The sequence below is a fragment of the Rhodococcus sp. 077-4 genome (genome assembly GCF_047782425.1).
GTDB lineage: Bacteria > Actinomycetota > Actinomycetes > Mycobacteriales > Mycobacteriaceae > Rhodococcoides.
Genome location: NZ_JAJPWC010000007.1, coordinates 1 through 57,415 on the forward strand (window position 1 = coordinate 1; position 57,415 = coordinate 57,415).

53 protein-coding genes and 1 pseudogene (1 of these 54 cut by a window edge) are annotated in these 57,415 nt (G+C 61.8%); 23 read left to right on the top strand and 31 right to left on the bottom strand.

Features of this window, described 5'->3' with window-relative positions; all coding sequences use genetic code 11:
- A pseudogene (locus ACNEOT_RS23715) lies at window positions 1–170 on the top strand (lipoyl synthase); the annotation flags it as partial.
- 54 nt (window positions 171–224) lie between these two features.
- Here ACNEOT_RS23715 and ACNEOT_RS23720 read toward each other — a convergent pair.
- Genes ACNEOT_RS23720 through ACNEOT_RS23735 form a run of 4 tightly spaced genes read right to left on the bottom strand, consistent with a single transcriptional unit; the run spans window position 225 to window position 3,720 of the window.
- Window positions 225–1,301: an NAD(P)H-dependent flavin oxidoreductase gene (locus ACNEOT_RS23720; protein ID WP_415977125.1), complete on the bottom strand. Its 1,077-nt coding sequence runs from the start codon at window positions 1,299–1,301 to the stop codon at window positions 225–227.
- Window positions 1,298–2,062 (bottom strand): CoA-transferase subunit beta, encoded by a 765-nt coding sequence (locus tag ACNEOT_RS23725; RefSeq protein WP_415977126.1) that lies wholly within the window; start codon window positions 2,060–2,062, stop codon window positions 1,298–1,300. Before ACNEOT_RS23725 ends, ACNEOT_RS23720 begins: the two co-directional genes overlap by 4 nt.
- On the bottom strand, window positions 2,059–2,931 hold the full coding sequence (locus ACNEOT_RS23730) for a CoA transferase subunit A (protein WP_415977128.1): 873 nt from the start codon (window positions 2,929–2,931) through the stop codon (window positions 2,059–2,061). The genes ACNEOT_RS23725 and ACNEOT_RS23730 overlap by 4 nt, the downstream gene beginning before the upstream one ends.
- 6 nt (window positions 2,932–2,937) lie before the next feature.
- The gene (locus ACNEOT_RS23735; protein WP_415977129.1) at window positions 2,938–3,720 is read right to left on the bottom strand and encodes an enoyl-CoA hydratase family protein; all 783 of its coding nucleotides are present in this window, start codon (window positions 3,718–3,720) and stop codon (window positions 2,938–2,940) included.
- A gap of 125 nt (window positions 3,721–3,845) precedes the next feature.
- On the opposite strand from ACNEOT_RS23735, the gene ACNEOT_RS23740 reads away from it, so the two are divergent.
- Together ACNEOT_RS23740 and ACNEOT_RS23745 are read left to right on the top strand one after the other, a co-directional pair.
- Complete coding sequence (locus tag ACNEOT_RS23740; protein WP_415977130.1) at window positions 3,846–4,616, top strand: SDR family oxidoreductase; 771 nt, start codon at window positions 3,846–3,848, stop codon at window positions 4,614–4,616.
- 53 nt (window positions 4,617–4,669) lie between these two features.
- Complete coding sequence (locus tag ACNEOT_RS23745; RefSeq protein ID WP_415977132.1) at window positions 4,670–5,578, top strand: SDR family oxidoreductase; 909 nt, start codon at window positions 4,670–4,672, stop codon at window positions 5,576–5,578.
- A 76-nt stretch (window positions 5,579–5,654) separates the two neighbouring features.
- Here the strand turns inward: ACNEOT_RS23745 and ACNEOT_RS23750 are convergent, their stop codons facing one another.
- From ACNEOT_RS23750 to ACNEOT_RS23760, 3 genes are read right to left on the bottom strand one after another with little or no spacing between them, the layout of a single operon-like run.
- Window positions 5,655–6,917, bottom strand: coding sequence for a cytochrome P450 (locus tag ACNEOT_RS23750; protein ID WP_415977133.1), 1,263 nt, complete (start codon window positions 6,915–6,917; stop codon window positions 5,655–5,657).
- Window positions 6,918–6,949: 32 nt separating this feature from the next.
- Window positions 6,950–7,756 (bottom strand): (5R,7aS)-5-hydroxy-7a-methyl-1-oxo-2,3,5,6,7,7a-hexahydro-1H-indene-carboxyl-CoA reductase, encoded by an 807-nt coding sequence (ipdF, locus tag ACNEOT_RS23755; protein ID WP_415977135.1) that lies wholly within the window; start codon window positions 7,754–7,756, stop codon window positions 6,950–6,952.
- The gene (locus ACNEOT_RS23760) at window positions 7,753–8,901 is read right to left on the bottom strand and encodes an acyl-CoA dehydrogenase family protein (protein WP_415977311.1); all 1,149 of its coding nucleotides are present in this window, start codon (window positions 8,899–8,901) and stop codon (window positions 7,753–7,755) included. The genes ipdF and ACNEOT_RS23760 overlap by 4 nt, the downstream gene beginning before the upstream one ends.
- An 85-nt stretch (window positions 8,902–8,986) precedes the next feature.
- Here ACNEOT_RS23760 and ACNEOT_RS23765 point away from each other — a divergent pair, with 85 nt between their 5' ends.
- From ACNEOT_RS23765 to ACNEOT_RS23785, 5 genes are read left to right on the top strand one after another with little or no spacing between them, the layout of a single operon-like run.
- Entirely contained in the window at window positions 8,987–10,549 is a 1,563-nt protein-coding gene (locus ACNEOT_RS23765) for a FadD3 family acyl-CoA ligase (RefSeq protein WP_415977136.1), read from the top strand.
- On the top strand, window positions 10,546–11,430 hold the full coding sequence (locus ACNEOT_RS23770) for an enoyl-CoA hydratase (RefSeq protein ID WP_415977138.1): 885 nt from the start codon (window positions 10,546–10,548) through the stop codon (window positions 11,428–11,430). Before ACNEOT_RS23765 ends, ACNEOT_RS23770 begins: the two co-directional genes overlap by 4 nt.
- A 7-nt stretch (window positions 11,431–11,437) precedes the next feature.
- A complete protein-coding gene (locus ACNEOT_RS23775) occupies window positions 11,438–12,577 on the top strand; it encodes an acyl-CoA dehydrogenase family protein (RefSeq protein ID WP_415977139.1) in 1,140 nt (379 codons plus the stop codon).
- A complete protein-coding gene (locus ACNEOT_RS23780) occupies window positions 12,574–13,557 on the top strand; it encodes an acyl-CoA dehydrogenase family protein (RefSeq protein ID WP_415977140.1) in 984 nt (327 codons plus the stop codon). The genes ACNEOT_RS23775 and ACNEOT_RS23780 overlap by 4 nt, the downstream gene beginning before the upstream one ends.
- Window positions 13,554–14,672 carry an acyl-CoA dehydrogenase family protein gene (locus tag ACNEOT_RS23785; protein WP_415977141.1) on the top strand — a complete coding sequence of 373 codons (1,119 nt, stop codon included), beginning with the start codon at window positions 13,554–13,556 and terminating at the stop codon, window positions 14,670–14,672. The genes ACNEOT_RS23780 and ACNEOT_RS23785 overlap by 4 nt, the downstream gene beginning before the upstream one ends.
- A 64-nt stretch (window positions 14,673–14,736) precedes the next feature.
- Here ACNEOT_RS23785 and ACNEOT_RS23790 read toward each other — a convergent pair whose 3' ends face one another.
- The 7 genes from ACNEOT_RS23790 to ACNEOT_RS23820 all read right to left on the bottom strand — a co-directional run bounded on the left by ACNEOT_RS23790 (window position 14,737) and on the right by ACNEOT_RS23820 (window position 21,776).
- Window positions 14,737–15,930, bottom strand: coding sequence for an ABC transporter substrate-binding protein (locus ACNEOT_RS23790; RefSeq protein ID WP_415977142.1), 1,194 nt, complete (start codon window positions 15,928–15,930; stop codon window positions 14,737–14,739).
- A gap of 17 nt (window positions 15,931–15,947) precedes the next feature.
- A complete protein-coding gene (locus ACNEOT_RS23795; protein WP_415977143.1) occupies window positions 15,948–16,661 on the bottom strand; it encodes an ABC transporter ATP-binding protein in 714 nt (237 codons plus the stop codon).
- Complete coding sequence (locus tag ACNEOT_RS23800; RefSeq protein ID WP_415977145.1) at window positions 16,645–17,439, bottom strand: ABC transporter ATP-binding protein; 795 nt, start codon at window positions 17,437–17,439, stop codon at window positions 16,645–16,647. Before ACNEOT_RS23800 ends, ACNEOT_RS23795 begins: the two co-directional genes overlap by 17 nt.
- The gene (locus ACNEOT_RS23805) at window positions 17,436–18,431 is read right to left on the bottom strand and encodes a branched-chain amino acid ABC transporter permease (RefSeq protein WP_415977147.1); all 996 of its coding nucleotides are present in this window, start codon (window positions 18,429–18,431) and stop codon (window positions 17,436–17,438) included. Before ACNEOT_RS23805 ends, ACNEOT_RS23800 begins: the two co-directional genes overlap by 4 nt.
- Window positions 18,428–19,300 carry a branched-chain amino acid ABC transporter permease gene (locus tag ACNEOT_RS23810; RefSeq protein ID WP_415977148.1) on the bottom strand — a complete coding sequence of 291 codons (873 nt, stop codon included), beginning with the start codon at window positions 19,298–19,300 and terminating at the stop codon, window positions 18,428–18,430. The genes ACNEOT_RS23805 and ACNEOT_RS23810 overlap by 4 nt, the downstream gene beginning before the upstream one ends.
- Before the next feature lie 162 nt (window positions 19,301–19,462).
- The gene (locus ACNEOT_RS23815; protein ID WP_415977149.1) at window positions 19,463–20,947 is read right to left on the bottom strand and encodes an MFS transporter; all 1,485 of its coding nucleotides are present in this window, start codon (window positions 20,945–20,947) and stop codon (window positions 19,463–19,465) included.
- A gap of 187 nt (window positions 20,948–21,134) precedes the next feature.
- Window positions 21,135–21,776 carry a TetR/AcrR family transcriptional regulator gene (locus ACNEOT_RS23820; protein WP_415977150.1) on the bottom strand — a complete coding sequence of 214 codons (642 nt, stop codon included), beginning with the start codon at window positions 21,774–21,776 and terminating at the stop codon, window positions 21,135–21,137.
- 217 nt (window positions 21,777–21,993) lie between these two features.
- On the opposite strand from ACNEOT_RS23820, the gene ACNEOT_RS23825 reads away from it, so the two are divergent.
- Genes ACNEOT_RS23825 through ACNEOT_RS23850 form a run of 6 tightly spaced genes read left to right on the top strand, consistent with a single transcriptional unit; the run spans window position 21,994 to window position 28,774 of the window.
- Entirely contained in the window at window positions 21,994–22,965 is a 972-nt protein-coding gene (locus ACNEOT_RS23825; protein WP_415977151.1) for a thiamine pyrophosphate-dependent dehydrogenase E1 component subunit alpha, read from the top strand.
- On the top strand, window positions 22,962–23,978 hold the full coding sequence (locus ACNEOT_RS23830; protein ID WP_415977152.1) for an alpha-ketoacid dehydrogenase subunit beta: 1,017 nt from the start codon (window positions 22,962–22,964) through the stop codon (window positions 23,976–23,978). Before ACNEOT_RS23825 ends, ACNEOT_RS23830 begins: the two co-directional genes overlap by 4 nt.
- A 42-nt stretch (window positions 23,979–24,020) precedes the next feature.
- Window positions 24,021–25,343 (top strand): dihydrolipoamide acetyltransferase family protein, encoded by a 1,323-nt coding sequence (locus tag ACNEOT_RS23835; RefSeq protein ID WP_415977154.1) that lies wholly within the window; start codon window positions 24,021–24,023, stop codon window positions 25,341–25,343.
- Window positions 25,340–26,464 carry a zinc-binding dehydrogenase gene (locus tag ACNEOT_RS23840; protein WP_415977155.1) on the top strand — a complete coding sequence of 375 codons (1,125 nt, stop codon included), beginning with the start codon at window positions 25,340–25,342 and terminating at the stop codon, window positions 26,462–26,464. The genes ACNEOT_RS23835 and ACNEOT_RS23840 overlap by 4 nt, the downstream gene beginning before the upstream one ends.
- Window positions 26,461–27,507, top strand: a complete 1,047-nt coding sequence (locus ACNEOT_RS23845) for a phosphotransferase family protein (protein ID WP_415977157.1) — start codon at window positions 26,461–26,463, stop codon at window positions 27,505–27,507. Before ACNEOT_RS23840 ends, ACNEOT_RS23845 begins: the two co-directional genes overlap by 4 nt.
- A 52-nt stretch (window positions 27,508–27,559) precedes the next feature.
- Entirely contained in the window at window positions 27,560–28,774 is a 1,215-nt protein-coding gene (locus ACNEOT_RS23850; RefSeq protein ID WP_415977158.1) for an acyl-CoA dehydrogenase family protein, read from the top strand.
- Between the two features lie 24 nt (window positions 28,775–28,798).
- Here ACNEOT_RS23850 and ACNEOT_RS23855 read toward each other — a convergent pair whose 3' ends face one another.
- Window positions 28,799–29,227, bottom strand: a complete 429-nt coding sequence (locus ACNEOT_RS23855; RefSeq protein WP_415977159.1) for a Zn-ribbon domain-containing OB-fold protein — start codon at window positions 29,225–29,227, stop codon at window positions 28,799–28,801.
- Between the two features lie 124 nt (window positions 29,228–29,351).
- Here ACNEOT_RS23855 and ACNEOT_RS23860 point away from each other — a divergent pair, with 124 nt between their 5' ends.
- Window positions 29,352–30,461 (top strand): thiolase C-terminal domain-containing protein, encoded by a 1,110-nt coding sequence (locus tag ACNEOT_RS23860; RefSeq protein ID WP_415977160.1) that lies wholly within the window; start codon window positions 29,352–29,354, stop codon window positions 30,459–30,461.
- 7 nt (window positions 30,462–30,468) lie between these two features.
- On the opposite strand, the gene ACNEOT_RS23865 is transcribed toward ACNEOT_RS23860, so the two are convergent.
- Window positions 30,469–31,272, bottom strand: a complete 804-nt coding sequence (locus ACNEOT_RS23865; RefSeq protein ID WP_415977161.1) for a MaoC/PaaZ C-terminal domain-containing protein — start codon at window positions 31,270–31,272, stop codon at window positions 30,469–30,471.
- A gap of 156 nt (window positions 31,273–31,428) precedes the next feature.
- Between ACNEOT_RS23865 and ACNEOT_RS23870 the strand changes: the two genes are divergently transcribed.
- The 5 genes from ACNEOT_RS23870 to ACNEOT_RS23890 all read left to right on the top strand — a co-directional run bounded on the left by ACNEOT_RS23870 (window position 31,429) and on the right by ACNEOT_RS23890 (window position 36,335).
- Complete coding sequence (locus ACNEOT_RS23870) at window positions 31,429–32,502, top strand: LLM class flavin-dependent oxidoreductase (protein WP_415977163.1); 1,074 nt, start codon at window positions 31,429–31,431, stop codon at window positions 32,500–32,502.
- Window positions 32,499–33,578, top strand: a complete 1,080-nt coding sequence (locus ACNEOT_RS23875; protein WP_415977165.1) for a hypothetical protein — start codon at window positions 32,499–32,501, stop codon at window positions 33,576–33,578. The genes ACNEOT_RS23870 and ACNEOT_RS23875 overlap by 4 nt, the downstream gene beginning before the upstream one ends.
- A gap of 26 nt (window positions 33,579–33,604) precedes the next feature.
- Window positions 33,605–34,126 (top strand): flavin reductase family protein, encoded by a 522-nt coding sequence (locus ACNEOT_RS23880; RefSeq protein ID WP_415977166.1) that lies wholly within the window; start codon window positions 33,605–33,607, stop codon window positions 34,124–34,126.
- A gap of 80 nt (window positions 34,127–34,206) precedes the next feature.
- A complete protein-coding gene (gene ribB, locus ACNEOT_RS23885; protein ID WP_415977167.1) occupies window positions 34,207–35,496 on the top strand; it encodes a 3,4-dihydroxy-2-butanone-4-phosphate synthase in 1,290 nt (429 codons plus the stop codon).
- A gap of 17 nt (window positions 35,497–35,513) precedes the next feature.
- Window positions 35,514–36,335: a mycofactocin-coupled SDR family oxidoreductase gene (locus ACNEOT_RS23890; protein ID WP_415977168.1), complete on the top strand. Its 822-nt coding sequence runs from the start codon at window positions 35,514–35,516 to the stop codon at window positions 36,333–36,335.
- A 75-nt stretch (window positions 36,336–36,410) separates the two neighbouring features.
- Here ACNEOT_RS23890 and ACNEOT_RS23895 read toward each other — a convergent pair whose 3' ends face one another.
- The 4 genes from ACNEOT_RS23895 to ACNEOT_RS23910 all read right to left on the bottom strand — a co-directional run bounded on the left by ACNEOT_RS23895 (window position 36,411) and on the right by ACNEOT_RS23910 (window position 42,008).
- Entirely contained in the window at window positions 36,411–36,767 is a 357-nt protein-coding gene (locus tag ACNEOT_RS23895; RefSeq protein ID WP_415977169.1) for a VOC family protein, read from the bottom strand.
- A 31-nt stretch (window positions 36,768–36,798) separates the two neighbouring features.
- Window positions 36,799–37,992, bottom strand: a complete 1,194-nt coding sequence (locus ACNEOT_RS23900; protein WP_415977171.1) for an LLM class flavin-dependent oxidoreductase — start codon at window positions 37,990–37,992, stop codon at window positions 36,799–36,801.
- Window positions 37,993–38,109: 117 nt separating this feature from the next.
- The gene (locus ACNEOT_RS23905; protein ID WP_415977173.1) at window positions 38,110–39,837 is read right to left on the bottom strand and encodes a hydantoinase B/oxoprolinase family protein; all 1,728 of its coding nucleotides are present in this window, start codon (window positions 39,835–39,837) and stop codon (window positions 38,110–38,112) included.
- Window positions 39,834–42,008 carry a hydantoinase/oxoprolinase family protein gene (locus ACNEOT_RS23910; protein WP_415977174.1) on the bottom strand — a complete coding sequence of 725 codons (2,175 nt, stop codon included), beginning with the start codon at window positions 42,006–42,008 and terminating at the stop codon, window positions 39,834–39,836. The genes ACNEOT_RS23905 and ACNEOT_RS23910 overlap by 4 nt, the downstream gene beginning before the upstream one ends.
- A gap of 122 nt (window positions 42,009–42,130) precedes the next feature.
- Between ACNEOT_RS23910 and ACNEOT_RS23915 the strand changes: the two genes are divergently transcribed.
- Window positions 42,131–42,877 carry an SDR family NAD(P)-dependent oxidoreductase gene (locus ACNEOT_RS23915; protein ID WP_415977175.1) on the top strand — a complete coding sequence of 249 codons (747 nt, stop codon included), beginning with the start codon at window positions 42,131–42,133 and terminating at the stop codon, window positions 42,875–42,877.
- Window positions 42,878–42,900: 23 nt separating this feature from the next.
- Here the strand turns inward: ACNEOT_RS23915 and ACNEOT_RS23920 are convergent, their stop codons facing one another.
- Complete coding sequence (locus ACNEOT_RS23920; RefSeq protein WP_415977176.1) at window positions 42,901–43,842, bottom strand: cyclase family protein; 942 nt, start codon at window positions 43,840–43,842, stop codon at window positions 42,901–42,903.
- An 89-nt stretch (window positions 43,843–43,931) separates the two neighbouring features.
- Between ACNEOT_RS23920 and ACNEOT_RS23925 the strand changes: the two genes are divergently transcribed.
- Window positions 43,932–46,145, top strand: a complete 2,214-nt coding sequence (locus ACNEOT_RS23925) for an acetate--CoA ligase family protein (protein WP_415977178.1) — start codon at window positions 43,932–43,934, stop codon at window positions 46,143–46,145.
- Window positions 46,146–46,211: 66 nt separating this feature from the next.
- Here ACNEOT_RS23925 and ACNEOT_RS23930 read toward each other — a convergent pair whose 3' ends face one another.
- The 3 genes from ACNEOT_RS23930 to ACNEOT_RS23940 form a co-directional block, all read right to left on the bottom strand.
- Window positions 46,212–47,723, bottom strand: coding sequence for an MFS transporter (locus ACNEOT_RS23930; RefSeq protein ID WP_415977179.1), 1,512 nt, complete (start codon window positions 47,721–47,723; stop codon window positions 46,212–46,214).
- A 142-nt stretch (window positions 47,724–47,865) separates the two neighbouring features.
- Window positions 47,866–48,849 (bottom strand): phosphotriesterase, encoded by a 984-nt coding sequence (locus ACNEOT_RS23935; protein ID WP_415977180.1) that lies wholly within the window; start codon window positions 48,847–48,849, stop codon window positions 47,866–47,868.
- Entirely contained in the window at window positions 48,846–49,679 is an 834-nt protein-coding gene (locus tag ACNEOT_RS23940) for an SDR family NAD(P)-dependent oxidoreductase (protein WP_415977181.1), read from the bottom strand. The genes ACNEOT_RS23935 and ACNEOT_RS23940 overlap by 4 nt, the downstream gene beginning before the upstream one ends.
- A 121-nt stretch (window positions 49,680–49,800) precedes the next feature.
- Between ACNEOT_RS23940 and ACNEOT_RS23945 the strand changes: the two genes are divergently transcribed.
- Window positions 49,801–50,571: an SDR family NAD(P)-dependent oxidoreductase gene (locus ACNEOT_RS23945; RefSeq protein ID WP_415977183.1), complete on the top strand. Its 771-nt coding sequence runs from the start codon at window positions 49,801–49,803 to the stop codon at window positions 50,569–50,571.
- An 84-nt stretch (window positions 50,572–50,655) separates the two neighbouring features.
- On the opposite strand, the gene ACNEOT_RS23950 is transcribed toward ACNEOT_RS23945, so the two are convergent.
- From ACNEOT_RS23950 to ACNEOT_RS23980, 7 genes are all read right to left on the bottom strand, one after another.
- Window positions 50,656–51,585: a TIGR03621 family F420-dependent LLM class oxidoreductase gene (locus ACNEOT_RS23950; protein ID WP_415977184.1), complete on the bottom strand. Its 930-nt coding sequence runs from the start codon at window positions 51,583–51,585 to the stop codon at window positions 50,656–50,658.
- Between the two features lie 4 nt (window positions 51,586–51,589).
- Window positions 51,590–52,576, bottom strand: coding sequence for an alpha/beta hydrolase (locus ACNEOT_RS23955; RefSeq protein ID WP_415977185.1), 987 nt, complete (start codon window positions 52,574–52,576; stop codon window positions 51,590–51,592).
- Window positions 52,577–52,616: 40 nt separating this feature from the next.
- On the bottom strand, window positions 52,617–53,366 hold the full coding sequence (locus tag ACNEOT_RS23960) for an SDR family NAD(P)-dependent oxidoreductase (protein WP_415977186.1): 750 nt from the start codon (window positions 53,364–53,366) through the stop codon (window positions 52,617–52,619).
- Entirely contained in the window at window positions 53,363–54,550 is a 1,188-nt protein-coding gene (locus tag ACNEOT_RS23965) for an LLM class flavin-dependent oxidoreductase (RefSeq protein ID WP_415977188.1), read from the bottom strand. The genes ACNEOT_RS23960 and ACNEOT_RS23965 overlap by 4 nt, the downstream gene beginning before the upstream one ends.
- Before the next feature lie 105 nt (window positions 54,551–54,655).
- On the bottom strand, window positions 54,656–55,258 hold the full coding sequence (locus ACNEOT_RS23970; RefSeq protein ID WP_415977189.1) for a hypothetical protein: 603 nt from the start codon (window positions 55,256–55,258) through the stop codon (window positions 54,656–54,658).
- Between the two features lie 100 nt (window positions 55,259–55,358).
- Window positions 55,359–56,006: a TetR/AcrR family transcriptional regulator gene (locus ACNEOT_RS23975; RefSeq protein ID WP_415977191.1), complete on the bottom strand. Its 648-nt coding sequence runs from the start codon at window positions 56,004–56,006 to the stop codon at window positions 55,359–55,361.
- A gap of 25 nt (window positions 56,007–56,031) precedes the next feature.
- Window positions 56,032–57,415, bottom strand: partial view of an aldehyde dehydrogenase family protein gene (locus tag ACNEOT_RS23980; RefSeq protein ID WP_415977192.1) — the 3' portion only. The gene runs 122 nt beyond the window's last position; the window shows 1,384 of its 1,506 coding nt (coding positions 123–1,506); its start codon lies off the right edge, out of view; the stop codon is at window positions 56,032–56,034.

Sequence of the window (57,415 nt, forward strand, 5' to 3'; positions counted from 1 at the left end):
GCGTGTTGGCCGGCCCGTTGGTCCGCTCGTCCTACCGCGCCGGACGCCTGTACGCGCAGGCCATGGCGCATCACGGCCGCGAGTTGCCCGAGAGCATGAGTCACCTGACCGACGGTGGCGAGGCCTCACAGGAGGCCAGTTCGTTGATGGCGCGGCTCGCGGCCCACTGACTCCATTCGCGCCTTGTCGACATTTCGTCCAGGGCGCGAACGGATTTCAATCAGCTACTGCACCGTCTGACGATCGGCGTACTTCGACACCTGTTCGATCGCGTGTTCCGCTTCGGCCACGATCTTTTCGATCAGCTCAGCGCACGTCGGCAAGTCGTCGACAAGCCCGACGACTTGGCCCGACGCGAGCACGCCCGCTTCGGTATTCCCATCCACCAGACCGGCTTTCAGCAACATCGGAGTGTTTGCCGCCATCAGGACCTGCGCCCACGTCAGATCTTTTCCGTGACGCATTGCCAGCCCGTCTCGAATCATGGTGGACCACGAGAGGCCCGTCATCTTCTTGAACTTCGCCGCGTTGCGTCCGGCGTGGAGGAATCCGGTAGCCCTGGAGGATCGTTCCAGAGAATCGACGAGCGAGGTTCGCAGCACACGGTGTGGCATACCGTCCACCCTGGTGGACACCACCGTATCGTTCAAACCCGCTGCGAGATACCGCTGTTTCACGTCATCGGGCACAGTGCTTTCCTGCGTGAGCAGGAATCGTGTGCCCATCGCGACACCCGACGCCCCGTAGGCCAGAGCTGCGGCAAGCCCTCGTCCGTCGAAGAACCCGCCCGCAGCTACCACCGGGATGTCGACGGCGTCGAGGACCGACGGAAGTAGCAGCGTGGTCGGCACCGGCCCGGTGTGCCCACCACCTTCACCGCCCTGAACGATGACAGCGTCAGCGCCCCATCCTGCGACCTTACGGGCATGCTTTGCTGCGCCGATCGACGGAATGACCACTACGCCTGCGCCTTTGAGCTTGGCAATGAGTTCTGGTTTCGGTGCCAGCGCAAAGGACGCAACACGGACACCTTCTCGGATCAGCAGGTCGATTCGGTCGGGCGCGTCGGTCGCGTCGGCCCGAATATTCACTCCGAAGGGACGATCTGTTCCTTGCTTGGTCTTGGCCACTGCGGCCTCGAGCTCGCTGAACGTCATGGTCGCAGACGCGAGAATGCCCAACCCTCCGGCGTTCGAGGTTGCGGTAACCAGCTTAGGCCCGGCCACCCAGCCCATACCGGTCTGTACAACTGGGTGCTCGATTCCGACGAGCTCGGTGAAACGCGTGACGAGTCGGCTCATGGCGTCGGCACCTCTCGATCGCGCGCATTACGAGGATCGATGACCTGTCTGATCAACCGCAATTCCTCCTCGTTGGGGATACGGGTCACGCCTGCCGTCGATACGTCGAGATCGAACCCCGTCGCCTCCTGGACTTGCTCAGGGGATACCCCCGGGTGCACAGACGCCAGACGGATCGAACGATCGACGCCGCCGAAATCGAGAACAGCCAAATCGGTGACGACGCGATGGATGTCGAGGAATCGTGCAGCAGGCGCGTCCCCCATCTTGTCGTACCCGACGCCGGACACCACATCGACTGCATCGACGAAGACACGAGTCGAATGCCGCGGTACCCAATAGCTCGTCCGATGGTTGATGGTATTGCCAGGACCGCCGCGCACTCCGAACATCTGGCGCTTCGGGCGCGCATGGTCACCGATGCACGAGATGTTCTGATTACCGAATTTATCGAGTTGATTGGCGCCCATGACCACATGACGGCGTCCGGATGCCACCACGTCGAACACGCGCCTGTACGGAATCCAGCCCTCCAGCTCACCGGCTGCACCGAGAGCGGGTGTATCTGCCAGTAGGAACGCCTCGCCGTCGGACAGGAGCAGGTCCGGTTCCGATGTCAGCCGTGCAAGACGCGCTCCGATGCTCGGCATGAGTCCCATCGGACTTGCCATGATTTCGCCCGCTCCGATGAACAGGTCAGCGCACGCTGCAGCACAGACTTCCGCACGCGAAACCGCTGCCTCCGTAGTCGTCGTTGTCATCGTGTTGCCTTCTGGTAGTCGGATTCCGAACCGGACAGGTAACGCTCGCGGAATTCATTCCAGCTCGCGTCGTCCTTTGCGGCCTCGACGTAGGCTTTTTGGAAAGGTTCGTCGCGGTCGTAATCGGGTGCGCACGAGGTGAAATGGGCACCTCTCGGCGACTCCACCACTCCGTCGACCATCATTCGATTCGTCAAAAGTGCCTGCACTGGAGCAGTTTTGACAAGTTCGGCCGTGTCGACGATCCGCTCGCACGACACGTAGCGACGCTCGGCGGCATTGAGGAAGAGATCGTCGAAGTAGGGGTCGGGCCCCAGGTACGCGCCGTTGCCGCTGGAATCCGCAATGTTGAGGTGCACCAACGCTGCGTCGAGGTACAGAGCCGGCATGGCGACGAGATCCTCGTACTGATCCGTTCCCGCGACCGGGTAAGGCGAGGTGACCGTCTGCAGTTCCGGATAGTGAGTCATGACATCGGAACCGAGACCTGCGCGTATGGGCAGGAACGGAAGCCGTGCCCCCGCAGCCCGCAGTCCGGCGTTGAGCATGCCCTCGTCGATTTCGCGGACTTCGACCGTTCCCTGCGTGCGCGCGCGTGCAAACTGCGGGTCGTACGGTATCGAATCGAGAGATACGAACCCATAGACCGCACGCCGAACTTTCCCGGCTGCGCAGAGCAAGCCGATATCCGGACCACCGTACGAGACAACCGTGAGGTCTTTCAGATCGGAACGGAGAATAGCTCGAACGAGAGACATCGGCTTGCGCCGCGACCCCCACCCTCCGATTCCGATGGTCATGCCGTCTTCCAGCTCGCTGACCACGGCGTCCAGCGTCGTCGTTTTGTCGCGGCGTGTGGCTGTCGTCATATCGGATCACCCCTTCTTGGTCGATTGGCCCGCATCGGGACCGCGGAAATTCCTGTCGAGAGATGAGCGGCGCGCTTCGTCCGAGGCACCCGACAGATTGAGTTCGAATGTGAAGCCCTGCTCGAACCGGTAACTACGGTGCACATGCTGAACGTCGATGCCGTTGATCGCTTCCTTGGCGGCCCGGATGACTCGGGGATCCTTGGCCGCGATGTCCCGCGCCACTCGCAGTGCGGCCTCGAAGAGTTCAGCTCGTGGCACTACCTCGTACACGGACCCGAAATGCCGCAGAGTCTCGGCGTCGATGTTCCGTGCCGTGTAGTACAGAGTCCGCATCAGGTGCTGGGGCACCAGTCGAGCCATATGCGTCGCCGCACCGAGCGCTCCGCGATCGACTTCGGGAACGCCGAACGTCGCATCGTCGGAAGCCACGACCACGTCCGCATTGCCGACCAAGCCGACGCCGCCCCCGAGGCAGAACCCCTGCACGGCCGCGATGACGGGTACTTCGCAGTCATACACGGCCGAAAACGCTGCAGCGCAACCTTTGTTCGCACCGATGAGGTGTTGGTAACCCTCGAACTTCTCGATTTCCTTGATGTCCACTCCGGCACAGAAGCCACGATTCTCCGCGCGGAGCACCACGACGTGCGTCGAGGGATCACGGCCGGCATCGCGCACCGCATCGGCCAGATCGAACCACCCCTGCACGGGAAGTGCATTCACGGGAGGGTAGTCGATCGTGACAACGGCAATGCCGGGCTCTTCTTCAGTGACTGATACAGGCAACGGTCAATTCCTCCCGAAGGCGTACAAAGCAAGCATATGCTTGGTAAGTTACCACACAGGTCCGGCCGAACTCGCCTTTCTCGACGCGTCGACCGGTCACCGAAACGCACATCACGGAGGTATACGTGAGCATGGCCGTAAGTGTCCCCGTCGCGCTGGTCACAGGAGGAGTTCGTGGGGTCGGTGCGGGGATCACCCGCGCATATCTCCGCGCCGGCTACACCGTCGTCGCGTGCGCTCGACGCGACGTGGACGTCCCGATCCAAGTCGACGGCAGAGTGGCGACCTACATGCCGTGCGATGTCAGAAACGAGAGCGATGTCGTGAACACAGTCGACGCGATCCTGACGCAATACGGCCGGTTGGACACTGTCGTCAACAACGCAGGAGGCGCGCCGTTCGCGCTCGCGCACAACGCAAGCGCGAACTTTCACAGAAAGATCGTCGAGCTCAACCTTCTGGCCCCCCTCCTGGTCGCGCAGGCGGCAAACTCCGTGATGCAAGATCAGGAGACGGGCGGCTCCATCGTCATGATCAGCAGCGTCAGCGCCCAACGGCCATCACCTGGCACGGCGGCCTACGGTGCTGCGAAAGCCGGTCTGGACAGCTTGACCAAATCCCTCGCTGTCGAATGGGCACCGAAAGTTCGGGTCAACGGACTCGCCGTGGGGATGGTCGAGACCGAGCAGAGCGAACTGCACTACGGTGACGCCGACGGAATCGCGCGAGTAGCCCGAACCGTCCCTCTCGGACGGCTGGCGTCACCGGAAGACGTTGGAAACAGCGCCGTCTTTCTTTCTTCCGAATCGGCCTCGTACATCTCCGGCGCAACGCTCACCGTTCATGGCGGCGGAGAGCGCCCATCGTTCCTGGACGCAGCCACAACGAACAACTGACCCGACGATCGCCATAACGGCGTCGTCATCGAAGTGCTAGGAAAGGACCACACATGACCGGGCTTTGCAACGAACGTGTCGTCGTAGTGACTGGAGCGGGCCGAGGAATAGGCCGCGCTCATGCTCTCGCCTTTGCTGCCGAGGGTGCAAGAGTTGTCGTCAACGACGTCGGCGTAGCAATCGATGGATCCAATGCCTCAGCGGGGCCCGCCCAGTCCGTAGTCGACGAAATCGTGGCACTCGGCGGTGAGGCAGTTGCAAACAGTAGCGATGTTGCCGATTGGGCTGGAGCGCAGGAGCTGATCGCAACCGCAGTCGACACTTTCGGAACGCTCGACGTTCTCGTCAACAATGCAGGTTTTCTCCGCGACCGAATGCTCGCCAATTTGGGTGAAGACGAATGGGATGCGGTCATCCGTGTGCACCTCAAAGGACACTTCGCACCTCTGCGACATGCAGCCGCCTACTGGCGCAGCGAATTCAAGGCGGGTCGACCGGTCGACGCACGCATCGTCAACACGAGTTCGGGAGCCGGACTTCAGGGAAGCGTTGGGCAGGGTAACTACTCAGCCGCCAAAGCGGGAATTGCAGGCTTGACTCTGGTGGCTGCGAGCGAATTCGCAGGATACGGAGTAACTGTGAATGCAATCGCGCCTGCAGCACGAACACGGATGACGGAAGCCGCTTTTGCGGACGACATGGCAATACCGGAAAACGGTTTCGATGCCATGGCACCGGAGAACATATCGCCTCTGGTGGTGTGGCTCGGTAGCACGGAGTCCAAGAATGTGACCGGACGCGTGTTCGAGGTCGAAGGCGGACTCATCAGAGTCGCGGACGGCTGGCGACACGGTCCATTCGTCGACAACGAAGAACGATGGAACCCGGCCGACATCGGCCCGGCGGTCGACAAGCTACTCGATGCCGCGAACGTTCCCGTCCCCGTTTACGGTGCTCGTTGACACCGCAATTCATTTCGGGCCCGCATCTCGTTCCGAGGAGATGCGGGCCATGGGCACCCGGGAGCGACATTTCGCGTCACCGTGGCAACGTCTGGTCGCGGCCGTCTACGCGTACGAGCCCGAGCACCAGCTTCTCGGGCCCGTATGTGGCCGCTGCCGGATCCGATAGAACCGCGGGCACGGCAAGGCTGAGGTCCGGATAGTCCTCGGACAGCACTTCGAGCGCCACCTGCATCTCGACGCGGGCCAGGAGCTGACCGAGACACAACCTATGGCCCCTACCGAACGTCAGATGCTTGTTTGCATTCGGGCGTCGAATGAGAAAACGATCCGGATTCTCGAAAACGTCGGAGTCTCGATTCGCCGCAGGAATGTTGATGGACAGAGACTGTCCAGCAGCGAACCGAACACCCCGTACCTCGAATTCCTTTGTTACGGTGCGCAGAATCGTGTGCAATGAGGGAGTCAGCCGCATCGCCTCTTCGACTGCCTGCGGAGCCAAGGCTGGACAATCGACCAGCAGTTCCCACTGCTCTCGGTTCTCCATCAAGAGCAGAACGGCCCAGCCGAGTTGGAGCCTGGTCGTGTCGTGACCTGCGAACAGCAGATTCACCAGGGCTCCGAACATCTCGGCTTCGGTGATACCGGTCCCCTCCGCATCGATTTCGTCGGCGGAGAGAATCAGTGCCGACACGAAGTCGTCGCGCGGTTCGGCCCGGCGCGTCTCGATCAGTCGGCCGAAGTAATCGTAGAGATTCCGGAGAGCACCGTTGATCTCGTCTTGATAAGGCGCTACCGGATTGTGCGAGAGCCGCGCCAGACTGACGGTCCACGAGGTGAACTCTGCGACGTCGACCGTCGGGATACCCAGGAGCCGACAGACATTCTCGATCGGGTAGGTATCGAGAAACCCACCCACGAAATCGAGATGACCGGCAGCGGCGTTCTTCTCGATCAATCCGGTTGCGACGGTTCGCATGTCCTCGCGCATTCCTCGAATGTCTCGCGAGTTGAAAGCCTTCTGCAGAACTCTCCGAACCGGATCGTGACGCACCCACGGCATCAATGGGAGCATCCCCTCGGTTGCGTACCGAATGATCTCCTCCGACGCATCCTGCTTGCTGTAGTAATCGGCACCTATTCCGTCGAGGTGCTCGCGATCGACGAGTAGCGCACTGGCTTCCGACCAGGACAACACCTCGACTCCGCGAACCGAGGAGGCGAGCCAACACTCCCCGCGCAACTCTTGAATCGTGCCGTAGGGGTCCTCCGCGTAGTGCGAACTCGCGTAGTCGAAGTGGGGTAATCGTGGAGCCAGGTCGATGATCGGGATGCCCACTTACCATTCCTCTCGAGGTGGCCTGGGCGGCGTCACGCTCGCTGGCTCGATACCGAGATGACCTCGCCCGTGAGGTAACTGGAGTAGTCACTCGCCAGAAACGCAATGGTCGACGCGATCTCCCATGGGTCGGCCGCGCGACCGAATGCTTCTCCGGACGCCAGTTCGTCCAACAACTCCTGCGATGTTACTTTCGCCAGGAACTTGTGGTTGGCGATACTCGGTGCAACGGCGTTGATGCGAACGCCGTACTCGGCCGCTTCCACCGCGCTGCACCTCGTGAGCGCCATCACACCGGCCTTTGCCGCCGCGTAGTGCGCTTGGCCGTGCTGCGCCCGCCACCCCAACACACTGGCGTTGTTGACGATGACGCCGCCGTGGTCGACATCCCGGAAATAGCGAAGGGCAGCGCGAGTGCACCGAAAAGTGCTGGTCAGAGTTACATCGAGGACCTTGGACCATTGATCGTCCGTCATGTCGGCGACCGGAGTCTCGCCGCCGAGCCCCGCGTTGTTGACGAACACATCGATGCGGCCCAACGCGGCCAATGCCCCCACGACGAGTGCATCGACCTGGTCACTGTCCATCACGTCGCACACGATCGCTTCGACCTTGCCCAGTCCGAGAGCGGCGAGCTCGGAACGAGTTTCGTCGAGCCTGCGCTGATGAAAGTCCGATATGACGACGTCAGCACCCTCGAGCAACGCCCTACGCGCAGTCGCGCTGCCGATGCCGGTCCCTGCGGCTGCAGTCACGACAACCACTCGCCCGTCGAGCAGACCGTGACCTGGAATCTCTTCGGGAACAACTGACAGGGGGCTGCCGTGCGACGCGGTCATGGGCGTGCCTCTCGTGGAAGTCCGAGTACGCGCTCGGAGATGATGTTTCGCTGAATTTCGTTGGAGCCGCCGTAGATCGTGTCGGCGCGCGTGAAGAGGTAGAGACGTTGCCATTCATCGAGCTCCCCATCGTGGGCGAGCAGTGACGGGGCTCCGACCACCTCCATGGCGAGTTCACCGAGCCCTCGATGCCAGTTGGCCCACAGCAACTTCGAGACCGAGTCTTCGCCGTTGTCGCCGGTACCTCCGAGAGTGGACAGTGCGTACGCACGCATGACGCGCAGGCCGATGTACGCGCGAGTCAACTTCTCTCGGACTACCGGGTCCTCTGCGCTCCCGTTGCGTCGAGCGACATCGATGATGGCGTCGAGTTCGCGGGCAAACCCCACCTGTTGCCCGAGTGTCGACACCCCTCGCTCGAAGGAGAGCGTTCCCATGGCTACTTTCCAACCCTGCCCGGGTTCGCCGACTACCAGATCCGATTCTGTTCTTGCACTGTCGAAGAACACCTCGTTGAACTCGGATGTGCCGGTGAGCTGCGTGATGGGACGGACGCTCACACCGGGTTGTTTCATCGGCACGAGCAGATAGGACAGCCCTGCGTGCCTCTTCGAGCCCTTCTCGGTTCGTGCAATGACGAAGGCCCAGTCGGCGAGGTGTGCAAGTGACGTCCACACCTTCTGGCCGTCGATCACCCAGGAATCACCGTCGAGTACCGCCGAGGTCGAAACCGCAGCCAGGTCGGATCCAGCGCCGGGCTCGGAATACCCCTGGCACCATAGGTCACTGACGTCGTTGATCCCAGGGAGGAACCGAGCGCGCTGCGCATCGGTCCCGAATGCGATCAGCGTCGGCCCGAGCAATTCCTCCCCGATGTGACTCACTCGTGCCGGGGCTTGGGCTCGTGCGTATTCCTCATGGAATATCACTTGTTGAGCGATGCTCGCTGCTCGCCCGCCGTATTCGACCGGCCACCCCAAACAGGTCCACCCCGCCGCCGCCAGGTAACGGTCCCATTCGAGGCGTTCGTCGAATGCCTCGTGCTCACGGCCCGGTCCTCCGAGACCTTTCAGCGGCGCGAAATGCTCAGAGAGATTGTCGTCGAGCCATTCACGAATTCGTTGACGAAAGACGTCATCACTGATCTCCGTCAAGACTGCGACTCTTCCCTCGTCCATGCTCATTCAGGTAGGGTAACAAACCAAGCACTTGCTCAGGTAGGAGTTGACCGTGAACGGCGAACATTTCACCACGACGGCAGCGTTGGACGACGCTGCCGTGCGATTCGGCGACGACATCGCTGTGGTGGACGGCGATGTGCGTCTGACCTTTGCGGAACTTCGGACTGCCGCATGGACCGTCGGTCGCGCTCTGATGACGCTGGGAGTCGAGCCCGACGACCGAGTCGCGCTGTGGATACCCAACACCCACCACTGGGTTGTGGGCGCACTTGCCGCTCACGTAGCCGGCGGGCAGCTCGTCCCGGTCAACACCCGCTACACCGCAGGCGAGGCCGCCGACCTTCTCGCCAGAACCCGTGCCCGCGTACTTTTCGTTCCCGAGCTGTTCCTGGGTAACGACCGGCTGACCGATCTCACCGAATGCGATCTTCCTGATCTCCGCGCCGTCGTCTCGGTGGATATCGAGGGTCGGCGCACAGCACGGCCCCGAGGGCCATGGGACGTCGAAGTGTTCTGGAACGATTTGTCCACCCTGGCCAAGGAGACGGCCGAGGAGACCAAGCGGCACATGTCCGGTTCCGTGACTGCCGATCACGTCAGCGATATCTTGTTCACCTCGGGCACCACCGGGCGGAGCAAAGGTGCCATGAGCAGTCACCGCCAAGCGCTCGCGGTGGCGCGATCATGGGCAGAGTGCACGGGCTTGCGGCGGGGCGATCGCTACCTCGTCGTGAATCCGTTCTTTCACAGTTTCGGCTACAAAGCCGGCCTGCTCGCATCACTGCTCGTGGGCGCGACGATCTACCCCATGGCGGTGTACGACCCCGCCGGCGCACTCACCGCCATCGCGCGTCACGCCATCACCGTGCTCCCCGGGGCACCGACCATCTATCGAACGATCATCGACCACCCCGAGCGCAACGAGCACGATCTCTCGTCGCTTCGATTGGCGGTAACAGGCGCTGCCGCTGTCCCGAAGTCACTTCTCAGGGACATGCGTCGCTACCTGAACATCGAGACGATACTGACTGCGTACGGCTTGACCGAAGCTGTCGTGGCCACGATGTGTAGGCCAGGTGACGACGATGACACGGTCTCGACCACCTCCGGGCGAGCCGCGGCCGAGTTCGAGGTTCGCATCGACGACACGGGCGAGATACTGCTACGGGGTCCGAATGTGATGCTGGGTTACCTCGATGATCCCGACGCGTCGTCGGTTGCGATCGACGCGGACGGCTGGCTGCACACCGGCGACATCGGGCGGCTCGACGACCGGGGGTATCTGACCGTCACGGACAGGCTGAAGGACATGTACATCGCCGGCGGATTCAACGTCTACCCAGCCGAGGTGGAGCAGGCCATCATCGGGTTCGAGGGCGTCGCGGACGCAGCGGTCTTCGGCATACCGGACGCTCGGCTCGGCGAGGCAGGCCTCGCTGTTGTGGTTCCTGCTCGCAACGGAGGAGCCCTGAATATCGACGCTCTCCTCGCGCATTGCCGCCACCATCTCGCAAATTTCAAGATCCCGAAGAAGTTCGAATTACGACAGAGCCTGCCCCGCAACGCGGGCGGAAAGGTGCTCAAAGATGTTCTGCGCGAGGAGTTTCGATGACCACTGACACCAAACCCCAGATCGCCGACACCGAGGTGGTCACGTACGAAGTTCGCGGGCCCGTCGCGATCGTAACGATGAATCGACCCGATTATCGCAACGCCCAGAACTCCGTGATGACATACGCACTGGATCGGGCATTCACCGACGCAGTCGAGGACGATTCGGTGAAGGTCATCGTCTTGGCAGGCAACGGCAAGCACTTTTCGGCCGGTCACGACATCGGAACTCCCGGAAGGGACGTCGATGTCACGTACGAGAACAAGGCTGCCCTGTGGTGGGATCACGTGCGCAAGACCGGCAGTGATCAACGATTCGCCCGAGAGATGGAGGTCTACCTCGGTATGTGCCGCCGCTGGCGCGAGATACCGAAACCCACCATCGCGATGGTGCAGGGTGCGTGTATCGCCGGTGGGTTGATGCTGTCCTGGGTCTGCGACGCGATAGTGGCAAGTGAGGATGCATTCTTCTCTGATCCCGTTGTCAGAATGGGCATTCCGGGTGTCGAGTACTTCGCGCACCCGTGGGTTCTCGGACCGCGGAGGGCGAAGGAGATTCTGTTCACCGGTCAACGATTCTCGGCTGAACAAGCACTCGAGTGGGGCATGGTCAATCGAGTGGTGCCACGCGAGCGACTGGAAGCGGAGACGCTGGCGCTTGCCGATCAGATGTCCTCGATGCCGAGTTTCGGTCTCGCACTCACCAAGAAGGCGGTGAACCAGTGCGAAGACCTCATGGGTATGCGCAGCGGCATGGATTCGGTATTCGGGCTGCACCATTTGGCACATTCCCACAACGCCGAGGTGGACAAGGACTCGCTCGGCGGTATGGACGCAAAGTCCATGAAGCAGTCCGCGGCATCGAGCAACGGAAAGGTGTGATCGACCAATGGACCTCGATCTAGGAGCAGAAACCGAAGCATTCCGTGCGGAGGTACGCGAGTTCCTGCGCACCAATGTCCCCGATACGCCACTACCGTCGATGGATACCGCGGAAGGTTTCGAGGCACACCGGCAGTGGGAACACGTTCTGGCCGAGAACAGATACTCGGTGGTCTCGTGGCCGGAAGAACTGGGCGGCAGAAATGCGTCGCTACTCGAATGGGTTGTCTTCGAGGAGGAGTACTACGCAGCACAGTCACCCGCGAGGGTGAGCCAGAACGGCATATTTCTCCTCGCACCGACGTTGTTCGAGCACGGTACCGACGAACAGCTGGCACGCATCCTGCCGCGTATGGCTCGTGCCGATGACATCTGGGCTCAGGCTTGGTCCGAACCGGAGGCGGGTAGTGATCTCGCCGGCATCCGCTCGTCTGCACGCAGGACCGAGAACGGTTGGATTCTGTCGGGTCAGAAGACATGGAGTTCCAGAGCAAGTTTCGCGGATTGGGCTTTCGGGCTCTTCCGTACCGATCCCGCTGCAGATCGGCATCGAGGACTGACCTACTTCATGTTTCCGCTGACTGCAGAGGGCGTCACGGTGCGGCCCATTGCACAACTCGACGGTGAACCCGGGTTCGCCGAGATATTTCTCGATGACGTGTTCGTGCCGGACACCGACGTCATCGGTACCGTCGACAACGGATGGCGCGTCGCCATGAGCACATCCAGTAACGAACGCGGAATGTCGCTACGCAGTCCCGGCCGGTTCACCACTGCAGCAGCGAAACTCGTCGAGCTGTACAAAACCGAAGGGGACCCCGGCGACTCTGCAGTCGCTGCACGAGTAGTCGATTCGTGGATCGGCGCACAGGCCTACCGGCTGCACACCTTCGGAACCGTAACTCGCCTGGAGGCCGGCGGCAGTCTCGGTGCCGAGTCCTCCGTCACCAAGGTGTTCTGGTCCGAACTCGACGTGGCCCTGCACGAGACCGCGCTCGATATTCTCGGAAACCGCGGCGAGGTGTCCAACGGGTGGACCGACGGCTATCTGTTCTCGCTCTCGGGTCCGATTTACGCCGGCACCAATGAAATTCAGCGCAACGTGATCGCAGAACGATTGCTTGGCCTACCGAAGGCGGATCGATGAAATTCACCCTGGACTCCACTCATCTCGATTTCGCAGCAAGTATCGATGCGATGCTGAGCGCCGTCGATGTACCCAAGATCAGCCGAGCATTGAGCGACGGTGAGCTGGAACCGGTTCGAAAGTTGTGGAAGGCACTGGCCGAGCTGGGAGTGACCGGGTTGGCGGTCGATCCCGAGTTCGACGGCCTCGGTGCGTCGACTCTCGACGTCGTCGTTGCGGTCGAACGGCTCGGTCGTTGGGCGGTTCCCGGACCCGTCGTCGAGTCGATCGTCGCTGTTCCGGCGCTGCTGAGGGAATTGGCGAACGCCGATCAGCACGGCGCCTTGCTCACCGGGCTGTCGGGCGGAGACTTGGTCGCGACCCTTGCGGTGGACTCGGTCATGCCCCTGGCGTTGGACGCCGCTGTCGCCGATGCCACGTTCGTTGTCGCCGGGCAGTCGGTCTCGGCAGCCGAGGTCCTGTCCGAGGACCGGTCCGTCGATCCGTCTCGGCGTCTGGCGACGGTGGGAACCACCGGACCGACATGGAAACTCACAATGCAGTCGATCGACCACGTGGCCGACCGAGCAGCGCTCGCAACCGCGGCTCAGTTGATCGGTGCCGGCCAACGTTTGCTGGAGACGACCGTCGACTATGCCCGACAACGGCACCAGTTCGGAAAGCCGATCGGAACATTCCAAGCGATCAAACATCTCCTCGCAGACGTCATGATCGCCGTCGAACTCGCCCGTCCACTCCTGTTCAACGCAGCGCTGTCCATCGATCGGGACGCGCCTACCGCCCGGCGCGACGTGTCTGCGGCCAAGGTGGCGTGCGCCGATGCCGCCTACGCGGCGAGCAGAACTGCCCTTCAGGTGCACGGTGCGATCGGCTACACACTCGAGTTCGATCTGTCGTTGTGGATCACCAAAGTCAGAGCCCTGCAATCCGCATGGGGTACGAGCGCGGTGCACCGCGGCCGGGTCATGGAGGCGCTGTGAGCGTATTCGACGCCGATCAGCAGATGCTCGCAGACTCGGTGCGGGCCGTGCTGGCGAAGAAATCGGACTCCGGCGCGGTTCGATCGGCCATGGAGTCCCCGGACCGATTCGACCGCTCGTTGTGGGCTGTACTTGCCGAGCAGGTCGGAGTCGCCGGTATCGCGATACCCGAGGATTTCGACGGGAGCGGCGGCGGCCCAGTGGAAGCCGCAATCGTCGCAGAGGAACTGGGCCGGACTTTGACACCGTCGCCGTTTCTCGGCTCGTCCGGTGTCGCAGCTGCCGTCATCCTGGCGACTCGAGACACGGACGCGAAGACACGCCTGCTGTCCACCATCTCGGATGGCTCCGCGATCGTGGCACTGTGCGCCGCAGACGGTGGCGGACAGTGGTTCGGCTCTCGCCCTCCCACGATCACGGCAACCGAACGAGACCTCGCACGCGGTGACTTCGCGCTCTCCGGAACGGCACATTTCGTCCTCGACGCAGGCGCCGCAACCGCTTTCGTCGTCGCTGCTCGCCTCGGCACCGATCTGGCGCTGTTCGAGGTAGACGCGACTGCTTCCGGAATTTCGATGACAAGCGGGGCGAGCCTCGACCCCACCCGAGCGTTGTACGACGTCGAGTTCGATCGCACACCGGCCGGGCGACTGGAGTCCTCGGACGCGTCCGCTGCCCTCGAGCACGCAATCACCTGGGGGACAGTACTTCTGGCGGCAGAGCAGGCCGGCGCGGCAGCTCGCTGCCTGGAGCTCACCGTCGAGTACACCAAATCCAGGGTGCAGTTCGGACGACCCATCGGTAGTTTTCAGGCTCTCAAGCACCGGATGGCCGATCTCTACGTGCTGGTTCGGTCGGCTCGCGCTACAGCGTACGCGGCAGCGGCCGCCGTCGACGACACCGAGTTCTGGCACGACGCCGCAGCCGTGGCAGCCGTGTATTGCGCAGAGTCGCTTTCGACGGTTGCGGCGGAATGTGTTCAGCTGCACGGCGGAATCGCGATCACGTGGGAACACGACATGCAGCTCTACTTCAAGCGGGCACACTCGAGTGCTCAGTTGTTCGGTCTGCCTCGTACACACGTGCGGTCGCTGGCGTCGGCCGCAGGCTTGTAGCGACACAGGAATGGGGTCGGAGTTCGAGAACTCCGACCCCATTCCTGCGCTCGACCGAAGGAGGTCAACCCGCCGATCTCGGCTCCACGACGTAGTTCTGGACAATGGTTCCGTCACCTGCGAAGGCCTCGGCAACCATCTGATGGCCGAGGAACTGAGCCTCGTCGGCCTTGTACTCCGCCGCGCATGCACCACCGTCCCACGCGATGGACCTCATGCTCTCGGCGATCTTGTCGTGATCGGTGGTGGTGCCCGCGTCTTCCATGGAAGCAGCCAGGAATCGAACCGAGTCGTAGACCTGGGTGGCCGAGGGCGTCGGAACCGTGCCGTACAGCGACTTGTACTCGGCCGCGAACTCACGTCCGACAGTGCTGTCTCCCAGGTTCGGCGCACATGGTGTGACTCCGTGCAGAGGAAGCAGACCAGGACCGTCGACCAAACCGTTTGCAGCCACGAGCGGTGCCGAGTTGCCACCGATCACGGGAGTGTCGACGCCATTCTGGGCCATCTGATTCAGCTGCAGCGCAAGCACGTTGGGGAATGTCCACGACAGTATGACGTCCGAGTCGCGAAGATCGAGAATGGCTCCGGTCAGATCGGTGACGGTGGGTGCGACGTATCGGACGGTACCGAGCTCCAGACCTGCGTCGGAGATCGCAGCTATCGAATTCTCGGTGGACACTCGACCGAACGTCTCATCCGTTGCCAGGATACCGATGCGCTTACCGCCGAGCGTCTGCGCCAGATCGACTGCATTCGACGCACGCGCCGAGTCGTCGGGATTGATCGAGAACAGCCACTCACTGCCGGCTTCGGCACCACGTGCCAATTTGCCGTCACTACTGATGTGGATCATCGGTGTCGCTGCCGAGTCGACATCACGGGTCAATGCTTCGAGCGAACCACCCCCCGGGAATCCGATGATGGCGCTCGGTTCGAGATCGACGGCTTTCAGGAAGGCAGTTCGCGCTGCCTGGGGGTCTGTCACCGACGCTGGAATACGGTTGTACTCCAACGGTTTTCCGAGGACTCCCCCGTCCGAATTCACTGAGTCGACGGCCATCTGCGCGCCGTTGTTGTAGTCGTCGAGCGCGTTGTTGGAGTCGCCCTTGACTTCGATCAACCCCACGATCGACGCCGGGGCATCGTCATCGGGCCGAGACTCTGCCGAACACCCGGTAGTAACGATCAAGGCACCGGCCATCGACGCAATGGCTGTGCGTCGTACCCACTGGGCACTCCGTGAAGATGCGAACATTCGTGCTCACTTTCGATTCATGTGGTTTCGATATCGGACTGGCCGAGGTAACTCGCGAGGATCGCCGTTCGGTCGGACAGATCCTGCGACGGCCCTTCCATCACGACACGCCCTTCGGTCAGGACGTATCCCCGATCGGCCAATGCGAGTGCATCAGCAGTGTTCTGCTCGACTATCAGAATGGGGACACGACCGGCGATCACGCGGAGGGCTCCGTACACGATCGACACGACGGAGGGGGACAGTCCCAGTGACGGCTCGTCGAGGAGAAGCAGTCGGGGTGCCGCGATCAGCGCACGTCCCAGTGCCACCATCTGCTGCTCGCCGCCCGAGAGTGCATAGCCCTGGCGGGACTTCATCCGTTCGAGTGCCGGGAACAGTGTGTAGACGTCGTCCAACGTGAAGTCGGCCGACCTACCCGATGCTGATACTTCGCCGATCCTGAGGTTCTCGTGGACACTCAAGGTAGGAAAGACGTGTCGTCCTTCCGGTACGTGAATCAATCCTCGACGCGCCAGTTCGACGGTACCGACGGCATCGACGGCTTCGTCGTCGAACATGACGTGTCCGGAGAACGGCACCAGACCGGAGATCGCTCTGAGAATGGAGGTTTTACCGGCACCGTTGGGGCCGAGCAAACACACGACCTCCGATCCGGACACCGAGATGTCGACCGCCCGAACTGCATGCGTTGCACCGTAATGAATTTCGAGTTCATTGATCTGTAGCACTGTGGCCTGCTCCCAGGTAAGCGTCTATGACACGTGGGTCGGACCAGATCTCCGCCGTGGGGGCATCTGCGATCACACGGCCGGACTCCAGAACGACAACCCGACTGCACAATGCATCGATGAAGTCGATCTTGTGATCGATGATGATCATGGTGACGCCGTTTCCTGCGATGTCGCTCAGAATCGAGGACAGGAATCCTGTCTCCGCGTCATTGAGTCCCGCGCTCGGTTCGTCCAACATCAGGATCTTGGGGTTTGCCACCATCGCGCGGGCGAGTTCGGTCATTCTCTGTTCGCCGTAGGTCAGTTCACGTGCCAGTCGATGCGAACGATCGGCGAGTCCGACTCGGTCGACCGCCTCGACACTGTCGGTCCAGCGCCTCGCCTCGTGCTCCAACATCTTTCGTCGTCGCGTCCACGCGGCCACAAGCCCACGGCCGCGGGTGTTCTCGTGTCCGACGATCACATTCTCCACACAGCTCAGGCCAGGACACAGTTGCGGTGCCTGGTACATGCGGACCAACCCCGCCGACCTGGATCCAGCGGGTCCACCGAGCGCAAGCGGACGCCCGTCGACGCGAACCACTCCCGAAGCGGGCACAACTCCGGTGAGGGCATTGAGAAAGGTCGTCTTGCCGCTGCCGTTCGGACCGACCAGACCCAGGATTCCACCGCCCGAGATGCGAAGCGACACACCGTCGACTGCACGCACCCCTCCGAAGCTGACCGAGATGTCGACCACGTCGAGCAGCGGCGGGCCTTCGTTCACGCCGGTCATGATTTCTCCATTTCTCGGCTTCGAGGCGTCCCACGGCGTTTCGGCGCCAGCCTGTCGAACAACCCACTGAGGCCGCCGGGAAAGACCAGAATGACGATCAGCAACAGGGCACCATAGAAAACGGACATGTACTGCTGAAGGCCGGACAGCAGTTCCGGTACGAGAACGTAGAACGCTGCCCCCGCCAGAACCCCCCAGTGCGATGCCAGCCCGCCGAGGATCACGATCAAGAACAGGCCGATCCCGAGGTCGAGGCCGAACGAGTCGACTCCGATGAACCCCTGCCAATGGGTGATGAGCGCACCCGACAGTCCCCCGATCGACGAACCGAAGACCAGTGTTCTGAGCCGCCACGAATCGACTCGGACGCCCACTGTCCGCGCGACAACGGGGATTTCTCGCACCGCATCGAGCTGTCGCGACACAGATGAGCGCCGCGCCCAGACGGTCAGCAGCAGCACTATTACGAGCACGAACGCAAGCAACCAGAACACCTCGTTGTCCGTCCGCAGTTCGTAGTCGAAGATTCTGGGATATCCGACGCCGGTGATGTTTCCGTTCACCCCGGTGAACGTGGACGTGCGCCCGAACACCACCGCACCGATCTCGGCGACCGCCAAGGTGCCGAGAGCGAAGTAGAAGTGCTCGGTTCTCCAGAGGATCAGGCCGACGGCCACCCCACCGAGGCCCGTCACCGCAACCGCACCCAGAACGCAGACGACGAATGGCAGACCGAGTGAATCCAAATACGCTGTCGTGTAGCCCCCGAGCGCCATCATGAATGTCTGGGAAAACGCGAATCGTCCACCCAGCGCGAAGATCCAGAAGAACCCGAGGCCGGCAATGGAATACACAACCCAGAGGTTCAGCAGATTCACCGAACTGCTCTTGGTGACCACCTGGGACAAGACGATCAGAGTCACGACGGCGGCGGCAAGTATGCCGTACTGGCCGCGTGGATAGAGCCGAGTCGCCATGTTGCTCTTGGTCACAGCCGCACTCCTTCGCGGCCGAACAAACCTTGCGGCTTCGAGGCGAGAATTATCAGCATGGCAACATACGGCAGAATCATTGCGTAATCCTGAAGGAAATAGCCTCCGAGTAAATATTGAATCGCGCCTATTGCCAGCGAACCGGCGACGACGCCCCACAGATTGCCGAATCCGCCGAGCACGGCAGCTGCGAATGCGGCGAGCATGATCGTGAATCCGAAGTTGAGATCCAGCGAAGACAGGGGCGCAACGAGTACACCTGCGAGTGCCGCCAGTGCGGCAGACATTCCCCACGCCACGACCGATATACGCCCACTTCGTATTCCGTACAGTTCGGCGGTCTCTCGGTCACTAGCCAATGCACGCAATTGACGTCCGAAGCTCGTGTACCCGAACAGCCAGGCAACACCGGCGATACAGACGGCGGCTACAACGATTATGACGATGCGCTGTCCACCTATCGAGGCACCGAAAATCATGATGACTGTTCCGTCCGCTGGCGATGGCAACCGCTGTGGAGTGCTTCCCTGCCACAGAGAAATGGCAGCACGGATTACCAGTGCCGCCGCGAGGGTAGCGATCAGGACCGTCAGATGTGGGCGTTTTCGCAACGGAGCGTAGGCCACCCTTTCCAGGACGACACCGATGCAGAACATTGTCGCGATAGCTGCGAGGTAGCCGAGAACCGGATACATTCCGACGTCCACAAGAAACCACAGGGCAATGTAGCCACCGAGAGTCACCAGGTCTCCGTGCGCGAAATTCACGACTCCGGTCGCCTTGTAGAGCACGAGGAAACCCAGTGCGGCCAAAGCCAGAACCGCTCCATACGCCGCGGCACTGAAACACAGAGCAACGAAGGTGCTCACGCCAACCTCCAATCAAGCACTTGCTTGGTCAATGAAAGGTAGTCTGCGTCACATTCAAAAGTCAACATTTGCCGGCTTCTCGGAACGGCACACGCGAGAAGGCCCGGTACGGCGTTGCCGTACCGGGCCTTCTATTTCATGTTGTGCAGTAATGCTTTTCGGTCAGACCACCGATTCCACCGATTGCGGCTTCCGGCCGTGTGGCATGAGGACCGATGCCACGAAGCCGACGATCGCCAACCCTGCAGCAATGAAGTACACCGCAGTGAAACCGCTTCCCGCGTAGATCGGCGAACCCTCTACGACGTTCACGATGTTCAGAGCGAGGACCGCAAACCCCAATTGGACCGCGATCGCACTGCCGAGGGATCCAACGACGTTCACGGTGCTCGCTGTGACCGCCTGGAGGTGAACGGGGGTCGCGGCAATAACCAGGTTGGGTATCGCGGCGCTGATCAAACCGCCACCGAAGGCGTACACCAGGTATCCGAGCAGTATCGACGTGAATTCCGAGTGGGAGAACGCGAGCATGAGAGATCCGGCCGCCATGAGCGCGAATCCGATGAAGTTCGGCAGTCTCGCGCCGCGTTTTTCGGCAAAGTACCCCACAAGGAATCCCATCACGACCGACGCGATACCACCCGGCGTGGTGATGCGCGCCATGAATCCGGCCGTCTCGCCGAGTCCGTACGTCAAGCCCAGTGCCGCGGGCGTCTGAACGATGAACGACAACAGCACGAACTGAAGAACGATGACGGCTTGACCGGTGAACTGCGTGATCATCGTCGTGATGACGGCGCGACCCCGTAGGACCGCCAAATCGATCAACGGATTCTCGATCCTGCGCTCGTACAGTCCCCAACCGATGAAGAGAGCGATGGACAACACTGCCATTCCGAGCGTGTTCATCGATGTCCAACCCCAGGTTCCGCCCTCGCCGATTCCGAACAGCAGCACTGCCATCGCCAGGCCGAGCAACCCGCCACCGACCCAGTCGATGGAAGTCTTCACCCGCACCGGTGATTCGGGCACGAACAGAATCACGAGCGCACCGATGACGACCGGGAAAATGGCCAGTGCGAAGAACACTCCTCGATAGCCGAAATTGTCGATCAACACGCCGGCAATGGACGGTCCTATGATTCCGGTCAGACCGATTCCGACGGTGGACAGGCTGACGGCCATGGCGAGCATGCGCTTGGGAAACACGTCGCGCATGAGCGAGTACGTGATGGGCACGATGGCGAGCCCGAGTCCCTCGACGGTTCGTCCTACCAGAACGATTGCGAAGCTGGGCGCGAGCGCCACGATCAACGAACCGAGGGCCATGAAGCCTGTTGCAATCAACAGCCAGCGCTTCTTGCCGTACCGGTCGGCCAGCTTTCCGATCAGCGGAGCACTCACCGCCCCGGAAAGGGTGAACAGCGTGGAAACCCACGCAATCTCACCCGTCGAAAATTCGACCGCCATGTTCGGCAGAGCAGGCGTGACGAGGTTGAACGCATACGCCACCTCCTCCGACAGCAGCACGAGAATCAGGAGGACGCCGATCCATCCGAGTGTCGACCTGTTGCCAACCCCGTTGTCGGAGAGGCGAATTTCGGTCGAGTCGTGTCGACTCGATCCTTCAGCAGCTTCAGCAGTCATGTGAGCTTCCTACATCCTTCGAGTGGCGGAAAGTCCGCATCGAGAAAGGCCTTAGATCAACCGCGGTATACGACACACGGAGCATCACTTTGTGATGTGACGCACATTAGATCGGATCGCTCGATTCTGTCAAGTGATCCACTAAATCGCGCTGCCACCCTCGCAGGGACCGCAAGAATCACGACGATCAGGACGCGGACGAGTTGCCCATCAAAGCTGCGAGGCCACCTGCGACGAACTCCACCAAGGTGGCGAACCGCTCTTCACTCAGTGCACGCGACTCGAGCAAGGTTGCGCTCGACCACCGAGCAGCCATGACGATCAATGTATTGACGGACAACTGCCAATTGAGCTCCAGTTCGGCCGGACCGACCCCTGGGTATGCCCTTTCCAGAAGCTTTCGAAACAGCTCCGCAGTGTCATCCTGAACAGCGAACAACCTGGGGTCGTCGGCGAGGCTCAGTTGGCCGCAGATCGTCAACCAGCGGACCCCCCTGTCCGGCTCTGCGGCGAGAAACTCGCGATACGGAGTGGCAAGCAGCTCGACCAGACCTCTCGCCGAGGGAACCGACCCGCTGTCCACCTCGGCTTTCGCCAAGTCGTGAATTCGAGCCAGAACCGCCGACCCCGAGTCGACCAGAACAGCATCGAGGATCGCGTCCTTCGAGCCGAAGTGGTAATGCGCCGATGCGGCACCCAAGCCGGCCTCGGCGTTGATCGACCGAATCGAGACGCCCTCGACTCCTTCGGTGGCGAACAGCTTCGCGGCGGCGTCGATCAAGGCACGACGGGTCACCGCGCCATCACGCGGCCCGCTCCGTTTCGACATTGCCCGAACTCCTCCTGTGTCATTTGCCAGCATAGCTCCACCTCTGAACTGCGAAAACGAAAACGACACCGGCTCTCGAACGAACCTGCACTTGATTGAATCACTTGATCCATTTATAGTGTGTGACAGCTGCCACACACCGTCACCGAATGGAGCTGCACCACTTCCACAGGGTGCCGACTCCCTGGTGACTCGACTGCGCAAGGAAATCGATCTCATGACGTCAGACCCGTCGAACCACAGCACACGAGATGCAAGCGATCCATCGCTTCTCCTCGACATCTTCACCGTCATCGCACGATCACGCGCGCTGGAGGACGCAGTTTCGATCCACATACGTGACCATGGATTCGCGGGCTTCTGGCACCCGGGAAAGGGCCAGGAAGGCGCTGTCGCCGGCGCTGTCGCAGCAATGCGCACCGACGACTACCTCTTCTACCAGGGTCGAGGCGCAACGTGGCCGCTGGCAAAGGGCATGGGACTCGGCCCGATCATCGGCGATCTGCTCGGTAAGACGACAGGTTCCACCGGCGGTAAAGGTGCCGGAGTTCCGCACTGGGCCGACCCCGCCCTGGGAATCATGGGCGAAGGTGCAACTCTCGGTTCGGTTTACCCTGTCGCAGCCGGTGCAGCGTTGTCAGCCAAACTTCGGGGCACCGATCAGATCGCGCTCGCGGACTTCGGCGATGGAACTGCTGCTCGTGGGACGTTCCACGAGACCCTTCTCGAAGCTGCGCGTTGGTCACTCCCACTCGTCTATTTCTGTGAGAACAACGGCCTGTCGGTGACCACACCGTTCGAGTCCGTCAGCCCGACCAAGACCCTCGCCGAGCGTGCGTCTGCATACGGCGTGCCCGGGGTTCGGGTGGACGGGCACGATGCCGTCGAGGTGTACGAAGCAGTCCGAGATGCCATCGCCAGGGCCCGAAAAGGCGAAGGCCCCTCGATGATCGAAGCAGTTGTCACCCGAGTCGGCGGACACTGGGAGGGTGACGCGCAGCAGTACCGACCGGCCGACTTCCTTGCCGATTACCGAGATCCACTCGAGGTCATGCGACCACGTATCGACGCTGCCGATGCCGATCGGATCGTTGCCGCCGCCAAGGAAGAAGTGCGTCTGGCAATCGAAGAGGCCGAAGCAGCACCACTCCCCCAGCCCTCAGTGATCCTCAAGGATGTGTTCGCATGACCAGCGCAATGGACTCCCGCACCAAGACCGGTGAGACGACTCAGCTCAGTTACGAAGTAGCTCAAGGCGCTGCGATCGCCGAAGAGATGCGCCGCGACCCCACCGTCTTCCTCATGGGTCAAGACATCGCGTCGGGCGGCTTCTTCGGTGGAACACGAGGTCTCACCGAAGAATTCGGTGTCGAGCGGGTGCGCAACACCGGCATCACCGAAGCATTCATGGTCGGCGCAGCTGCGGGAGCCGCCATGACCGGAATGCGGCCGATCGTTCAGCTGGGCTTCGCAGATTTCAGCCTCATCGCCGGCGACGAGATCTTCCAGAAGCTCGGCAAGTGGCGGCACATGCACGGTGGGCAATTCGAGCTACCCGCTGTCATCATCATGCCGATCGGCCCGAGCGGCGGTGCAGGACCGGAACACTCGGGTTCGATGGAGATGCTTCCGATGCACTTTCCGGGACTGAAAGCGGTGGTCCCGTCGAATCCTGCCGACGCGAAAGCGTTGCTGAAGGCCGCAATTCGTGATCCCAACCCGGTTCTCTACTACCCGAGCAAGCAGCTCAACTTCAAACGAGGCCCTGTTCCGACCGACCCGAATCTCGTCGCAACGCTCGGCAAGGCAACGGTCGCGCGTGCCGGAACATCCATCAGCGTCATCAGTTACGGCTGCATGGTCCCGCGCGCACTCGACGCGGCCGAAACCCTCGCGGCCGAAGGAATCGAACTCGACATCATCGATCTCCGCACTCTTGTTCCCCTCGATACGGACGCCATCATTGCATCGGTGCTGAAGACCGGACGCGCGATGGTCGTGCACGAGGCTCCCCGCACGGCAGGACCGGGAGCCGAGATCGCCGCGATCATTCAAGAACGGTGCTTCCACTGGTTGCACGCGCCGATAGCGCGGCTCGGATCTGTCGACGCACCGATTCCGGCGAGCCGTTTTCTCGAGGATCACTGCTTCCCGAGTGTCTCCGACATCATCGAAACCGCACGTCACCTGATCCGCAGCTGACGTCCGCCCGGCTCAGCCCCGCAACCCAGAGGACTCCTTTTCATGATTACGCTTTTCGATGTGAATATGCCCCACATGGGGTCGGTCGAGTTCGCTCTTCTGACCGAATGGCTCTCCAACCCCGGCGACCGCATCTCCGAAGGAGATGCCCTGTGCGAGGTCTCGACGGACAAGGTCGACACCGAAGTGGAGTCGCCGGCCGAAGGCATCTTGATCAGTTACACCGCCGCGGTCGACGAAGAAATCCCCGTCGGCAATCCGATCGCGAAGTTCGCACCGCTGGACTCGGATCCGGAGTTGGTGGCCAAGGCGATCGCCGAGGCATCGGGCGATGCGCCGGTGTCCGAACCGCAGCCGACTTCCACTTCCGTATCGTCGGTGGACGTGACAACTGCTCCTTCGGCATCAACCGAAGAAGCAGTCGGCACCGTAGCGACGCCGGTGACCGACACCCGTCGGATACCGCCTCCCAACGATTCCCTGATTCTGGCGGCCTCCTGGCTCGATCCCGTTGCTCCGCCCACCACGGGGAGTCGACGCACCGCGCCGGCTCAGGTCGCCAACACTGACCGGGTCTCCAGCGCCGACGCTCCCGACAGCGTCGCTGCTCGGCCTGCCACCGGGGAGCCGACACTTCCGGCAGGCTACGACGATGTCGGCTACGAGGCCGTCGAACTCTCACGCCTGCGCCGATCGATCGCACGCAACCTGCAAGACTCCTGGAACACCGCACCGCAGCTGACCGCTCAGGTCGACATCGACTTCACCGCCGTGTCCGTCGCCCGCGCGAAGCTCAACCGAACCCGGGTTGCGCGAGACGAATCGAAGATCAGCTTTCTGCCATATCTCGCGTTTGCTCTGTGCCGGGCCGCGGCCGAACATCCGGATGTCAACGCCACATTCACCGACTCCCATCTCATCCGATGGAAGCCGATCAACTTGGGTGTCGCAGTCGATACACCGAACGGGCTGGTGGTGCCAGTCATCCACAACGCCCAGGATCTCTCGCTGGCAGGGCTTGCGGCCGCCATCTCGGACATCGGTACGAAGGCAGCGAGCGGGAGCCTGTCACCGGAAGCGTTGTCCGGTGGCACGATCACCATCAGTAATTCGGGAAGCGTCGGCGGTGTCGTCTCCACGCCGATTCTCACCAAGCCACAGGTCACTTCGATCGGGTTCCCTGCCATCATTCGCACTCCCGTTGCGCGCAGAAGCGCGGACGGCGCGTCGGAGATCCTCGCGATCAGGCCGATCGCACGTGTGGGCTTGACTTTCGATCACCGCGCCTACGACGGTGCCGAGGCGCTCAGGACACTCCTGTCCGTGCAGAGTGTCCTCGAATCCTGGCACGGCGATCAAGGATGAGAGCAGCAATTCTTCGCAAGGGGGACATCGTTTTCGACGAGGTTCCCGAGCCGGTTCCAGGCCCAGGCCAGCTTCTCGTCCAGCCCATCGCGGCAGGGATCTGCGGATCGGATCTGTCTGCATGGCAACACACGGACGATTTCTTGAAAGCACATGTCGAAGCGGACGTTCCAGGCGAATTGTTCGATCCCGATTCGGATCTGGTGATGGGTCACGAGTTCACCGCACGAGTTCTGGAACTGGGCGACGGTGTCGTCGACTACGCGATCGGTGACCGGCTGGTCGTTCTCCCGTGGGTTGTCGAAGACGACGGGACGGCACACACCGTGGGTTACACCGGGAACCACCCGGGCGCGCTGTCCGATCGGGTGGTGATCCAAGCGGGAGGCCATCTCGTCATTCCCGACGGCGTCGACGCAGTGACAGCAGCGGTGACCGAACCCATGGCCACCGGAGTCAATGCCGTGTTGCGTTCCGACATCGCCTCGGCCGCAAACGCATTGGTGATCGGCTGCGGTCCGGTCGGCCTCGGGGCCATCGTCGAGCTCGCCGAACGCGGCGTCGGCACGATCATTGCATCCGACCCGTCGGCGAAGCGACGTGAGATAGCCCGGCAGTACGGCGCACATATCGTCGTCGACCCCTTCGCCGACGACCCTGTCGCACGGCTTGCTTCTGCCGGCAACATCGACCTTCCGACATACGTGTTCGAGGCATCCGGTGTCCGCGGGATGCTGGGAAGCCTGATGGAGTCGACTCCGAAGTTCACCCGCATCATGGTGGTCGGTTCGTCGATGGTGCCGGAGACCGTGCGTCCGGTTGTCGGCATCCTCAAGAATGTCAGCATCGAGTTCGTCGGCGGCCCGGGCCGGGGCGAGCTGACCTACGCTGCCTTCAGCCGAACGTTCGAGCTCATAGTGAACGGCCGTTTCGACCCCGCCGTGATGGTCACTGGGTACGCCAGCATCGATGCCGTAGCCGACGTATTTCATGCTCTGCGGCCCAGTTCCGGCACGGTCGAGCACGTCAAAGTCCTCGTTCGCCCGGATCTACCGACCGGAACCGGTCTGGTGGACGCAACCGACAGCGCACTCTCCGTTATCGACAAGGATCGACCATGAAGGCCAACCAAGAGACAGATGCGACCGAACCGTTCGACGTGACGACGGTTCGCGATCGATTACGCGAACTCGGCGAACTCGATGCGGACCACACGCTCGACGTTCGCCTCCTCGCAGGCGGTCGGTCCAACCTCACGTACGTCCTGTCGTCATCGGCCGGACGAGAGTGGATTCTGCGCCGCCCGCCGATCGGTTCGAGGCTCGAGACAGCTCATGACATGGGCCGCGAGGTAACGATTCAACGAGCTCTGTCCGACAGCGCCGTTCCCGTTCCCCGCATCGTGTTCTACGATGCCGATGCCGACCATGCGGGAGGCAGCTACTACATCATGGATCGAGTCGTCGGCGACGTTCTTCGTACCGACGCCGAATTCTCTGCCCTCGAACAACGACACCGAGACCCCCTGTCCTACGAATACATCGACGCATTGGCCGCGCTGCACACCGTCGACTACACCTCACTCGAACTCGAGAACTTCGGCCGTCCTTCGGGATATCTGGAGCGGCAGGTTCGGCGGTGGACAAAGCAGTTCGCGGCCTCGAAATCCCGTGAGCTCCCCCTGGTCGAACAGTTGGGTAGTGCGCTCGCAGAGCGGATCCCGCACACCTGCGCACACGCGATCGTTCACGGTGATTTTCGGTTCGACAACATGATCATCGGCGTCGACCCGTCACCTCGCATCGCGGCTGTCCTCGACTGGGAGATGTCGACGCTCGGGGACCCACTCACCGATCTCGGTCTCGTGCACCTGTTCTGGTCCGGTTGGGAAGGAATCGACAACCCGATCGCGGGAACGCCGTCATCTCATTCCGGCTACCCCTCTTTCGAGGACATCGCGGAGCGCTATGCCGTCTCCACCGGATTCGACCTCGATGGACTCGGATGGTACTCGAGCTTCGCGTTCTTCAAGATGGCCATCATCCTCGAGGGTATCCATCTGCGGTTCACCAACAACGAAACGGTGGGCGAGGGATTCGAGAACATCGGAACCATGGTCGCACCTCTAGCCGAGCGCGGATTGGCAGCACTTTCCGGCTCCTGACCCGTGCCGCTGCCCGTCCACTGCACCTCCGCCCCTCCGAAAAGGATCCGATATGGACTTCAACTACGACGCCACCACGGTGGAACTGCAGACGCGGTTGCGCGAATTCATGGAAGAGTTCGTCTACCCGGCCGAGCATCACTTCCACGACCGCCCCGAATCGGGTGCACTGCAATGGGAACGACCCGCCGTCATGGCGGACCTGAAGAAGCAGGCCCGCGAACGTGGACTGTGGAACCTGTTCCTGCCCGGTGACCACCCCGGCGGTGCCGGCCTGACCAACCTGCAATACGCACCGCTCGCCGAAATCACCGGGTGGAGCCCCGAGGTCGCCCCCGAAGCCCTCAACTGCAATCCTCCCGACACCGGCAACATGGAACTGCTGACTCTCTTCGGAACACCCGAACAAAAGAGCCAGTGGCTTGAACCGCTGCTGGACGGCGACATCCGTTCCGCGTACTGCATGACCGAACCCGGTGTGTCCTCGTCGGATCCGTCCAATTTGGCGACATCGATCACCGACGATGGCGACGAGTGGGTTGTCAACGGTAGTAAGTGGTGGTCGACGGGTGCGATGAGCAGCGACTGCACGTTGCTCATCGTGATGGGCGTATCCGATCCCGATGCCGATGCACGAGGGCGTCATTCGCTCGTTTTGGTCCCGAGGGACACCCCAGGGGTCACGATGGTGCGTGGGCTGGAAACGTTCGGATTCACGCACGGTGCCAATGGTGGCCACGCGGAAGTCCGTTTCGACGATGTTCGGATCCCCAAGAACGCCCTTCTCGGCGACCGTGGCCGCGGTCAAGCGCTTGCGCAGGCACGGCTCGGACCGGGACGTATCCATCACTGCATGCGCATGATCGGCATGGCCGAACGTGCCGTGGAGTTGATGTGTCAGCGCGCTCGTGAGCGGTCGGCCTTCGGAAAGTCACTGTCGGAGCAGGGAATTGTGCAGCACTGGATCGCGCAGTCGCGCATGAAGATCGAGCAGTTGCGCCTTCTCGTACTGCGGACTGCCTGGTCGATCGATACCGTCGGTGCCCGCGCGGCACGCAAAGATATCTCTCTGATCAAGATTGCCGCACCGGATGCCACGGGTTGGATCATCGACAAAGCCATCCAGGTCTATGGCGCAGGCGGTATGACGCAGGACTACCCACTCGCGATGCTCTGGGCACAGGCCAGAACCATGCGCTTCATCGACGGCGCCGACGAGGTTCACCGAATGGTCATCGCCAAGCAGGAACTACGCGCTCACTCGTAGACAAGCATGTGTGCCGGTGTTCCGCTATCGGATCGGCGCGAACACCGGCAAGGATCCCACCTGATCGTCGACGTCGAACTCGGCGATCTGCTCGAAACGAACTTCGACCGGCATGGCGATCCGGACGTCGGCGGCGGCGACATCCACCACGTTGCCGAATACGCGCAGACCTTCCTGTTCGGGCAGCAGAATCCACGCAAGGACGTAGGGCACCTCGCTCGAATATCCCGGTACGAAGCTGCGATGCACGACGGTGAACGTCTCGACGACGCCAGTACCGGCGACCGGCTCGAAATCGAGATTCTCACTCGCGCACCGCCTGCAGACAGATTCTGGGAAATGGACCCACAGTCCACAATCCCGGCACCGCTGCAGCCGCAGTTCCCCGCGCGCACAGGCCTGCCAGTACGGCGCTGTAAGTGGCGAAAAATCCGGAACGATCCGTGTTTCCATGGTTACATTGTCGCAAGCAACTGCTTGTTCATCAACACTCTCTGTCAGTTCGGTTCGCCGTGAGAGGCCAGGAATGTCACAACGTCAGTCGTTCGCTGGACGAGCCTCTGTTTCCGGTATCGGAATGACGGAGCTATCGCGCGATTCGCGCACGACCACCAGGGAACTCGCTGCTGCCGCGTGCTTTGCTGCGATGGACGACGCAGGTGCCTCACCAGCGGACGTCGACGCCGTGCTGTGTTATCACATGTCCGATTCGAGCCCGGTCAACGACGTAGCACGCCGACTCGGCCTGCCGAACAGCATCTGGACCAACGAAATCTTCGGCGGCGGAACACAATCGGCGTCCATTCTCGGTGATGCTGCGATGTTGATCGAGTCCGGAACCGCATCGAACGTCCTGGTTTACCGGGCACTCAACGGGCGGTCGGGCGCCCGGATGGGGCGCACGAGCCTCAGGCTCGGCGCAGATGCCGAAGCGCAATTCACCGTGCCGTACGGCATGTTGGGTCCAGTCAATCTGTTCGCGCTGTCGACGACCAAGTGGATGAACGACGTCGGCCTCGACCGAACCAGCCTGGAAGCTGTGGTCCGGTCCTCACGAGAGCTCGCCGCGAACAACCCCCGGGCACTGATGCGCGCGCCGATGTCGAGCGAGGAATACCGCGCCAGCCCGATGATCGCTACACCGTTGAGCCGAGTCGACTGCTGCCAGGAAACCGACGGGGCTGCAGCCCTGCTGATCAGTCGCACCGACATCGCGGACAACCGCCGAGCGGGGAGCCCGCGAATCAGGGCCGTCGTTCGTGGGGGTGGGCCCGGAGCGTCCGCGATGGACAGTTCACCGGACCTGTCGACGATTTTCACCCATTACGTTGCTGATCTGATCTGGTCTGCATCTGGAATGACATCACGCGATATCGATGTGTCCATGATCTACGACGCGTACTCGCCCGTCGTACTTCAGCAGTTGGAGGACTTGGGTTTCGCGCGCCGCGGTGAGTCCGGCGCGCTCTTCGAATCGGGCGAGACATGCCCGACCGGACGCGTGCCGGTGAATCCGAACGGTGGGCTTCTGTCCGAAGGCTACGTTCACGGGTTGAACAACGTGCTCGAGGCCGTCCGCCAGCTCCGCGGTGACTCTGGAATCAACCAGGTACCCGGAGCCTCGACTGCATTGTGCACAGGCTTCGGCGGAAGCTATGGCAGTGCCGCCGTTCTGGAACGTGTGTGAGCACCGATCAGAAGCCGGCGTACCCCGCGGACAGCACGCGCTCCTCGCCGACAGATGCCTGAAACGACACAGATCCGTCACCCGCGACCTCGGATGCGGCAACCACTAGATCGGAGCCTGGACGAACAGGTGCCGCGAAGCGAGCACCGATCGTGCGGAGCTCCCACGGAGCCGCACCGACAACGCCTGCTATCTCTCGGGCTGCAATACCGAGGGTGCACAGGCCGTGGAGAATCGGCCGATCGAATCCAGCGGCCTCGGCTGCGACGGGGTCGATGTGGATAGCGTGCCGGTCGCCCGTCAGTCGATACAGCGCAGCCTGTTCCGCACCGACATGGAAGGTCGATGTCCTGTCCACTTCCGTCGACCCATGTCCGGCGTGCGCCTTGGGCGGCTTTTCGCCTCCGAATCCTCCCTGACCCGGAAGAAAGATCGAATACCGCGCGGAGAAGTACTCACACTCGGCGACCACATCCAATATCGCCGATCGCCCGGTGTCCCACAGCCCGGCGATAGATCCGAACGTCTCGAATGTGGCTGCCGGAGGCAGCGAAGAACGGACCGTCAACTCTTGTGAACCGTGCAGCGCGGCGGCGGGGACATAGGCACCGGCTGCGGACGCCGCGTCCGCAGCCCACAATCCCAACGTCAAGCCGAAGGTCGGTAGAACTCTGAGGTCTCGTTCGAATACGAGCTCGAGGTCCCCGGCACGCGCACCCACCGCCAACGCATACAGAATGACGTCCTGTTCGTCGTAGCTGACCACTCGTTTACCGAGGTCGGCTCCGACCCAGCTCTTCAGTTCCACCACGAAATCCTCCTTGAACGAGCGCTTGGTTATAAGGTAAGCACTGGAGCCGGCCACGGTCAACGCCACGATTCTCGCGAACTTGGCCCACGCGCTTGAGTCCGACCGAAACCGTGTGTATCGTACCAAGCAAGCGCTTGGGCAGACAGGAGACCGGACATGGGAAAGATCAAAGTTGGACTCGGATACGAGCTGGAAGTACGGGGACGGTCGAAGGAAGTAGAGCAGCAGGCCTTCGAGAATCTGATCGAACAGGTCGTGCTGGCCGACAGCCTGGGATACAACACCGCCTGGATGGTGGAGCATCACTTCACCAGAGGTTTCTCGCACTCTTCGGCACCGGATATCGTGCTGGCTGCACTGAGTCGGGTCACCACGCAGATTCGGCTGGGACTCGGCGTTGTGCTACTTCCGTTCTCACACCCGATCCGCACTGCGGAACGCATTGCGACGATGGACATTCTGTCCCGCGGGCGCATCGAATTCGGTACCGGCAGAGGCGCATCACCGCTCGAGTACCAGGCGTTCCAGCGCCCCTTCGAGCAGTCACGCAAACTGTGGGAGGACAACCTCGACGCGGTCCTCGGCATCTGGGAAGCGGACGGCGGGAACTACTCCGCCGAGCACGAGTACTGGTCGATCCCCGATGTGGGAGTTTACCCACGTCCGGTGCAGGAACCTCATCCCCCTGTGTGGGTGGCGTCGACCAGCCTCGACGGATACCTGCAAGCTGCTCGTCGTGGTTACAACCTCCTCGGGATGACGATGCTCAAGGGTATCGACGATGTCGCCGAGGACATCTCGAAGTACAAAGCCGAACTCGAGAATCACGGATTCGACCCGGAAACCCGTCGAATCGGTCTGATGATCCCCTGGCACGTCGCACCCACCAAGGACGAGGCTTACGCCAACGCAGCCGATGCCGTCATGTGGTACATCAGGCGGCAAGTCAACCTGGTCGCCCCTCCCGACTACTACGATGCGCGTCACGCGAGCCACCAGGCACTCGGAGCACTCGCCGCAGGTCAGTCACAGGAAGAAGCACTCGAGACGCTGCGCGACAACCTCATGATCGTTCTCGACGACGTGGAGGGATCCAAGAAGTCCCTGCAGCGACTGGAAGACGCAGGGGTGACCGATCTGGTCGGTCAGTTCCAGGTCGGCGGCCTCGACAACGAACACGTCAAGAGTTCCCTCAAACTGTTCGCATCCGATGTGGCGGAGATCCGATGACCACTACCGAGTCCCGCGACTTTCCTACCACTGTCGTCGATCGTGCCGAACTGCCGAAGCTGGTAGCCAAGCCCAGCGCGGCCAAGGGTCTGCTGCTCGTCGATCCCGCGGGAGCCACGGCGTTTCCTCTTGCATCGGCGGAACGCGACGAAGCAGCCAGGCTGGCCTCGGAAACACTGATCTCGGCCGGTATCAAATCTTCCGACCGTGTGGTCGTCGCACTCAACAACGACGGTGACCTCACCGGTGCACTCATCGCCCGAGCGGTTGCAGACATTGCCGAGGCAGCGGCGTCCACAGGTCCCCGCGGACGCATGCGGACACTGAGGGTGTTGGAAGCAGTCCGCGCGAACGTGCTGATCAGCACGCCGTCCGGTGCGGCAGACTTTCTTGCTCGCATGCACATGGAGTTCCTCGTGGACCCGCTCGATCTCGAACTGCGACTCCTGATCCTGACCGGCGAGATCGCCGACGCCAAGACGGTGGCGCATCTGGCGAAGGAGTTCGGCGCAACGGTCGTGGAACTGTTCCTGGACCCCATCAGTGGCATCCCGGTCGCCCATCGTCAGCCTGCGAAAGAGACCGAGCTGACCGTCGTTCGTGAAGGCGAGCTCGGTCTGGTGGACAGTGAGGTCACCGCTGCCGACGGGAGCGCACTCTCCGAGATCGCAGTTCATCACTCGTGGCACCCGGCACTGACGCACACCGCGGTACGCACCGGTTACCTGACCGCGCCCGGAGATACGATTTCGGCACCGGTACACACCACAGGCGATCGAATTCTGGTGCGGGGAGGATGGCTTTCGATCACCGCGTTGACCAAAGCGCTGCGAGCGATCGACGGAATCTCGCAGTGGACGTTCCGGGTGACCCACGAAGGCACGCTCGACGTTGCGACACTATCGGTGTCGTTCAACCGCGCAAGTCTGGTGGCGAACGGCATGTGGAAATCTCGTATCGCGCAGTCCTTGACTGCACTCACCCCTGTGCGCATCGACGTCGAAGTCGATCCGACCGTTCGGGAAGAAACCGCCGAACCCCGGATTCTCGACGTTCGCGGACACCACATCTACTGAAGTCGACTCTCGACCGGAGGATGGTCATGACCGAATCTGCAACTGCACGACCCATTCACGAAGTACCGACGATCGACAGTGTCGAGATGCGCAATGTACTGGGCCATTTCGCCACCGGAGTTGTCGCCATCACTGCTACCGACACGGCTACCGGGAAGCAGACCGGACTTGCTGCCAATTCGTTCACCTCGGTGTCACTCGATCCGCCCTTGGTCGCCTTCTGTGTTGCACATACGAGTTCCTCGTGGCCGACGATCAAGAAATCCGGCCGCTTCGTGATCAACATCTTGTCCGAGGCCCAGGAGTATGTCGGCCGCCAGTTGGCGATCAAGGGCGGCGACAAGTTCGCCGGTCTGGCGTGGCAACCGTCCCCTGCGGGTGCTCCCGTTCTCGACGACGCGCTCGCCTGGATCGAGGCGGAAATAGAGGCCGAACACGTCGCAGGTGATCATGTCATCGTGGTCTCGCGGGTCCACCACATCTATGCAGCAGATCGGGATCCACTGCTCTTCTATCGAGGAAAGTACGGCCGGCTCACCGCACCCTGATATCTCGAGCCTCAGTTCCGGAAGGCCCACAGCCTTCACACACCGTGTAGTGAAAAGGCTGCTCCGTCGAAAGGTTCACCATGAAAAGCACTGTCGATCAAACCGAATCGTTGATTTCGGACTTGCAGTTCGATCCCGTTCCCGCTGCCATCGCTGCGATCGCGCGAGGCGAGATCGTCGTTGTGGTCGATGACGAGGACAGGGAGAACGAAGGTGATCTCGTCATGGCAGCGGGGTCGGCAGATGCGAAGTCCATGTCGTTCTTCGTTCGGCACACCTCGGGGTTTGTCTGCGTAGCCATGCATGACGACCGCGCCGACGAACTGGGACTGCCCCTGATGGTCCCTCAGGGATCGAACGGTGAAGCATTGGGCACTGCGTTCGCCGTGTCGGTCGATGCCAAACACGGTGTCGGGACCGGAATCTCGGCAACCGACCGCGCGACGACTGCCCGAGCTCTCGCAGCCGGTGACACAGGACCTGGGGACTTGACGCGCCCGGGACACGTCATGCCACTTCGAGCGCGTCGCGGCGGCGTCCTCGAGCGCACGGGACACACCGAGGCAACGGTTGACCTGTGCAGCCTCGCAGGCGTCGAACCTGTTGGCGTGCTGTGTGAACTCGTCGACGACGACGGCTCCATGTCGCGCAGACCTTCCCTTTTCGATTTCGCACGGCGGCACGGTCTATCCATCGTCAGCATCGCTGATCTGGTGGCATATCGACGACTCACCGAATCTGCAGTGGATCGTGTTTCGACCAGCGAAATTCCGACCGAACACGGCATATTCACCATGCATGTCTTTCGCGAGGCGACCGGGACAGAGCACGCGGCACTCGTATACGGGACACCGCACATGGCGCCTCCGCCGGCCGCCCACGCTCCGGTCGTCCGTGTACACAGCGAATGTTTGACCGGTGACGCTTTCGGTTCGCTCAGATGTGACTGCGGACCGCAGCTCCAGCAGTCGCTGGCTGCGATCGCGCAGGCGGGCAGTGGTGCACTGGTCTACATGCGAGGCCATGAGGGACGCGGCATCGGACTCGGGGCGAAGATTGCCGCATATTCACTGCAGGACAGTGGTTTCGACACGGTCGACGCCAATACTCGACTAGGGTTACCTGTCGACGGTCGAGAATATGTTGCGGCCGCCGCCATACTGCACGACCTCGGTCTGCCCAAGGTACGCCTGGTCACCAACAGTCCCGACAAGATCACTGCACTGCGTCGAGCAGGAATCGCGGTAGAAGCACGAGTGTCGATGCCGGTGTCGTGCAACCACTTCAATGCTCATTACCTCATGACGAAGCGAGACCGGCTGGGCCACATGATCGACGGCCTGGACGACCTCGCGGCGCAAACGGGGTGAACGAAAGGAAAGATCTCGTGGGACAACTGGACGGAAAAGTTGCTTTCATCACCGGCGCGGCTCGTGGTCAAGGTCGTTGTCATGCAATCGAACTGGCTCGATCCGGAGCCTCGATCATCGCACTGGACATCTGCAGCCAAATCGACACCGTTGCATACCGGATGTCCACCCCCGAAGACCTCGACGAGACCGTACGCCTGGTCGAGGAGGTAGGGGGCAAAATTGTAGCGTCGCAAGCCGATGTACGAGACCGCGCGCAGGTGGAGACAGCCCTGGCGCGCGGAGTGGAAGTGTTCGGTCAACCCGATATCGTGTTGGCCAATGCCGGCATTTCTCCCCAACGTGCGTCCGAGCCCGACCCTCAAGCAGTCTTCGTCGACACCATCGAAACCAATCTGATCGGTGTATGGAACACCGTGATAGCCGCAGCGCCTGCGATGATCGAACGCGGCCAAGGCGGATCCATCGTCATCACCAGCTCTGCGCAAGGCATCATCGGCCGCGGTGGCGACGGATCGGGTGCCGCAACGGCTTATACCGCCAGCAAACACGGCGTGGTCGGCATGATGCGAAGCTTCTCCGCATGGCTTGCGCCACATTCCATTCGGGTCAATACCGTGAATCCGACCGGAGTGAGGACACCCATGGTGGAGAACGACGCAATAGCCGAATGGTTCGCAGCCAACCCGACGGTCGCCGCTACGATGGGGAACCCGATGCCGGTGTTCATGGTCGACCCGATCGATGTGACACGTGCGGTGTTGTATCTGGTCGGAGAATCCGGACGCTATGTCACCGGAGTAGTCCTGCCTGTCGATGCCGGGTTCACCAGCAAGTAAAGCGTTTTCTTTTTTCGACCAATGCCAAAAGGTCCGACCGATCATCCGGTCGGACCTTCTCGCATTCGATAGCTCCTACTTGGGTAGTGAAGAGTAGACGACGACGTGGTTTCCCCACGGATCTACGAGCACGGCCCGTATCTCGTGCGGTCCCACTTCGGGCTCCTTTGCGACGGTACCGCCGGCGGACAACGCCGATGCCACAGCGGCATTCACGTCGGCCACCTTGATCGAAGCCGCTACCCGACCGCCGGTGACATCCTCTTCGGCACCTGCCAATGCGAACGTCACCGATCCCCCATCGAGGGCAGCGTAACGGTCGCCGTCTTGGAATTTGGTGTCGAACGAGAACACACCGGCGTAGAACTTTGCCGCTGCGTCGACGTCGGAGACCGGGTAGAAGACGTTGCCCACCTTGCCTGGCTCACTCATGAATTCTCCATTCTCGCCTTTGACTCTGCTGTTACGACTGTGCGGCACGGGTGGTTTCGTAGCGTTGCTTGGCCCGCACGTTGGCAGCTTTGAGTGCTACCTGGAAGTCACCCTCCGACTGGTGGAACGAATCCCAATTTTCTACTCGCCGCCTGCTCGAGTCCTGGAAATACGGAGCGACCTCACGGGCGAACAATTCGTACGAGTTCTTCGTGTCCTGAGGAGATGCCCAGTCGAGCACACGGATCAGGTGGGTGCCGTAGCCCCCGGACATCTCCTGCATCCGCTCGATGTGGTCGATCGCATCTTGCGGGGTACCGACCACGCCGAGGTTCGACGCACGGAAGACCTCGATCATCGGTGCATCGTCGGGCAATCCGGACGTGTCGTAGATGTTCTTGAGGAAACTCGCATCGCGGAACAGGTACCGGCCTGCGTCCTCCATGGCGTAGCTGACCTGCCGTTCGGCCTCCTCGCGCGTCTCGGCAACATGAATGACGCTGACCAGACGCCAGTCCTGTCGGTCGCCCGGCCCGTGGCCTGCCAACTCACGCTGCTCGGAGTAGATCCGCCAGTGATCGGCCAGTACCTTGCTCCCTGCGGAGCTTGCTGCGGCCAACGCCAACATCGGCAGTCCGTAGCGGCCGGCAAGGGTTGCTCCAGCAGGCGAGATCACCGCGGTGACTGCAATCTCGGGATGCGGCCTGGTGTAGGGCAGCATCTGCAGTTGCGCCGATCGCAACTCGAACCAGTCCGTCTTACGATCGATCGTTCCCTCTTCCGTGAAGAGTGCGATGATCGCTTCGAGGGATTCCTCCATCCGCTCGCGCAGTGTCGAGTAGTCGAGGCCCATCATCGCGGCATCGGAGGGCAACGCTCCGGGACCGACACCCATGATCAAACGACCACGCGTGAGATGGTCGAGCAGCGCGATTCGTTCGGCCACCATCAGCGGGTGATGGTAGGGCAACGAGATGACCCCGGTGCCCAATTTTATCGACTTGGTGCGCTGCGCGGCCGCCGCAATGAAGATCTCCGGACTCGACACGATCTCCCAACCGCTGGAGTGGTGCTCACCGATGAAGGCCTCTTCGAATCCGAGATTATCGAGATGCTCCACCAACTGGAGATCGCGTTCGAGATCCCAGGTCGGGTTGTTCGTCGGCTTGTGTTCGGGACCGATGAAGACGCCGAACCGCATGCGCCTGCGTTGTTGTTCGTTCATGGTGCGGGGCTCCAATTCTCTTCTGCTCGTACTGTCGCCGGATCGCTCACTCGGGTGTCCGGCAGGTATCGCTCGCCTCGACGTCGGTCGTTTACGCGAGCCTGATCCCACGTCCGATCACGTGGAGCGGAGCGCCTCGGTTCGCGCGAGGTCGACCGTGCCGTCGGGATCGACGACGACGCCGTACTGTTCGGCAGCCGCAGCCGGGGACACACGTCCCGACTGCACGTCTGCGACCACCTCGTCGACGGGCCGGTCGAACGGACTCCCGATACCTCCGCCTCCTGTGGTCTCGACGATGAATGCTTCTCCCGCAGAGAAGTACTCGTTGTTGACCTTTGCCGCGAGACGCACCGAAGTTCCGTCGATGGCGCGCTTGCGGAAGGCTCCCGGAACGCCGGCCGAACCACCGTCACGGCCCCTCGGCCCATTGGTCAGGCGGTCACCCCGAGTCGTGACGTATGCGTCCGACAGAAGGCGGAACGTCGTTCGCGTGCCGAGTCCGCCTCGCCAACGCCCAGCTCCACCCGAGTCGCGAACGAAGTCGATCTCTTCGATGATGAGCGGGCATCGCGCCTCCACCGGTTCTACCTGTGGTACTGAATTACGTCCGAGACCGAAGTGCACTCCCGTCGCGTCGGGCCCGTCCTTTCCGTACCTCGCGCCGACCCCGCCGTACTCGTACGCGAGATGGACCCAGAACGGAGCCGTGGTCGCGGCGATGGAGAACGGTTGCAAAATTCCCGATGCGGCGATGGCGCGGTGCGGCATTGCATCCGAGAGCGCCTGCAGTACCGCCTCCATCGCCGCGTAGGCCGGGAGAAACCGACCCCCACACGGGTACGGCGAGGTTGCGTTGAGCAGTGATCCTTTGGGCAACTTGACATCAAGCACCCGAAGGCAGCCGTCGTTCATGGGGATTTCCGGATCGATGAAACACCGGAACGCGAACACAGCGGCTGCGAGAGTCTGCGAAATGCTCGAGTTGACGGCGGCCGCGACCTGCCTGTCGGTTCCATCGAAGTCGAGCGTCACCCCGTCGGCATTCAACGTCACGGCCACCTTGACCCGGTAGCTGACGCCTTCGTGAACACCGTCGTCGTCGATCGTGTACTCGGCGGGATAGACCCCGTACGGCAGGTCGTCCAACGCTGCGCGAGTCAATGTCTCGGTGTAGGTCAGGTAGCTTTCGACTCCCGCTGCGAACCCGTCGGCACCATGAGTTTCGATCAGTTCCTCCACCCGAAGGGCTGCCGTCGAGGCTCCGGCGATCAAAGCACGAACGTCACCGACGACCTTCTCGGGTGTCCTGGAATTGAGCGCGAGGATCCGCGTGATGGACTCCTCCAGACCGTCTGCGGTAGCAATACGAACCGGCGGCAGCTGCAGCCCTTCAGCAAAGATTTCCGTTGCAAGAGAGGCCATCCCACCTGCAGAGGCACCGCCGATATCGGAGACGTGAATGAGAGTGCCGGTGAAGTAAGCAACACGACCGTCCACGAATATCGGCTTGAAGATCAGGATGTCGTTGGTATGAATACCGCCCTTGTATGCGTCGTTGGTGGCGAAGACGTCGCCCTGGCGCATCGTATCGGCTGGTATGTCCTCCAGCAGGAATGGGATGGCGACCGACAGCGCCATACTGTTCATCAGGGTGGTTGCCATCGAATGGGCGATCAGACGCCCATCCTTGTCGAGAATGGCGGCCGACGCATCCGAGCCTTCCACGACGAACGTCGAGTAGGCAGATCGCACCACGACGATGCTTGCCTCTTCCGCCGCAACAACGAGCGCGTTGCGCAGAACTTCGGCGGTCAACAGATCGTCTGCGATCGTTGCAGTCATCGTGCATTCTCCTTGCTGGTTTCTGCGTCCGACACGTTCTGTTGTGCAGCAGTTCTGGTCAAGACGATGTTGAACGCGTCGTCGATGTGTGCCGACCAGGTCGGCGGTACGACGATCGTCGATTCGTCGTCGGCGACCAAGAGTGGTCCGTCCACCCGAACGCCCGGTTCGAATGAGTCACGGGTGCGAACGGGCGTGGGGCGGTACTCACCGAATTCCTTGAACCAGATGGGGCGCGACAGGATGTCGGCTCCTGCGTCGACTGTCACAGCCCGCCCCAGCGGCACCTTCGGCACCAACTGTGTGACGCGCACTCGGAAGCTGACGAACTCCAGAGATCCACTGCCGGCAATTCCGTACGACTCCTTGTACTTTTCGGCGAAGCGGGCGTGCAGGGAGGCCAGGGTGGTGTCGTCCCAGCGCGAATCAGCACGATCACCGTCGAGGTCGATCGTCAGTTCGTGAGCCTGTCCGGCGAGGCGTACGTCGACGGAGCGGATGACCCGCACGTCGGGATCATCGTCCAGGTCGACGCCGAGGTCACTGGCTGCTGCCCCCGCCAACTCGTGGAAAATGCCATTGACATCGTCGGCGTCCACGGAGTCTTCACGCCGCAGTTCGCTGCGCACGCGATCCGTACTCAAGTCGGTTCCGAGCAGACCGACGGCCGAGCCGACACCGCATGACGGCGGAACGAGAACGTGCTGAATCTCGAATGCCTCTGCAACGCGCGCTGCATGCATCGGACCTGCCCCGCCGGAGGCGACGACCGCAAAGTTGCGAGGATCCAATCCTCGCTGGACCGTCACCACGCGGAAGGCTGCGGCCATTGTCGCGTTGGCGATATCGACCACGGCGTTGGCAGCGGCTTCTCGGGACACTCCCAAGGGTGCAGCGAGACTCTTGTCGATGGCTTCCTCGGCACGGTGCGCGGCCAACTTCATGGTCCCGCCCGCAAAGGTGGTCGGATCGAGGTAACCGAGTACGAGATTGGCGTCGGTGACGGTGGGCTCGACCCCTCCGAGGTCGTAGCACGCAGGCCCTGGTTGCGATCCTGCCGAGTGAGGACCTACACGCAGGGCACCTCCGTCGTCCACCCACGCCACGCTTCCGCCACCCGCGCCGACTTCGGCCAGGTCGATAGCAGGGGTCTTGATCGGAACGCCGGTTCCCGCGCGGCGACCGCCGAAGCTGCCCTTCCCTCCCACGTGAAACTCGACCGTGATCGAGGGCTCACCGTTCCTGATGACCGAAGCTTTGGCCGTGGTGCCGCCCATGTCGAACGAGATCACGTCTCGGTGTCCGGCCGACAGGCCTGTTGCCCGTGCTGCGAGAACGCCTGCGGCAGGGCCGGATTCGATGGTGGCCACCGCGCGACGTCCGGCCAGCTCGGCAGACATCACTCCTCCGCCGGACTCCATGACCTGGACGGTGACATCGATGCCTTCGTCGCGCAAACGACCCTGCAGAGCACTCAGATACTTGACCATCACCGGACCCACGTACGCCGACATCAACGTGGTCGTCGTTCGTTCGTACTCGCGGAGCTCAGGCCAGATTTCCGACGAGGTGACAACTGTTGCCCCAGTGGGCAGTTCCTCGGCCACGATCTCCGCTGCCCGCTTCTCGTGTGCCGCATTGGCATAGGAGTGAATCAAGGCGATGGATACCGAGTCGATACCCCGAGAGCGGATGATCTTGGCGACCGACCTGACCGAATCCTCGTCGAGCGGCTTCAGCTCCGACCCGGAGCTGTCCAATCGGCCACCGATCTCGAAGCAATCAGCTGCGGGAATGGGTGGCGTCGGAGGGTCGAAGAACAGGTCGAACCGATCCTCCTCCACTCGCGCATACCGCCCGAGAGGAAGCAGGCTGCGAAAGCCTTCCGTGCCGATGTGCGCCACGCGAACGCCCTTACGTTCGAGAATCGCATTGGTTGCAAGGGTGGTCGCGTGCACGACCCGCCCTATCAGGCCCGGCAGCACCTCGGCCGACGCGAGTGCTGCGTTGATACCCGTGATGATCCCCCTGGTGGGGTCGTCGTGAGTGCTGAGCGTTTTCGCTACGGCGACCTGACCTTCGGGAGCCGCAAGGACGACATCGGTGAATGTGCCTCCGACATCGACGCCGATCGCGTACGGCCGTTCGGTGAGTTGGTGAGCTGCTGGCATCTTCCGACCTTATCTAGTTGAGCAAGCGCTTGTCGAGCATCCGCCGTCGTCACTGTTCGGAACCGAGGCGACGTTTCGACAATGCTAAACCAAGCGCTTGCTTGATGTAATAGGATGGCGAAATGACTTCGACAAATCTTGCCGGGAAAATTGCGGTGGTCACCGGAGCAGGTGCGGGAATCGGCGCGCGCACTGCTCGACTGTTGGGCGACAGAGGCGCTCATGTCGTGGTGGTCGACCGCGACATCGAGGCCGGACAGCGAACGGCGGAGTCGATCCCGTCGGCCGTGTTTATTCAGCTGGACCTCTCGGACGACGCTGCGATCGAAGTCGCACTCGACACCCACAGCGAACTCACCCGCGCGGACATTCTCGTCAACAACGCCGGAGTCACGCGCGTGGAGCGATTCATCGAGAGCGATCCCGCGTCGTGGGACCTCATGTGGCGCGTGAATCTGAGGGCTCCGATGCGCTTGAGCCAGGCGGTTCTACCGTCGATGATCGAAAGGGGCGGTGGCAGAATCTTGTTCGTCTCGACCGATAGTGCGCGCGCCGGCGGCGGAGGCGAGGGCGTCTACTCCGCAACCAAGTCCGGCCTGCTAGGTTTCGCCAAAACCATCGCTCGTGAAAGCGCACGATTCGCGGTCACCTCGAACGTAGTGTGCCCCGGTCTGATCGATACGGGCATGCTGACCGACGTACGCGATGGAAACCCGACGTTCATGGACAAACTGCGCTCCGCCATTCCGATGAAGCGACTCGGAACCTCCGATGAGGTTGCGGAAGCAATCGTGTTCCTGTGCTCCGCAGAGTCGTCTTACATCACCGGCCAGGTCCTCAGCGTCAACGGCGGCATAACGATGATGTGATGCCGAACCGGACGGAAGCCGAACTACAGGACGGCGATCGGGTTCAAGGGACTCGCAGTGCCCCCTTCTATCGGGAGTGGTGCCGCCACGAAGAGAAATTCGTGGACACCGCTCGCGGCGAGCTCCTCGAGCCACAACATCTCGATGAGGTAGACGCCGTGGCTCCACAACGTCAACATATGGATGTCCTCGTCGACCGATCCATGGAACGTTCCCCCCACATCCAGTGCACCGACTGCCACGTTGTCACTGCCGATGGCAACGACATCCTGGTCCACCAACCAGGATCCCCCCGAAAAGTCGAGCCCGGGTTGGGCGTCCTGATATCGAGCCGGGTCGTCGCCGAACACCGTCGAAAAGCCGGTGCGAACCAGAACGACGTCGCCTGCTCGTACCTCCACACCCTGCGCGTCGGCAGTCGACTCCAACAACTGCGCATCGATGCGGACGGCGCCGTCGAGGAAAGGCACTTCATGGTGAGCAGCGACATCGAGGAGCACCCCTCGCGCAACGATCGGACCGACTTTGTCGATTCCACATCGGGTTGCGCCGTAACTGCGGACGCGGTCGGAACTGTGCCCGTTGTACAGTTTGTCGCCGCGCCACATGTGGGAGAGCGCATCCATGTGCGTGGTCGTCCCGTGTGGAGAAACGATCAGCGCATCGTCGGCTACCGACATCTCCCCCTTGATCTTCCGCGCACCCGCCGCATAGTCACCTCCGTCGATCGACATGAAATGCTGCGGCAACGGACGGCCGTGCAGATGCGGAACCGTCGTCGCTCCCGGGCCTGACGTGGATCCCTTGATGGGCATCGCAAGTGACAGCGCCTGCCCACGGCGCGGTGTCGCGCACGCGTCGAGAACTCGCTGCGGAGTGAGCAGGTTGGCTGCACCCCGCTCGTCGGCGTCGCCCCATCGCCCCCAGTTGCCACGAGAAGGAGGCACGTCCGCTTCGGAAATCATGGTCGTAGTCTGCCATGCAGGTATGCAGCCAAGCAATTGCTTGGTTAAATGATATGGATGTCCGACGCCAATGACGACTAGGAGCTCCTGTGGATGCCCCCGCCGATACTCGAACGACCGAAGCAGCGTTGATCGCCGCTGCCATTCCCCTCCATCCAGGCGATCAGAACCGACCGGAGGTTTTCGTACCCGAACACATCGTGAAAGCTCTGCTCCGTCGTCACCAGGTGTCCGTACCCGATTCGGTCACCTTCACCCACGTCCGCGGTGCACGCGACACCGTCGGCGGCCTGGGCGAACCTCTGGTCGTGAAGGCGTTCGGCACCGGACTCCTCCACAAGAGTGATGTAGGGGCCGTTGCACTCGGGATTACCCGTGAGACCGTCGAACAATCTGTGCGCGACATGAGCGCGAAATTGTTGCAGGCGAATTTGACTCCCGACGGCTACCTCGTGGAGAAGCAACATCCCGGGGGCACCGAGTTGATCGTCGGCGTCGTTCGCGACGCCACCTTCGGATACGTCCTCCTACTCGGATTGGGTGGTGTGGCAACAGAACTACTCGACTTGAATGCACTCCGCGTACTGCCGTTGTCGCGAAACGACGCCGAAGAGCTGGCCGACTCGTTCCCCGGAGCGCCGCTGTTGAGCGGAGCGCGCGGACGTCCACCTACCGACCGCGCGGCCCTTGTCGACTTCCTGCTGGCGATCGGCGGAGAGGGCGGCTTCGTCGATGTGGTCGGCCCCACCCTGATCGAGTTCGAGTGCAACCCCATTGTCGCGACTCCCGACGGCGTCGAGGCTCTCGACGCAAGGCTCGTCCTCGATCCGACACTGCGCCTCGGGGGTCGAAATACAAGCGCGGTTCACGACTTCGAACGACTGTTCTCGCCTCGCTCGATTGCCGTCGCCGGCGCTTCGACGTCGCGATCCAGCTTCGGTAACCGGTTCCTGGCGGCATACCGTCAAGCTGGGTGGACGGACCGTTTGGTTGCCGTTCATCCGACGGCCGACGAGATCGACGGGGTGCAGGCATATCCGTCGTTCGAGGCCATTCCGTTCGACATCGACTACGTCGTCGCAGCAGTGCCTGCAGCTGCGACACCTGATCTGGTCGCGTCGGCTGCTGCCTCGAAAGTCGGCTTCGTGCATGTGGTGACCGGCGGATTCGCGGAGATGGGCTCGAAGGGCAAAGCACTACAGGACAGCCTGGCGGCCGCGGTTCGCGGGACCGACACGCGGTTACTCGGTCCGAATTGCCTCGGCGTCTTCTCCCCCGCCGGCAAGCAGACGTTCACTCTCAATTCTCCGAGGACCCGCGGAAATGTCTCCGTCGTCTCACAGAGCGGGGGACTTTCCGGGGACATGATCACCGTCGGAGATCGGCGCGGCGTACGTTACTCCAAGCTGGTCAGCATCGGCAACGCCATCGACGTCAGCCAAGGCGAGGTGACCAACTGGCTGGTGAGCGACCCCGACACCTCGGTAATCGGGATTTATCTCGAAGGAACCGACGACGGTGCGACGCTGGTGTCGGCTTTCCGTGCCGCCGATGGAATCAAGCCGATCGTCGTGTTGCGGGGAGGGTCGAGCGCTCAAGGATCCGCTGCGGTCAGCTCGCACACCGGGTCCATGGCGACGAGTCCCAAGATTTGGAAAGCGATCGCAGACTCGACCGGAGTGTTCATGGTGTACACACTCGATCACTACCTCTCGGCGCTTGCCTACCTCCAGCGCAGAGTGGCCACCACCACCGTAGCCGGCGGCGTGTTGGTCGTCGGTCTCGGTGGAGGAGCGTCGGTTCTTGCAACCGACGCGTGCGATCGAGCAGGCCTCGACCTGGTTCCGCTCGGCGACGACCTACGCGCCACACTTCGTGAATCCGGTTTCGGCGCAGGAACTTCGGTGGCGAATCCGCTGGAGATTCCGATCGGTCCGGTCTCACCGACCGACCTTCTCGTCGATGTTCTGAAACCGGTGTTGTCCAGCAGCGTCGGCGTCTACTCGGATGTACTCGTCCACGTCAACATTGCCGCCTACTACAACTACGGGGACAACGGACTCGCGCCTCTGGTCTCGACTCTGCAGGCACTCACCGCCGCCGAACTGGACATCAACATCTGCGTGGTGACGCGGAACGTCGACGTTGCGCCGGCCGAGGATGCAGCTGCACTTGCCGAGTTCACCGCTCATTCGACCGTTCACGTCGTGCGCGACTTCGACGAGGCCGCAACGGCCATCGCGGCGGCAGGACGCTTCGACCGACGTCGACTGCGTGCATCGATCGGAAGGACGCACACCTAGCAATCACCGACATCGCCTGCTTCGCAGGCGATGTCGGTGACGGTGTCGGGCAGTCGGGGCTTCGAGTCAGTGTGGTGCGACGACATCCGATGCGGTCGTGACGTCCAAGACACTCTCTCGGTTCCCGTGCGGCAACAGGAATGTGATGGCGAGGCTGACCACGGCACATCCTGCGCCGATGAGGAACGCTATCGAGTAACCGGTTCCGGAGAAGTACGTTCCGACACCTGACACCAGTAGGTGACCGGCGAGGACACCGAACGCAATCTGAATCAACATCGCTGTTCCGAGGTTCTGCGCACAGAGTGCGATTGCAGCAGTGATGCCCTGCTTTTCAGGCGGTGCAGCTTGAACGATGAGGTTGGGCAGTGCGCCGTACGTCGCGCCCATTCCGGCACCGAAGACCACGAGAGCGAAAGCCACCTGCCAGGTTTCGGAATGCCACAGCGCAAGAGAAAGTCCACCGGCGAACAGAAAAACACACCCGAACTGCATGGGAAGTTTGATACCCCACCTGCGAGCCATGCCGCCGCACACGAACCCCGATATCACCATGGCCGCTCCCAGCGGAGCCAAGTACACAGCCACCCCCAGCGCATCGGTACCGAAACCGAAGGTCTCCCCCACCTCGCGAGGTGTTTGGATAAGACTCGGTACGAGCGAGGACACGATACCGGTTGCCGCGTAGATGAACCCACCCAGCAGAACCGTGGTCCACACCGGCCGACTACGCAGCAAGGGCAGCTCGATCAACGGCTCAGGGAACTTCCTGTCCCACATGATCCAGGCAACGAATCCAAGAGCACCGAGCAGCAACACACCGATGAATCGCGCCGACGTCCAGCCCCACGTGCCGCCTTCACCGAGGGCGAAGACCACGACCGCACCGCCGGCACCGAGCATCAAAGCGCCCGGCCAATCCAGCCGACTCTTCACTCGCAGCGGCGACTCCGGCATGAACGCCAGGATGCCTACGATGCACACCACCTGGTAGATGGCCAGGAACCAGAAGATCGACAAAGCACCCATGGTATCGATCAGCCACCCCGCAAGGAACGGCGCTGCGACGAACGTCGCCCCCGCACCGGTGAACGTCACCGTGATCGCAAACGCGATGAGCTTCTTCGGGAAGACGTCCCGGATCAGGGAATATCCGAGCGCCGGTGTGATGTACATCAGGCCCTGCAACCCGCGACCCAGAAGGAAGATCTCGTAGCTGGGCGCCACTGCGGAAATAACCGCGCCCAGCGCAGACAACGCGATGACCACAACGAGTACCAGTCGCTTGCCCCGCAGATCGGCAAGTTTGCCGATCACCGCAACCAGGACTGCAACAACAAGATTGGGCAAGGTGATCACCCAGCCGAGGTTCGGCGTATCGAACGACGCACTGATTCCCGGCAAAGCAGTTGCGACAAGGTTGTAGGCGAAGGCCGCCAGCTCACCGAGCAGGACGATGACAACGAGGGCCGCTATCCACCTCGGAGACCAGCCCGACCCCCCCTCGTCGTCCGATGACGACGGGGGTGCCGGACTGGCCGACGTACTGCGAGCTGCCGAGGAAGATTCTGTGGTCACTGAGGACTCCTGCCGAAGTGGGACAACGGTGGAACCGGCACGAATGTGTCGTGGACCACACGATACAAACCAAGCACTAGCTTGGCAAGACTTGCGCGTCGATTAGTTCGGTTCCCGCCCCCGAGGCGCGACACTCGAACGATCAGTAACCGCCGCTATGAGACAGAATTCGCTTCGGATTCTCGATGAGCATTTCGTCTATCTGTTCTTGCGACACTCCTCGTTCACGTAACGCAGGAACGACATCGTCGGCAATGTGCGTCCATTTCCACCGTGGATAGAGCTCGGCCCTGCGCACGGGGTCCGACATGTCGGAGAAACACGAAGTATCATGAGAGAGAACCATTTTGGAGGAGTAGCCACGGTCGCACATCGTCGCGACGATCTCGACCCGCTTTTCGAAGGACACGGTGTCGAGGCCGAATCGATCCATACCCAGGTAAGAGCCTGCGTCGGCCATGGTCTGAAGATAGTCGTAATCGTCGGTGTCTCCGGAATGTCCGATCACCACCCGCCCGAGATCGACGCCTTCTTCGGCGAACACCTTCTGCTGATCGAGACCCCGCCGTAAACCCGAGTGCGTGTGCGTCGTGATCGGCGCACCGGTTTGCCTGTGCGCGAACGCCACCGACCGCAGAACCCGGTCCACGTCGCGGGTCAGGCCCGCTTCATCGGTGACACACTTGAGCATCGACGCTCTCACCCCGGTGCCGGTAACCCCTTCGGTGATATCGCGAACGAAGAACTCCGCCAACCGATCCGGGCCACCTGCAGGAGTGCCGGGGCCACGGTAATGAAAGTACACGGGCAATTCGGACAGCACGTATGCGCCGGTAGCCACCAGAATGTTGACATCGGATCGTTTGGCCACTTCGACCACTCGCGGTACGTAACGCCCGAGCCCGATGACAGTCAGGTCGACGAGAGTGTCGAAGCCGCGGCTCTTGAGAGCGGACAGACGCCGAACCGCCTCGTCGATCTGGGCCTCCTCGTCCCAGGACTCGGGGTAGTCCGGCCAGTTCTGTTGGACTTCGGGGCTGGTCACGAAGATGTGCTCGTGCATCAGCGTGCGCCCGAGAGCGCCGACGTTCACCGGTCCGCCGGCAGTCGAGACGGTGGTAGTCACCGCAGTACCGGCTCATGAATCGGCGCCTGGGGATGGACGATGTGATTCTGCGCGTGCCACGGCTGATGCGCCTGAAATCCGCCGTCGGCCGTGAGCGTCTGACCGGTGATGTATTTCGACTCCGAACTGGCAAGAAACACAATTACCGATGCCAGGTCCTCGGGCTCCGCGAAGTCTTCTACCAAAAGGTTCGCGTCGTACGCCGCAAGCTTCTCCTCGGACAGGTTCTTTCGGGCCGTCGGACTCAGAATCAACCCCGACGCGATCGCGTTGGCTCTGATGCCGCGCTTACCGTGCGAGGTTGCGGTGGAGCGCGTCAACGAGTATTTCGCCGCCATGGATGCCGCATATGCCGCATGAACGGTGTCACCGCTGAAACCGGACGTCGATCCGACGTTGACGATCACTCCTCCCCCGCGCCGCTGCATGGACGGGATGGCGTAGCGGGTACCCCAGACCGCGCCGTAGAAGTTGACGGCGAAGGTCCGATCCCACGCTGCGTCCGGAGTGGACTCGACGTTGATGTCGGCTTCCTCGGGTCCGCCGTAGGCGACTGCATTGTTGATGAGGATGTCGACACCCCCGTACACCCGTTCGGCTTCGTCGATGAGGGCAGCGACCTCACTCTGCACCCCAACGTCCGCGACGAACGGGTGTGCAGAACCGCCGGCCCTCGTTATTTCGTCGGCCACCGAGTGCAACTTGTCCCGCTGCACATCGTCGACGATCACCGAAACGCCTTCTTGCGCCAACCGCAATGCCGTCGCACGACCGACTCCTTGCGCAGCACCGGTCACCACGGCCACTGTTCCATTTTTCCACGTACCCATACGGGCACCTCCTCGCCTGTCGATTGGGTCTCGAACCAATAGTAAAGCAAGCAGTTGCTTGGTAGTCTCGTTTGGAATCACTTGTCGACACCACAGTGTCGAGGAAACAGGAAGTAGGCCGATGGACGATTTCTCGCAGCGAGTTGGAACCAGTTTCGTCGCAGGCGGCACCGGCGGGATCGGCCGCGCGATAGCCCTGACGTTGGCCGAACGGGGAAGCAACGTCGCGTTCACATTTCACGGTAATCGGGCAGGAGCACACGATCTGGTCGCCGAGATCGAGGAACGTGGGGCCAAGGCTTCGGCCGAGCAACTCGACCTCTCCGATGCCGATGCCACTGCTCACGTAATCGAGCGCACCGCAGCCCACTTCGGCGGTCTCCACACGGTCGTCTACGCGGCCGGCCCCCACGTGCCGATGATTCACCTGAGCCGAGTGACACCCGCACAGTTCAAGAAACAACTCGACTCCGACGCTGCGGCCTTTTTCAACCTGGCGCATTCGAGCCTGCGGCACCTCCGAACGAGCAAAGGGAACATCGTGGTGGTGAGCACCGCTGCCACCCGACGCTTCCCTGTACGCGACGGACTGTCCTCGTCGACGAAAGGCGCAGTGGAACAATTGGCGCTCGGCTTGGCCGCCGAGGAAGGCCGGTTCGGAATACGCGTCAACTGCGTCGGACCGGGCATGCTCACCGATGGCATGGCGGCCCGCCTCATCGCAAGCGGTGAACTCGACGACGCCGCCCTCGAAATCACCAAGCGGAACATTCCTCTACGGCGCTTCGGTGATGCCCAGGATATCGCCGAAGCAGTCGCGTTTCTTGCCTCGGACCGTGCCGACTTCATCTCCGGCCAGATGCTCGACGTCGATGGCGGCTACGGAGTCTGAGGCCATCGCCGAACTCCGGTCTCGATACAGTTCGGGGCTCTTCGTCCGACAGGACGAAGAGCCCCGAACATTTTCGGTATCGAACTACGTGCCGGCCAGCTCACGAACCACAGGTGCAAACGTCTCCAGATCTTTGTCGTTGTGGAGAACGAAGTAGTTGAGCCCATGGGTATCTCGCCAGAACCGAAGTTTCTCGACCATGTCCGAGGTGGTCCCGAGTAGGATCTGCGGAGTATCGTTCTGCTGAGTCAGATTGACCGCGCTCCAATTTTCCTGGGCTGTCGGCATTCCGACCTGCTGAATACTCGTACCCAGATCGATATCACCGAAGCGGTCCCCTGCAGCCTTCCTGATCGTTTCGATCTTTCCAAGGAAGGATTCGAGACCCCCGTCGCTCTCGTCGGGTGCGGAACCGTCGGCACGAACCTTGAGCGTCAGATTGACGTAGTTGGCATATTTTCCCGCCATCCGAAGCATTTTCGGTCCGCCTCCCGGCAACAGGAACTTGGGGAACGGTTTCTGAATCGGCTTCGGCTCCTGAATCAATTCGTCGATCTTGAAATACTCCCCTTCATAGCTGAACGGGCCTTCGCTCCATACGCCACGGAGAACGTCCATCGCTTCGACGAATCTGTCGAATCGTACTTTCGGCGGGTCGAACGAAAGACCTGCTCGGTCGTAGTCCTCGCGCATCCAGCCTGTTCCGAGTCCGACGTCGAGTCGGCCGTCGGACAGAACGTCGAGTGTTGCCAGCTCCTTGCCGAGTACAACCGGGTGTCGGTAGTCGTTGGAGAACACCAGAGTTCCGATCCGGAGCGTCGATGTCGCCGCGGCGGCCGCAGACAATGCTGCAATCGGTGCGAACCTTGGACCGACGAAATGGTCTGGCATGAGCAGGTTTTCGAACCCGCTGTCTTCGACCAAGCGGGCTCGGTCCGCCCACTCCCGGCCCGAGTCGGCCTTTCGTACCACTACCCCGAATTTGAATTTCTTGACATCCGATGCTTCTGCCATTGCCTTACCTCTGTTCGTCGACGTGGTTCGTGGGTTCGGGAGTGCGCTGTGAGCGCACGCGTGCGACGTGTGCGGTCAGTACGTCGAGAATTTCCTGACGTATTCGTCGGCTGACGACCGCCTGTGGAGCCACCCCGGTGAATCCGTGTGGGACACCGGGAACCACATGCAGCTCGGTATCGACGGACGAGGACATCAATGCACGCGCGTACTGAATTCCGTCGTCCCGGAGGCAATCATTGCCTGCAACAACCACATACGCCGGTGCAACGTTCGCCAAGTCATTTGTGACGAGCGGGGTCGAGTACTGCGGCGGATTGTCGCGATCAGCACCTAGGTAGTGACGCCAACAGTGGACCGCATCGGCCGAGTCGAACACTGCTGCGTTGCCGAAACGGACTGCGGCCTCACTGTTCACGGCTGGATCCAGAAACGGCGAGACCAAGAACTGTGTCGAAATGGCGGGCAGGCCTTCGTCCCGCGCTCTGATCGCCAACACCGAGGCAAGGCACGCACCCGCACTACCTCCGCCGATCAGAACAGGTCCCGTGAGATTGTCGCCGGGGACCACATGTGCGGAACGGGTGAGCACCGCTGTCAACACGTCCCAGCAATCGTCGAATCCAGCGGGAAACGGAAATTCGGGCGCGAGTCGATACTCGATGGACAACACCACAGCCGACAGGTTGCGCGCCAGGAATACGCACAGTCCCTCGTCTTCGGCAGCAGTTCCGATGCAGAAGCCCCCACCGTGTATCCACACGATGATCGGCCCGTCGGTTTCCGCGGTCTCCGACCGGTAGCGACGGACCGGAATTCCGTGCTCGCCACGAGCCGACTGCAGCACGATCTCATCGAACTCGATCCCGTCCGGCAGATCGACGCTCGGCATCTCCGCGACACGCTCGGCGAACCATTGCCGCTGTGCTGCAGGGTCTTCGAATTGCAGTACCGGAAAATTCTCCAGCACCGCCATCATTTCCGCGTCCAAAACGGTTTCCTTCTTTCTCGATCGGAGCTCGACGCTGGTCTCAGTTCGTCCCCGTGGACCCGCCGTCGACGACCAACTCGGTTCCGGTCACATACGACGAGCCTCTCGACGCCAGGAACAGCACAGCGGATGCCACTTCCTCGACTCGGCCCGGTCGCCCGAGCGGTACCCCGGCCCATGTACTCGGGTCCGCCATCTCGGCGTCGGAGATGTTCGACGACAGCATGCGACCCTCGATAGCACCGGGAACTACCGTGTTGACGCGAATTCTGTCCGCAGCCAGCTCTACGGCAGCGACTTTCGTGACACCGCGCAGCGCCCATTTCGACGCTCCGTACACCCCGTGCTCGGGATAGCCGGTCAAGCCCGCTGCCGACGACACATTGATGATGCTGCCACCACCGGATGCCCCCATGAGGGGTGCGCATGCTGCGATACCGAGTATCGGCCCCTTCACATTGACCGACAGAATGGCGTCGATCTCCTGCGCCGTCTGTGCGATCAACGGACCCGTTCGGTACAGCGCAGCATTGTTGACCAAGATGTCGAGGCGACCGTACTTCGACTCGACAAAGGCTGCTGCGCTACGCCACTCCTCTTCGTCGGCGACATCGAGATGGAGGAACTCGACGGCCGGCCCGAGTTCGGCGGCCGTTGCACTACCTGCGTCGGTGTCGACGTCGGTGATGATCACTCGGGCACCCTCGGCGGCGAATGCCGCGGCCTCCGCCGCGCCCTGCCCGCGTGCAGCGCCGGTGATCAACGCTACGGCTCCATCCAGTTCGGTCATACCGTTGCGTTCACGCGCGCAACAGCACGCTCCTCGACCGGAGTCTTGAAGTATGGGATCACATGTTCGCCCCATGCACGGATGGTCTGCATGCACACTTCTTGCGGAACCGTTCCCATCTGGATGAGGCAGAGAACTTCGTCCACACCGAGCTCTTCGAGATCCTTGACGTAATCGATGGCAGTCTGCACGGTTCCGTAGGCGTGGTCGATGTTGAAGTTGGCCGCCGCCAGCGAACGCTCGGAATACTGAGGGAGCTCACCGCGGTCGTACGCTGCTGCACGGTCGGCAGCCGCGTTCCGCATGTACGAAATGTTGTCCTCCCCGACGGTATTACCTGAAGGAGGATTTTCGCCGCCGAGGTGCCAATAACCGATCGACTCACCGAAGAAGCGCTGACCCCGTGCACCGATTTCCTTCGCTTCCTGCTCGTCCGGCAACACGATTGTGGGGCACAGCGCGACGAAGTAGTCGTTGGTGACGTCCGACACCAGATTCTCGCCGGAGCGGCTCTTCACTCGATCCCAGTAGAGCTTGTGCTGATGAGCGATGCTCTCCAGTCCTCCGAAACCGAAAATCAACGCGCCGACGCCCAATTCGGCCGAGTGCTCCACCGTGTCCGGTTTCGTACTTGCGAGGAACAGTGGCGGGTGCGGCCTCTGGACGGGGCGCGGAAGGATGCGCAGGGGGGAATTTCCCGGGGGAGCTTGGATGTCGAGAAGTTTTCCGTGGTACTCGAAGTCATCGCTCCGCCACGCCGAGGACACGATCCGCAGTGCTTCTTCGACTTCCTCAGCGGTTGTCTTCGGATCCACATTGCACAGTGCCGCTTCCTGAAGCGTGCCGCCGCGTGCGGCACCCAGGTTCACCCGTCCACGCGACAGCACATCGAGGAAGGCAGCTTTCTCTGCCACTCGAGTCGGGTAGTTGTAGTTGAACGGCATGCACACGGCACCGTGCCCGAGCCGGATCGTGCTCGTCTTGGCGGCTACGGTCGCGAGAAACAGCTCCGGGGCCGACATATGTGAGTAGTGCTCCAAGCCGTGGTGTTCCACGGCCCAGATACCGTCGAAACCCATCTCCTCGGCAAACACCGCTTGGTCCACCGAATCGAAGTACAGCTGCTGTTCGGTCTCCGGCGTCGGATCCGCCAACTGCGCTTCGAAGATCATGGAGAATTTCATTCGTAGTCCTTACTGCTCGTGCATGACTCGATAGCCACACTAGTGCTTGCTTGGTTTTTTTGGGCCAGAAATGCGCCGGGAATGTGCGAAGGTTCCACTACGCGGTCAGCGTCGGCGGCGCAGGCTTCGACGCGCCGCAGCGAGAGTGCTGACGCGTCGACCCAGAAGTGCCAGTTGCGACGCAACCGTGACATCGAAGAGGACAGGCCGGCCGGCACCGGCCGTCGACGACGCGACGCCGTCCGTGGCGTCGACGACAACTCCGACACCAACCGGAAGACCGTGTGCGTCCACGACGATCGACCGCATCGACTCGAGCACCCGACTGCACCTGAAACAGTCGCTGCCCACCACTGCCGCACCGACCGGTCGGCCTGCCAAATCGCCACCACCACAGATACTCTCGATCTGCGACCGAAGTGCGTCACTGCCGACGGTGTCCACGTCGCAGTCGAGTACCAGAAACAGTCCGTCTGCGAACTCCGCCGATCTGGGTACGTCCAGAAGTCGAGCCCCAGGGGGACTCGAATCCATCCCGGCAGTCAACATTGCCGTCAGACACGGTTGGTCCACACCTACCAATCCAACGGCAGCTCCGACCAACGCGATATCACCGGGATACACCACGCCGGCCACGGCCAGGACATCCAACGATGACGGAGATTGGGCGCTGTGGCCCGCTGGGCGCTGGAGAAGTATGGCAGTCATTGCATCTTCTTTCCGGATGTCGGTGTGGGCCACCATGTAACCCGCATCACAGCGTCCAGTCAAGAGACTCGGAGTCTCGTGAGTTTGCCGACCCCCTACCTCAGTCGAGATCGACACCCAGTGCGGCCGTCCACATGCTGGTCAATACGTCGACTGCATCGCCCGCGTCGAGTTCTCCGCCCCGCGTGGACCACCGTAGGAACAACTGTTCCAGTTGCGTGAGAATCAGAACGGCCCGAACTGCAGCTTGTCCGGCGGTCCAACGGCCGGACTGACGAAGCGCCACAGTCACGCGCTCGATGTCGTGATCGAAGCTGCGAGCACGCGCCTGCGCCAGCGAAGTTTCGACGCCCGCTGCTTCGTTGACCGCCACCGATGCCGACCGCGTCGATTTCCAGATACCGACACTGGCCTCCAACCAGGCTCTGATGCCGGCAGCCGAGGGGTTGGCGACCACGGTGACCAGATCGTCGAACACGCCCACATACAGTCGATCCAGATCGGCCAGGATCGACAATGCGACCTCGGCCTTCGTTTTGAAATGGAGGTAGAACGTTGCCCGCGTCGCGCCCGCTGCCGCGGTGATGTCGGCGACCGACGTGGCTGAATAACCCTCGTCCGAGAACAGGTCGATCGCAGCTTCCACGAGACGCGCTCGGGTCAGGGACCGTTGTTGCTCGCGCAGTGACACTGGACGGGGCTGCGAACTCATCTGGACGTCCGGGGGCGGACCGAGGCTGTTCTCCACTGCCCCGATGGTAGACCTTGCGGTGTCAGGCTCCGTGCTCGATCCATACGCTCTTGTGCTCGAGCCACTCGTCCAGTGCGTGTGGGCCGTTCGACGGACGATTACCACTTTCTTTCTGTCCACTGAACGGTAGGGCCCAGTGCAGCCGCCGGTAGGTGTTGACCCATACGGTGCCCGAGCGTATGCGGCGAATCAAACGATGTACTCTGCCCAAGTCCGAGCTCCACACGCCCGCAGCGAGTCCGTAGAGCGAGTCGTTCGCCAGTGCGACGGCCTCCTCTTCGGTATCGAATGCGAGTGCCACCGCAACCGGACCGAAGATCTCCTCCTGGCAAATTCTCGACGTGTTGTCGTCTGTGACGAACAAGGTCGGTTCGATGAAATACCCCCCGGACAACGGGCTTGCTTCATCGAACAGCTCGGCTCCCGACCGGCCTCCGAAGGCCAGCGTCGCACCCTCTGCCGAGCCCACTTTCACGTACTCCCGCACCTTCTCGAATTGTGTGTCGAACGCTATCGGGCCCATGTCCGTCGACTCGGCGAGTGGGTCACCGAGCGTCATGCGACTTGCGATAATGCGCAGGCGGTCCACGAAATCTTCGAAGATGCTGCGCTCTATCAGGATTCGCGACCCGGCAATGCACGCTTGCCCTGCACTCCCCGTGAAGATCCCGGCCGACACACTGATCGCCGCTGCATCCAGATCCGCATCCGCGAACACGATGTGGGGTGATTTGCCACCCAATTCCAATCCGAGCACTTTGAGGTTGGACGTCGATTTCTCGGTGATCCGCCGACCCGTCGCGGTCGACCCGGTGAAACTGATCTTCCGCACCTCGGGGTGTATCACCAGAGCTTCGCCCGCAGCGCTACCCTCTCCGGTCACAACATTGACGACACCGGGTGGGAGACCTGCGTCGGCGAGGTATCTCGCCGCAGCGAGGACCGATACGGACGCTCGTTCCGGCGGTTTCACGACGATGGTGTTCCCTGCCGCGACAGCGGCAGAGACCTTGGCCAGGAACATTGCCAAAGGCGCATTCCACGGAATGATCAGACCGACAACGCCGAACGGTTCTCGCACCGAATACGTGCTTGCCGTAGGGGAAATGTCGACCGTCTCGCCCGTGATCGTCTCCGCCAAACCTGCATGGAACTCGATTTGGCCCGCGCCGCCGAGAATTGCGGGCGACGTCTCTACCCTGGCTCGGCCGTTGTCCGTCGAGTCCAAACGCCACAATTCGTCCGCATGTTCACGGACGCTGCGCGCCCAGGCGCGCAAGATCGACGCCCGCTGCGCAGCGGGTGTCGACCTCCAGTCTTCATAGGCCGCGCTGGCAGCCGCGACCGCCAGATCGATATCATCGGTATTGCCCGCAGGTACTCGGGCCCACACCTGTCCCGTCGTC

Excerpts from the sequence above, each read along its gene's own strand:
- ACNEOT_RS23720 (WP_415977125.1), bottom strand. The coding sequence starts at position 1,301 with ATGAGCCGACTCGTCACGCGTTTCACCGAGCTCGTCGGAATCGAGCAC.
- ACNEOT_RS23725 (WP_415977126.1), bottom strand. The coding sequence starts at position 2,062 with ATGACAACGACGACTACGGAGGCAGCGGTTTCGCGTGCGGAAGTCTGT.
- ACNEOT_RS23730 (WP_415977128.1), bottom strand. The coding sequence starts at position 2,931 with ATGACGACAGCCACACGCCGCGACAAAACGACGACGCTGGACGCCGTG.
- ACNEOT_RS23745 (WP_415977132.1), top strand. The coding sequence starts at position 4,670 with ATGACCGGGCTTTGCAACGAACGTGTCGTCGTAGTGACTGGAGCGGGC.
- ipdF (WP_415977135.1), bottom strand. The coding sequence starts at position 7,756 with ATGACCGCGTCGCACGGCAGCCCCCTGTCAGTTGTTCCCGAAGAGATT.
- ACNEOT_RS23770 (WP_415977138.1), top strand. The coding sequence starts at position 10,546 with ATGACCACTGACACCAAACCCCAGATCGCCGACACCGAGGTGGTCACG.
- ACNEOT_RS23775 (WP_415977139.1), top strand. The coding sequence starts at position 11,438 with ATGGACCTCGATCTAGGAGCAGAAACCGAAGCATTCCGTGCGGAGGTA.
- ACNEOT_RS23780 (WP_415977140.1), top strand. The coding sequence starts at position 12,574 with ATGAAATTCACCCTGGACTCCACTCATCTCGATTTCGCAGCAAGTATC.
- ACNEOT_RS23790 (WP_415977142.1), bottom strand. The coding sequence starts at position 15,930 with ATGTTCGCATCTTCACGGAGTGCCCAGTGGGTACGACGCACAGCCATT.
- ACNEOT_RS23800 (WP_415977145.1), bottom strand. The coding sequence starts at position 17,439 with ATGACCGGCGTGAACGAAGGCCCGCCGCTGCTCGACGTGGTCGACATC.
- ACNEOT_RS23815 (WP_415977149.1), bottom strand. The coding sequence starts at position 20,947 with ATGACTGCTGAAGCTGCTGAAGGATCGAGTCGACACGACTCGACCGAA.
- ACNEOT_RS23820 (WP_415977150.1), bottom strand. The coding sequence starts at position 21,776 with ATGTCGAAACGGAGCGGGCCGCGTGATGGCGCGGTGACCCGTCGTGCC.
- ACNEOT_RS23825 (WP_415977151.1), top strand. The coding sequence starts at position 21,994 with ATGACGTCAGACCCGTCGAACCACAGCACACGAGATGCAAGCGATCCA.
- ACNEOT_RS23830 (WP_415977152.1), top strand. The coding sequence starts at position 22,962 with ATGACCAGCGCAATGGACTCCCGCACCAAGACCGGTGAGACGACTCAG.
- ACNEOT_RS23835 (WP_415977154.1), top strand. The coding sequence starts at position 24,021 with ATGATTACGCTTTTCGATGTGAATATGCCCCACATGGGGTCGGTCGAG.
- ACNEOT_RS23840 (WP_415977155.1), top strand. The coding sequence starts at position 25,340 with ATGAGAGCAGCAATTCTTCGCAAGGGGGACATCGTTTTCGACGAGGTT.
- ACNEOT_RS23845 (WP_415977157.1), top strand. The coding sequence starts at position 26,461 with ATGAAGGCCAACCAAGAGACAGATGCGACCGAACCGTTCGACGTGACG.
- ACNEOT_RS23850 (WP_415977158.1), top strand. The coding sequence starts at position 27,560 with ATGGACTTCAACTACGACGCCACCACGGTGGAACTGCAGACGCGGTTG.
- ACNEOT_RS23855 (WP_415977159.1), bottom strand. The coding sequence starts at position 29,227 with ATGGAAACACGGATCGTTCCGGATTTTTCGCCACTTACAGCGCCGTAC.
- ACNEOT_RS23860 (WP_415977160.1), top strand. The coding sequence starts at position 29,352 with ATGACGGAGCTATCGCGCGATTCGCGCACGACCACCAGGGAACTCGCT.
- ACNEOT_RS23870 (WP_415977163.1), top strand. The coding sequence starts at position 31,429 with ATGGGAAAGATCAAAGTTGGACTCGGATACGAGCTGGAAGTACGGGGA.
- ACNEOT_RS23875 (WP_415977165.1), top strand. The coding sequence starts at position 32,499 with ATGACCACTACCGAGTCCCGCGACTTTCCTACCACTGTCGTCGATCGT.
- ACNEOT_RS23880 (WP_415977166.1), top strand. The coding sequence starts at position 33,605 with ATGACCGAATCTGCAACTGCACGACCCATTCACGAAGTACCGACGATC.
- ribB (WP_415977167.1), top strand. The coding sequence starts at position 34,207 with ATGAAAAGCACTGTCGATCAAACCGAATCGTTGATTTCGGACTTGCAG.
- ACNEOT_RS23895 (WP_415977169.1), bottom strand. The coding sequence starts at position 36,767 with ATGAGTGAGCCAGGCAAGGTGGGCAACGTCTTCTACCCGGTCTCCGAC.
- ACNEOT_RS23900 (WP_415977171.1), bottom strand. The coding sequence starts at position 37,992 with ATGAACGAACAACAACGCAGGCGCATGCGGTTCGGCGTCTTCATCGGT.
- ACNEOT_RS23905 (WP_415977173.1), bottom strand. The coding sequence starts at position 39,837 with ATGACTGCAACGATCGCAGACGATCTGTTGACCGCCGAAGTTCTGCGC.
- ACNEOT_RS23910 (WP_415977174.1), bottom strand. The coding sequence starts at position 42,008 with ATGCCAGCAGCTCACCAACTCACCGAACGGCCGTACGCGATCGGCGTC.
- ACNEOT_RS23915 (WP_415977175.1), top strand. The coding sequence starts at position 42,131 with ATGACTTCGACAAATCTTGCCGGGAAAATTGCGGTGGTCACCGGAGCA.
- ACNEOT_RS23920 (WP_415977176.1), bottom strand. The coding sequence starts at position 43,842 with ATGATTTCCGAAGCGGACGTGCCTCCTTCTCGTGGCAACTGGGGGCGA.
- ACNEOT_RS23940 (WP_415977181.1), bottom strand. The coding sequence starts at position 49,679 with ATGGGTACGTGGAAAAATGGAACAGTGGCCGTGGTGACCGGTGCTGCG.
- ACNEOT_RS23945 (WP_415977183.1), top strand. The coding sequence starts at position 49,801 with ATGGACGATTTCTCGCAGCGAGTTGGAACCAGTTTCGTCGCAGGCGGC.
- ACNEOT_RS23950 (WP_415977184.1), bottom strand. The coding sequence starts at position 51,585 with ATGGCAGAAGCATCGGATGTCAAGAAATTCAAATTCGGGGTAGTGGTA.
- ACNEOT_RS23960 (WP_415977186.1), bottom strand. The coding sequence starts at position 53,366 with ATGACCGAACTGGATGGAGCCGTAGCGTTGATCACCGGCGCTGCACGC.
- ACNEOT_RS23965 (WP_415977188.1), bottom strand. The coding sequence starts at position 54,550 with ATGAAATTCTCCATGATCTTCGAAGCGCAGTTGGCGGATCCGACGCCG.
- ACNEOT_RS23970 (WP_415977189.1), bottom strand. The coding sequence starts at position 55,258 with ATGACTGCCATACTTCTCCAGCGCCCAGCGGGCCACAGCGCCCAATCT.